Source organism: Chelatococcus caeni (genome assembly GCF_014196925.1).
Taxonomy (GTDB): domain Bacteria; phylum Pseudomonadota; class Alphaproteobacteria; order Rhizobiales; family Beijerinckiaceae; genus Chelatococcus_A; species Chelatococcus_A caeni.
Map to the genome: position 1 here is coordinate 55,242 of NZ_JACIEN010000006.1, position 55,153 is coordinate 110,394.

At 69.9% G+C, this 55,153-nt stretch carries 52 protein-coding genes and 2 tRNA genes (1 of these 54 running past the window's edge); 14 read left to right on the forward strand and 40 right to left on the reverse strand.

Annotation, left to right across the window (positions count from 1 at the left end; all coding sequences use genetic code 11):
- The 4 genes in view from atpD to GGR16_RS20415 are tightly spaced (at most 56 nt apart) and all read right to left on the reverse strand, a layout consistent with a single transcriptional unit that may run on beyond the window.
- A protein-coding gene (gene atpD / locus GGR16_RS20400) for a F0F1 ATP synthase subunit beta (RefSeq protein ID WP_019402739.1) crosses the window boundary here: on the reverse strand, positions 1–1,097 show its 5' portion. 355 nt of this gene lie to the left of the window's left edge; only the first 1,097 of its 1,452 coding nucleotides appear in the window; it begins with the start codon at positions 1,095–1,097; its stop codon lies off the left edge, out of view.
- A gap of 35 nt (positions 1,098–1,132) precedes the next feature.
- A complete protein-coding gene (locus GGR16_RS20405; RefSeq protein ID WP_019402738.1) occupies positions 1,133–2,014 on the reverse strand; it encodes a F0F1 ATP synthase subunit gamma in 882 nt (293 codons plus the stop codon).
- A gap of 56 nt (positions 2,015–2,070) precedes the next feature.
- A complete protein-coding gene (atpA, locus tag GGR16_RS20410) occupies positions 2,071–3,600 on the reverse strand; it encodes a F0F1 ATP synthase subunit alpha (RefSeq protein WP_019402737.1) in 1,530 nt (509 codons plus the stop codon).
- Positions 3,600–4,160 carry a F0F1 ATP synthase subunit delta gene (locus GGR16_RS20415; protein WP_183317825.1) on the reverse strand — a complete coding sequence of 187 codons (561 nt, stop codon included), beginning with the start codon at positions 4,158–4,160 and terminating at the stop codon, positions 3,600–3,602. Before GGR16_RS20415 ends, atpA begins: the two co-directional genes overlap by 1 nt.
- 306 nt (positions 4,161–4,466) lie before the next feature.
- On the opposite strand from GGR16_RS20415, the gene GGR16_RS20420 reads away from it, so the two are divergent.
- Together GGR16_RS20420 and GGR16_RS20425 are read left to right on the forward strand one after the other, a co-directional pair.
- Positions 4,467–5,387 carry a PfkB family carbohydrate kinase gene (locus tag GGR16_RS20420; protein WP_183317826.1) on the forward strand — a complete coding sequence of 307 codons (921 nt, stop codon included), beginning with the start codon at positions 4,467–4,469 and terminating at the stop codon, positions 5,385–5,387.
- On the forward strand, positions 5,384–6,304 hold the full coding sequence (locus tag GGR16_RS20425; RefSeq protein WP_183317828.1) for a pseudouridine-5'-phosphate glycosidase: 921 nt from the start codon (positions 5,384–5,386) through the stop codon (positions 6,302–6,304). The genes GGR16_RS20420 and GGR16_RS20425 overlap by 4 nt, the downstream gene beginning before the upstream one ends.
- 21 nt (positions 6,305–6,325) lie before the next feature.
- On the opposite strand, the gene GGR16_RS20430 is transcribed toward GGR16_RS20425, so the two are convergent.
- On the reverse strand, positions 6,326–8,530 hold the full coding sequence (locus GGR16_RS20430; RefSeq protein WP_183317830.1) for a primosomal protein N': 2,205 nt from the start codon (positions 8,528–8,530) through the stop codon (positions 6,326–6,328).
- 70 nt (positions 8,531–8,600) lie between these two features.
- On the opposite strand from GGR16_RS20430, the gene GGR16_RS20435 reads away from it, so the two are divergent.
- Entirely contained in the window at positions 8,601–9,533 is a 933-nt protein-coding gene (locus GGR16_RS20435; RefSeq protein ID WP_183317832.1) for a tyrosine recombinase XerC, read from the forward strand.
- Positions 9,534–9,833: 300 nt separating this feature from the next.
- Here GGR16_RS20435 and lpdA read toward each other — a convergent pair whose 3' ends face one another.
- From lpdA to GGR16_RS20490, 11 genes are all read right to left on the reverse strand, one after another.
- Positions 9,834–11,234 (reverse strand): dihydrolipoyl dehydrogenase, encoded by a 1,401-nt coding sequence (gene lpdA / locus GGR16_RS20440; protein ID WP_183317834.1) that lies wholly within the window; start codon positions 11,232–11,234, stop codon positions 9,834–9,836.
- Between the two features lie 101 nt (positions 11,235–11,335).
- Complete coding sequence (odhB, locus tag GGR16_RS20445) at positions 11,336–12,568, reverse strand: 2-oxoglutarate dehydrogenase complex dihydrolipoyllysine-residue succinyltransferase (RefSeq protein ID WP_183317836.1); 1,233 nt, start codon at positions 12,566–12,568, stop codon at positions 11,336–11,338.
- A gap of 73 nt (positions 12,569–12,641) precedes the next feature.
- The gene (locus tag GGR16_RS20450; protein ID WP_183317838.1) at positions 12,642–15,602 is read right to left on the reverse strand and encodes a 2-oxoglutarate dehydrogenase E1 component; all 2,961 of its coding nucleotides are present in this window, start codon (positions 15,600–15,602) and stop codon (positions 12,642–12,644) included.
- 203 nt (positions 15,603–15,805) lie between these two features.
- Positions 15,806–16,690, reverse strand: a complete 885-nt coding sequence (sucD, locus tag GGR16_RS20455) for a succinate--CoA ligase subunit alpha (RefSeq protein WP_053193536.1) — start codon at positions 16,688–16,690, stop codon at positions 15,806–15,808.
- Positions 16,690–16,914, reverse strand: a complete 225-nt coding sequence (locus tag GGR16_RS20460) for a hypothetical protein (RefSeq protein ID WP_183317840.1) — start codon at positions 16,912–16,914, stop codon at positions 16,690–16,692. Before GGR16_RS20460 ends, sucD begins: the two co-directional genes overlap by 1 nt.
- 11 nt (positions 16,915–16,925) lie before the next feature.
- A complete protein-coding gene (gene sucC / locus GGR16_RS20465; protein WP_183317842.1) occupies positions 16,926–18,119 on the reverse strand; it encodes an ADP-forming succinate--CoA ligase subunit beta in 1,194 nt (397 codons plus the stop codon).
- 100 nt (positions 18,120–18,219) lie between these two features.
- Complete coding sequence (gene mdh, locus GGR16_RS20470) at positions 18,220–19,185, reverse strand: malate dehydrogenase (RefSeq protein WP_019402726.1); 966 nt, start codon at positions 19,183–19,185, stop codon at positions 18,220–18,222.
- Between the two features lie 303 nt (positions 19,186–19,488).
- The gene (locus tag GGR16_RS20475) at positions 19,489–20,112 is read right to left on the reverse strand and encodes a TetR/AcrR family transcriptional regulator (protein WP_019402725.1); all 624 of its coding nucleotides are present in this window, start codon (positions 20,110–20,112) and stop codon (positions 19,489–19,491) included.
- Positions 20,109–21,341: a cell division protein ZapE gene (gene zapE, locus GGR16_RS20480; RefSeq protein ID WP_050996645.1), complete on the reverse strand. Its 1,233-nt coding sequence runs from the start codon at positions 21,339–21,341 to the stop codon at positions 20,109–20,111. The genes GGR16_RS20475 and zapE overlap by 4 nt, the downstream gene beginning before the upstream one ends.
- Before the next feature lie 39 nt (positions 21,342–21,380).
- Positions 21,381–22,007: a glutathione S-transferase family protein gene (locus tag GGR16_RS20485; protein WP_019402723.1), complete on the reverse strand. Its 627-nt coding sequence runs from the start codon at positions 22,005–22,007 to the stop codon at positions 21,381–21,383.
- Positions 22,004–22,201 carry a hypothetical protein gene (locus GGR16_RS20490; protein WP_157672253.1) on the reverse strand — a complete coding sequence of 66 codons (198 nt, stop codon included), beginning with the start codon at positions 22,199–22,201 and terminating at the stop codon, positions 22,004–22,006. The genes GGR16_RS20485 and GGR16_RS20490 overlap by 4 nt, the downstream gene beginning before the upstream one ends.
- Here GGR16_RS20490 and GGR16_RS20495 point away from each other — a divergent pair.
- Positions 22,194–22,781, forward strand: a complete 588-nt coding sequence (locus GGR16_RS20495; protein ID WP_183317844.1) for a GNAT family N-acetyltransferase — start codon at positions 22,194–22,196, stop codon at positions 22,779–22,781. The two genes, GGR16_RS20490 and GGR16_RS20495, sit on opposite strands and share 8 nt — an antisense overlap.
- A 43-nt stretch (positions 22,782–22,824) precedes the next feature.
- Here GGR16_RS20495 and GGR16_RS20500 read toward each other — a convergent pair whose 3' ends face one another.
- The 9 genes from GGR16_RS20500 to GGR16_RS20540 all read right to left on the reverse strand — a co-directional run bounded on the left by GGR16_RS20500 (position 22,825) and on the right by GGR16_RS20540 (position 30,257).
- Entirely contained in the window at positions 22,825–23,502 is a 678-nt protein-coding gene (locus GGR16_RS20500) for an AprI/Inh family metalloprotease inhibitor (RefSeq protein ID WP_246373219.1), read from the reverse strand.
- Between the two features lie 205 nt (positions 23,503–23,707).
- Positions 23,708–24,493 carry a succinate dehydrogenase iron-sulfur subunit gene (locus tag GGR16_RS20505; protein ID WP_019404943.1) on the reverse strand — a complete coding sequence of 262 codons (786 nt, stop codon included), beginning with the start codon at positions 24,491–24,493 and terminating at the stop codon, positions 23,708–23,710.
- A gap of 75 nt (positions 24,494–24,568) precedes the next feature.
- Complete coding sequence (gene sdhA, locus GGR16_RS20510) at positions 24,569–26,605, reverse strand: succinate dehydrogenase flavoprotein subunit (RefSeq protein WP_246373220.1); 2,037 nt, start codon at positions 26,603–26,605, stop codon at positions 24,569–24,571.
- Between the two features lie 4 nt (positions 26,606–26,609).
- A complete protein-coding gene (gene sdhD / locus GGR16_RS20515; RefSeq protein ID WP_183317846.1) occupies positions 26,610–27,005 on the reverse strand; it encodes a succinate dehydrogenase, hydrophobic membrane anchor protein in 396 nt (131 codons plus the stop codon).
- Between the two features lie 11 nt (positions 27,006–27,016).
- Positions 27,017–27,430, reverse strand: a complete 414-nt coding sequence (gene sdhC, locus GGR16_RS20520) for a succinate dehydrogenase, cytochrome b556 subunit (RefSeq protein WP_019404940.1) — start codon at positions 27,428–27,430, stop codon at positions 27,017–27,019.
- A gap of 137 nt (positions 27,431–27,567) precedes the next feature.
- Positions 27,568–28,614: a MaoC family dehydratase gene (locus GGR16_RS20525; RefSeq protein WP_053193543.1), complete on the reverse strand. Its 1,047-nt coding sequence runs from the start codon at positions 28,612–28,614 to the stop codon at positions 27,568–27,570.
- A 94-nt stretch (positions 28,615–28,708) separates the two neighbouring features.
- Positions 28,709–29,620, reverse strand: coding sequence for a bifunctional methylenetetrahydrofolate dehydrogenase/methenyltetrahydrofolate cyclohydrolase FolD (gene folD, locus GGR16_RS20530; protein WP_019404938.1), 912 nt, complete (start codon positions 29,618–29,620; stop codon positions 28,709–28,711).
- The gene (locus tag GGR16_RS20535) at positions 29,617–29,943 is read right to left on the reverse strand and encodes a DUF167 family protein (protein ID WP_019404937.1); all 327 of its coding nucleotides are present in this window, start codon (positions 29,941–29,943) and stop codon (positions 29,617–29,619) included. The genes folD and GGR16_RS20535 overlap by 4 nt, the downstream gene beginning before the upstream one ends.
- A 23-nt stretch (positions 29,944–29,966) precedes the next feature.
- Positions 29,967–30,257 carry a YggT family protein gene (locus tag GGR16_RS20540; RefSeq protein WP_019404936.1) on the reverse strand — a complete coding sequence of 97 codons (291 nt, stop codon included), beginning with the start codon at positions 30,255–30,257 and terminating at the stop codon, positions 29,967–29,969.
- Positions 30,258–30,404: 147 nt separating this feature from the next.
- Here GGR16_RS20540 and GGR16_RS20545 point away from each other — a divergent pair.
- Positions 30,405–30,480: transfer RNA gene (locus tag GGR16_RS20545), tRNA-Ala, on the forward strand.
- Between the two features lie 112 nt (positions 30,481–30,592).
- On the opposite strand, the gene GGR16_RS20550 is transcribed toward GGR16_RS20545, so the two are convergent.
- From GGR16_RS20550 to tsaD, 10 genes are all read right to left on the reverse strand, one after another.
- Complete coding sequence (locus GGR16_RS20550) at positions 30,593–31,102, reverse strand: DUF4411 family protein (RefSeq protein ID WP_026015621.1); 510 nt, start codon at positions 31,100–31,102, stop codon at positions 30,593–30,595.
- Positions 31,103–31,112: 10 nt separating this feature from the next.
- A complete protein-coding gene (locus GGR16_RS20555) occupies positions 31,113–32,327 on the reverse strand; it encodes an ImmA/IrrE family metallo-endopeptidase (protein WP_019404934.1) in 1,215 nt (404 codons plus the stop codon).
- Positions 32,328–32,525: 198 nt separating this feature from the next.
- Positions 32,526–33,158, reverse strand: a complete 633-nt coding sequence (locus tag GGR16_RS20560; protein WP_183317848.1) for a MarC family protein — start codon at positions 33,156–33,158, stop codon at positions 32,526–32,528.
- A gap of 58 nt (positions 33,159–33,216) precedes the next feature.
- Positions 33,217–33,564: a 4a-hydroxytetrahydrobiopterin dehydratase gene (locus tag GGR16_RS20565; RefSeq protein WP_019404932.1), complete on the reverse strand. Its 348-nt coding sequence runs from the start codon at positions 33,562–33,564 to the stop codon at positions 33,217–33,219.
- Positions 33,565–33,583: 19 nt separating this feature from the next.
- A complete protein-coding gene (locus GGR16_RS20570) occupies positions 33,584–34,990 on the reverse strand; it encodes an adenylate/guanylate cyclase domain-containing protein (protein ID WP_019404931.1) in 1,407 nt (468 codons plus the stop codon).
- A gap of 61 nt (positions 34,991–35,051) precedes the next feature.
- Entirely contained in the window at positions 35,052–35,828 is a 777-nt protein-coding gene (locus GGR16_RS20575) for a glutamine amidotransferase (RefSeq protein ID WP_019404930.1), read from the reverse strand.
- Entirely contained in the window at positions 35,828–36,322 is a 495-nt protein-coding gene (locus tag GGR16_RS20580; RefSeq protein ID WP_157672293.1) for a tellurite resistance TerB family protein, read from the reverse strand. The genes GGR16_RS20575 and GGR16_RS20580 overlap by 1 nt, the downstream gene beginning before the upstream one ends.
- 66 nt (positions 36,323–36,388) lie before the next feature.
- The gene (locus tag GGR16_RS20585) at positions 36,389–36,802 is read right to left on the reverse strand and encodes an EVE domain-containing protein (protein ID WP_183317850.1); all 414 of its coding nucleotides are present in this window, start codon (positions 36,800–36,802) and stop codon (positions 36,389–36,391) included.
- 16 nt (positions 36,803–36,818) lie between these two features.
- Positions 36,819–37,817, reverse strand: a complete 999-nt coding sequence (locus GGR16_RS20590) for an NAD(P)H-dependent glycerol-3-phosphate dehydrogenase (RefSeq protein WP_183317852.1) — start codon at positions 37,815–37,817, stop codon at positions 36,819–36,821.
- Positions 37,814–38,854 (reverse strand): tRNA (adenosine(37)-N6)-threonylcarbamoyltransferase complex transferase subunit TsaD, encoded by a 1,041-nt coding sequence (tsaD, locus tag GGR16_RS20595; RefSeq protein ID WP_183317854.1) that lies wholly within the window; start codon positions 38,852–38,854, stop codon positions 37,814–37,816. Before tsaD ends, GGR16_RS20590 begins: the two co-directional genes overlap by 4 nt.
- A gap of 214 nt (positions 38,855–39,068) precedes the next feature.
- Here tsaD and hemC point away from each other — a divergent pair, with 214 nt between their 5' ends.
- From hemC to acs, 6 genes are all read left to right on the forward strand, one after another.
- Positions 39,069–39,998: a hydroxymethylbilane synthase gene (hemC, locus tag GGR16_RS20600; RefSeq protein ID WP_183317856.1), complete on the forward strand. Its 930-nt coding sequence runs from the start codon at positions 39,069–39,071 to the stop codon at positions 39,996–39,998.
- A gap of 2 nt (positions 39,999–40,000) precedes the next feature.
- Positions 40,001–40,720, forward strand: a complete 720-nt coding sequence (locus GGR16_RS20605) for a uroporphyrinogen-III synthase (protein ID WP_183317858.1) — start codon at positions 40,001–40,003, stop codon at positions 40,718–40,720.
- Between the two features lie 114 nt (positions 40,721–40,834).
- Entirely contained in the window at positions 40,835–42,151 is a 1,317-nt protein-coding gene (locus tag GGR16_RS20610) for a COG4223 family protein (RefSeq protein ID WP_183317860.1), read from the forward strand.
- A gap of 10 nt (positions 42,152–42,161) precedes the next feature.
- Positions 42,162–44,051, forward strand: a complete 1,890-nt coding sequence (locus GGR16_RS20615) for a heme biosynthesis HemY N-terminal domain-containing protein (RefSeq protein WP_183317862.1) — start codon at positions 42,162–42,164, stop codon at positions 44,049–44,051.
- 98 nt (positions 44,052–44,149) lie between these two features.
- Positions 44,150–44,225, forward strand: a tRNA-Thr gene (locus GGR16_RS20620).
- A gap of 420 nt (positions 44,226–44,645) precedes the next feature.
- The gene (acs, locus tag GGR16_RS20625; protein WP_183317864.1) at positions 44,646–46,595 is read left to right on the forward strand and encodes an acetate--CoA ligase; all 1,950 of its coding nucleotides are present in this window, start codon (positions 44,646–44,648) and stop codon (positions 46,593–46,595) included.
- A gap of 63 nt (positions 46,596–46,658) precedes the next feature.
- Here the strand turns inward: acs and purH are convergent, their stop codons facing one another.
- The 4 genes from purH to htpX all read right to left on the reverse strand — a co-directional run bounded on the left by purH (position 46,659) and on the right by htpX (position 52,595).
- Positions 46,659–48,251 (reverse strand): bifunctional phosphoribosylaminoimidazolecarboxamide formyltransferase/IMP cyclohydrolase, encoded by a 1,593-nt coding sequence (gene purH, locus GGR16_RS20630; RefSeq protein ID WP_183317866.1) that lies wholly within the window; start codon positions 48,249–48,251, stop codon positions 46,659–46,661.
- A 124-nt stretch (positions 48,252–48,375) separates the two neighbouring features.
- A complete protein-coding gene (locus GGR16_RS20635; protein ID WP_246373222.1) occupies positions 48,376–50,124 on the reverse strand; it encodes a heparinase II/III family protein in 1,749 nt (582 codons plus the stop codon).
- A gap of 167 nt (positions 50,125–50,291) precedes the next feature.
- Positions 50,292–51,647 (reverse strand): RsmB/NOP family class I SAM-dependent RNA methyltransferase, encoded by a 1,356-nt coding sequence (locus GGR16_RS20640; RefSeq protein WP_183318078.1) that lies wholly within the window; start codon positions 51,645–51,647, stop codon positions 50,292–50,294.
- A 3-nt stretch (positions 51,648–51,650) separates the two neighbouring features.
- Positions 51,651–52,595 carry a zinc metalloprotease HtpX gene (htpX, locus tag GGR16_RS20645; RefSeq protein WP_053193552.1) on the reverse strand — a complete coding sequence of 315 codons (945 nt, stop codon included), beginning with the start codon at positions 52,593–52,595 and terminating at the stop codon, positions 51,651–51,653.
- 149 nt (positions 52,596–52,744) lie between these two features.
- Between htpX and GGR16_RS20650 the strand changes: the two genes are divergently transcribed.
- From GGR16_RS20650 to GGR16_RS20660, 3 genes are all read left to right on the forward strand, one after another.
- Positions 52,745–52,981, forward strand: a complete 237-nt coding sequence (locus tag GGR16_RS20650; protein ID WP_019402355.1) for a DUF1674 domain-containing protein — start codon at positions 52,745–52,747, stop codon at positions 52,979–52,981.
- Between the two features lie 170 nt (positions 52,982–53,151).
- On the forward strand, positions 53,152–53,862 hold the full coding sequence (locus GGR16_RS20655) for an OmpW/AlkL family protein (protein WP_019402356.1): 711 nt from the start codon (positions 53,152–53,154) through the stop codon (positions 53,860–53,862).
- A 184-nt stretch (positions 53,863–54,046) separates the two neighbouring features.
- A complete protein-coding gene (locus GGR16_RS20660; protein ID WP_183317870.1) occupies positions 54,047–54,589 on the forward strand; it encodes a thermonuclease family protein in 543 nt (180 codons plus the stop codon).
- Here the strand turns inward: GGR16_RS20660 and GGR16_RS20665 are convergent.
- Positions 54,567–55,115 (reverse strand): AAA family ATPase, encoded by a 549-nt coding sequence (locus tag GGR16_RS20665; protein WP_183317872.1) that lies wholly within the window; start codon positions 55,113–55,115, stop codon positions 54,567–54,569. The genes GGR16_RS20660 and GGR16_RS20665 overlap by 23 nt on opposite strands.
- Positions 55,116–55,153 lie beyond the last annotated feature (38 nt).

Genomic DNA, 55,153 nt, shown 5'->3' on the forward strand with positions numbered 1-55,153 from the left:
CGCGGGTCGAGCATGCGCGAGGTGGAGTCGAGCGGGTCGACCGCCGGGTAGATGCCCTTCTCGGAGATGGCGCGCGACAGCACGGTCGTGGCGTCGAGGTGGGCGAAGGACGTGGCCGGCGCCGGATCGGTCAGGTCGTCGGCCGGCACGTAGATGGCCTGCACCGAGGTGATCGAGCCCTTCGTCGTCGTCGTGATGCGCTCCTGCAGGGCGCCCATGTCGGTGGCGAGCGTCGGCTGGTAGCCCACCGCCGAGGGGATGCGGCCGAGAAGCGCCGACACCTCGGAGCCCGCCTGCGTGAAGCGGAAGATGTTGTCGACGAAGAACAGCACGTCCTGGCCCTTGTCGCGGAAGTGCTCGGCGACGGTGAGGCCGGTGAGCGCGACGCGGGCGCGGGCGCCGGGCGGCTCGTTCATCTGGCCGTAGACGAGGGCGCACTTGGAGCCGGCCGTCGAGCCGCCGTGCTCCTTCGGGTCCTTGTTCACGCCCGATTCGATCATCTCGTGGTAGAGGTCGTTGCCCTCACGCGTGCGCTCGCCGACGCCGGCGAACACCGAATAGCCGCCGTGGGCCTTGGCGACGTTGTTGATGAGCTCCTGGATGAGCACCGTCTTGCCGACGCCGGCGCCGCCGAAGAGGCCGATCTTGCCGCCGCGGGCGTAGGGGGCGAGCAGGTCGATGACCTTGATGCCGGTGACGAGGATCTGCGCCTCGGTCGACTGCTCGGCATAGCTCGGGGCCGGCTGGTGGATGGCGCGCGTATCCTCGGCCGGGACGGGGCCGGCCTCGTCCACCGGCTCGCCGATGACGTTCATGATGCGGCCGAGCGTGCCGTCGCCGACCGGCACCTTGATCGGGGCGCCGGTGTCCGTCACTGCCTGGCCGCGCACGAGACCCTCGGAAGTGTCCATCGCGATGCAGCGCACGGTGCTCTCGCCGAGCTGCTGCGCCACCTCGAGCACGAGCCGGTTGCCCTGGTTCGTCGTCTCGAGGGCGTTCAGGATCTCCGGCAGGTGCCCGTCGAACTGCACGTCGACCACCGCGCCGATGACCTGGGTGATGCGTCCGACCGCCTTGTCGCTCGCCTTGTTCGCCATTTTCTAAACCCTCACGGTCCGATCAGAGCGGGGCCTCAAAGAGCCTCGGCGCCCGAGATGATTTCGATGAGTTCCTTGGTGATCATCGCCTGACGCGTCCGGTTGTAGGTCAGCGTCTGCTTCTTGATCATTTCGCCGGCATTGCGCGTCGCGTTGTCCATGGCGGACATGCGCGCGCCCTGCTCGGAGGCGCCGTTCTCGAGCAGCGCCCGGAAGATCTGCACCGAGACGTTGCGCGGCAGGAGCGCGGCGAGGATCTCCTCCTCGCCCGGCTCGTAGTCGTAGACGGCATCGAGGCCGGTCGCCGCCTTCGTCTCGCCGTCGAACTCGGCCGGGATGATCTGCTGCGCCGTCGGCACCTGGGAGATCACCGACTTGAACTTGCTGTAGAACAGCGTCGCCACGTCGAACTCGCCGGCGTCGAACATCTGCAGGACCTTGCGGCCCACGGCGTCGGCGTTCTCGAAGCCGATCTGGCGCACCGAGCGCAGCTCGATGAGCTCGATGATCTGGTCCCTGAACTGCCGGCGCAGGATGTCGTAGCCCTTCTTGCCGACGCACAGGATCTTCACCGTCTTGCCCTGCGCCATCAGCGCATTGGCCTTGTCGCGGGCAAGACGCGCGATGGAGCTGTTGAAGGCGCCGCACAGGCCGCGCTCGGCCGTGCAGACGATCAAGAGATGCGTCTCGTCACGGCCCGTGCCGGCGAGAAGGCGCGGCGCGCCTTCCGTCACCGTCATGCGCGAGGCGAGGTTGGCGAGGACCGTCTCCATGCGCTCGGCATAGGGACGGGCAGCCTCGGCCGCCGTCTGGGCACGGCGCAGCTTGGCTGCCGCCACCATCTGCATGGCCTTGGTGATCTTCTGCGTCGCCTTCACCGAGGCGATGCGGTTGCGCAGATCCTTCAAGCTCGGCATGACGAGCGCCTATTCCCCGTTGCTGCGATGGCAGGTGCGGCTCAAGCGGACGCCCCTCAGGCGAACGTCTTGGCGAAGGCCTCGACGACGTCCTTGAGCTTGGCGGCCGTCTCGTCGGACAGGTCCTTCGAGGAGCGGATCGCATCGAGGATGTCGGTGTGCTTGGCGCGCAGGACGCCGAGCAGCCCTTCCTCGAAATCGCGCACCCGGTTGACCGGCAGCGGATCGAGGTAGCCGTTGACGCCGGCGTAGATCACGCAGACCTGCTCTTCCATCTTCAGCGGCGAGAACTGCGGCTGCTTCAGGAGCTCGGTGAGGCGCGCGCCGCGGTTGAGCAGGCGCTGGGTCGTGGCGTCGAGGTCGGAGCCGAACTGCGCGAAGGCCGCCATTTCGCGGTACTGCGCGAGCTCGCCCTTGATCTTGCCGGCGACCTTCTTCATCGCCTTGGTCTGGGCGGAGGAGCCGACGCGCGACACCGAGAGGCCGACGTTCACGGCCGGGCGGATGCCCTGGTAGAACAGGTCGGTCTCGAGGAAGATCTGGCCGTCGGTGATCGAGATGACGTTCGTCGGGATGTAGGCCGACACGTCGTTCGCCTGCGTCTCGATGACCGGCAGGGCGGTGAGCGAGCCGTTGCGGTTCTCGTCGTTCATCTTCGCCGCGCGCTCGAGGAGGCGCGAGTGGAGGTAGAACACGTCACCCGGATAGGCCTCGCGGCCCGGCGGGCGGCGCAGCAGCAGCGACATCTGGCGGTAGGCGACGGCCTGCTTGGACAGGTCGTCATAGACGATCACGGCATGCATGCCGTTGTCGCGGAAGAACTCGCCCATGGCGCAGCCCGAGAACGGCGCCAGGAACTGCATCGGCGCCGGGTCGGAGGCGGTGGCGGCGACGATGATCGAATATTCGAGCGCGCCGTTCTCCTCCAGCACCTTCACGAACTGGGCGACGGTGGAGCGCTTCTGGCCGACGGCGACATAGACGCAGTAGAGCTTCTGGCTCTCGTCGCCGGTCGCGTGCAGCGGCTTTTGGTTGAGGATGGTGTCGAGGGCGATCGCCGTCTTGCCGGTCTGGCGGTCGCCGATGATCAGCTCGCGCTGGCCGCGGCCGATCGGGATGAGCGCGTCGATCGACTTGAGGCCGGTCGCCATCGGCTCGTGCACGGACTTGCGCGGAATGATGCCCGGCGCCTTGACGTCCACGCGGCGGCGCTCGTCGGCCTGGATCGGGCCCTTGCCGTCGATCGGGTTGCCGAGCGCGTCGACGACGCGGCCGAGCAGGCCCTTGCCCACCGGCACGTCCACGATGGCGCCGGTGCGCTTCACCGTCTGGCCTTCCGCGATCTCGCGGTCGGAGCCGAAGATGACGATGCCGACGTTGTCGGCTTCGAGGTTCAGGGTCATGCCGCGCACGCCCGACTCGAACTCGACCATCTCGCCGGCCTGCACGTTGTCGAGGCCGTAGCAACGGGCGATACCGTCACCGACCGACAGAACCTGGCCGACCTCGGTGACCTCGGCCTCGGAGCCGAAGTTCTTGATCTGCTCCTTGAGGATTGCGGAAATTTCCGCGGCGCGGATGTCCATCAGCCGACCTCTTTCATGGCGAAACGGATCGAATTCAGTTTGTAGCGAAGGCTCGCATCGACCATGCGGCTGCCCAGCTTGACGATGAGACCGCCGAGGATGGCGGGATCAATCTTGACGTCGAGGGCGATCTCGCCCCCGGCAACGGCCTTGACCGCCGCCTTGATCTCGTCGAGCGCCTTCTGCGAGGGCGCCTCGGCGAGGGTGACCTCGGCGTGCACGATGCCCTTCTCGCGGGCGACGAGCGCGCTGTAGGCGCGCACCATGTCGCGGACCGCGAAGAGGCGACGTTTCGACGCAACGAGGCGGATGAAATTGGCGGCGAGCCCACCGATGCCGGCCTTGGCGAGAACGGCGGCCACGCCCCGCTCCTGCTCCTCCGCGCCGAACGCGGGGCTCGTCACGAGGCGGGCAAGGTCCGGGCTCTCGGCCACGAGCGCATTGAAGCGCTTGAGGTCGCTCTCGACGGCGTCGAGGCTGCCGGCTTCCTTGGCCAGGTCGAACAGCGCCGAGGCATAGCGCCCGGCAACTCCTGCTATGATAGTTCCGCCTTGAGCCACAGGGCTTCTCTCTTGCTCTCAAGAACCAACGGTCGTCACCGATCGCCTCGGCGGCGCCTGATCCTTCGCGCGGGGACACGGAAATGGCGAGGACAGACACGATCTGCCCGGAAGGCGCCGGTGCCCTAACATAAGGATCGGGCGCGTGCAACATCGCAGGCGCTCCTTGCGCCTTCGCGCTGCCACAAAGGCCAGTTCCCCACAGCCGCCGGCCGGCCTGCGCGCCAGGCGCGCGGCATTGGAGGAAGGGGCGAATGAGGCTAGAGACGAAGGCATGATTCCGCATTCCTCCCCCGGGGGCCGGCCGTGACGCAGGGCCCATCCGTCCTCGTCGCCGGCGGCGCCAATCTCGACGTGAAGTGCCGGGCCGACCGGCCGGTGGTGATGCGCACCTCCAATCCCGGCACGACCACCGTCGCCTGCGGCGGGGTCGCCCGCAACGTTGCCGAGCGCCTCGCCCGCCGCGGTACCGCCGTGCGCCTCCTGACGATCCTCGGCGAGGATGCCGCGGGCGAGCGCATCGCGCGCGAGACGCTGGCAGCGGGCGTCGACATGTCGCTCTGCCTCCGCGCCGCCCTGCCGACGGGCAGCTATACGGCGGTGCTCGACCCCGAAGGGGAGCTCGTCGTCGCCGTCGCCGCCATGCACATCCTCGATGCGCTCGACGCGGCGGCCATCGCCGCGCGGGAGGAGGCGATCCGGGAGGCCGCCTTCGTCGTCGCCGACGCCAACCTGTCGCCGCCGGCACTCGCGCATCTTGCCGGGCTTGCCGCCGCCCACGGTCGCCCGCTGGCGCTGGAGCCGGTCTCCGTCGCCAAGGCGGCGCGCCTTGGGCCGATCCTCGCCGCGGGCGTGCCCGTGGCGCTGATGACGCCGAACCGCGACGAGCTCGCCGCCCTCACGGGGCTGCCGGTCGATGGCGAGACGGCCCTTGCGGCTGCGGCGCGCATGCTGCACGGGCGCGGCGTGCGCCGGCTCGCGGTGGGCCTCGGCGCCCATGGCGTCTTCCTGTCGACGGCGGAGGGCGAAATAGCCGTGCTGCCGGCCCTCGCGGCGGGCCGGGCGCGCGACGTCACGGGTGCCGGCGATGCGGCGCTCGCCGGCACAGTCTTCGGCCTCGCCAGCGGATGGGACTTTACGGCGGCGGTGAGCGAAGGGCAGAGAATGGCGGCGGCGGTTGTGACCAGGCGTGATGACGCCGCCGCGCAGGAGGAGATTGAGCGATGACCGACGTCACCCCCGTTCTGTCGCCCGAGGTGGCCGATGCGCTCGCGGCCGGGCGGCCCGTGGTCGCCCTCGAATCCACCATCATCGCCCACGGCATGGCTTCTCCCGCCAATCTGGAGACGGCGCGCCGGGTCGAGGCCATCGTGCGCGCCGGCGGCGCCGTGCCGGCGACCATCGCCGTCCTCGACCGGCGCATCCGCATCGGCCTCGACGACGCCGGCCTCGAGAGGCTCGCCACCGCCCGCGACGTCATGAAGGCGAGCACGCGCGAGGTGCCGCTCGCCCTCGCCACCGGGCGCGACGCCGCGACGACCGTCGCCTCCACCATGCGCCTCGCCGCCATGGCGGGCATCGCCGTCTTCGCCACCGGCGGCATCGGCGGCGTCCACCGCGGTGCGGCGACGAGCTTCGACATCTCCGCCGACCTGACGGAGCTCTCGCGCACGCCGGTCGCCGTCGTCTCGGCCGGGGCGAAGGCCATCCTCGACCTTGCCCTGACGCTCGAGATGCTGGAGACGCTCGGCGTGCCGGTGGTCTCGGTCGGCACGGACATTTTCCCGGCCTTCTACTCGCGCGACAGCGGGCTCGCCGCCCCGGCGCGGCTCGACACGGCGGGCGAGATCGCCGCCTTCATCCGGGCGCATCGGGCGCTCGGCCTCACCTCGGGCGTGCTTGTCGCCAACCCCATTCCGGCAGAGCACGAGATCCCGGGCGCCGAGATCGCCCCCGTGATCGAATCGGCCCTTCTCGAAGCTGCCGCGCAGGGCATCACCGGCAAGGACGTGACACCCTTCCTCCTGCCGCGCGTCGCCGAGGCCACGGCCGGCCGCAGCCTCAAGGCCAATATCGCGCTCGTCGAGAACAACGCCGCGCTCGCCGCGCAGATCGCGGTGGCGCTTGCCGGAGAGGGCCGGTGAGGAGCCGGCGGAGATAGGGCCTCACATGAAGCTCATCGGGTCGACGTCCACCGTCACGCGGATGCGCTGCGGCGGCTTCGGCGTTCGCGCGATCCAGGCGCGCAGGTAGCCCTGCAGGTCACTGTCGCGCGCGGCCCGCACCAGGAGGCGGAAGCGGTAGCGGCCGCGGATGAGGGCGAGCGGCGCCTCCGCCGGGCCGAGCACGTCGAGGCCGTCCGGCGCCTCGGCCGAGCGGGCGAGGGCGCGGGCATGCGCCTCCGCCTCGCCGCGGTCGGGGGCCGAGACGACGATGGCGGCGAGGCGCCCGAAGGGCGGCAGGCCGGCGGCCTCGCGCACCGCCTCCTCCTCGGCGTAGAAGGCCGCGGCATCGCCCGACAGGAGCGCCCGCATCACGGGATGGTCGGGCTGGTAGGTCTGCAGCAGCGCCCGCCCCGGCCGGTCGCCGCGCCCGGCCCGGCCCGTCACCTGCTGCAGGAGCTGGAAGGTGCGCTCGGAGGCGCGCGGGTCGCCGCTCGCAAGGCCCACATCGGCATCGACCACGCCGACGAGCGTCAATTGCGGGAAGTTGTGGCCCTTGGCGACCAGCTGGGTGCCGATGATGATGTCGGCCTCGCCAGCGGCGATGGCCTCGAGCTCGCGGCGCAGGCGCTCGACGCCGCCCGGGAAGTCGCTCGACAGCGTGATGACGCGCGCATCCGGAAAATGCTCCACGACCTCCTCGGCGAGCCGCTCGACGCCCGGTCCGCAGGCGGCGAGCGCATCCACCGTGCCGCATTCCGGGCAATTGTCCGGCCGCCGTTCCACATGGCCGCAATGGTGGCAGACGAGGGCGCGGCGAAAGCGGTGCTCCACCAGCCAGGCCGAGCAGTTGGGGCACTGGAACCGGTGGCCGCAGCTGCGGCAGAGCGTCAAGGGCGCATAGCCGCGCCGGTTGAGGAAGAGCAGGCTCTGCTCGCCGGCCGCGCGCGTCTCGCGCATGGCGGCAAGCAGCGGCGGCGACAGCCAGCGGCCGCGCTCGGGGGCCTTCTTGCGCATGTCGATGGCGCGCATCGTGGGCAAGGTACGGCCGCCGAAGCGCTCGGGCAGCACGAGATGGCGATAACGCCCGCGAGCCGCGTTGACGCGCGTCTCGACCGACGGGGTGGCGGAGGCGAGGACGACGGGCGCCTTGTCGATGCGCGCCCGCACGATGGCCATGTCGCGCGCGTGGTAGAGCGCGCCTTCCTCCTGCTTGTAGGCCTGCTCGTGCTCCTCGTCGACGACGACGAGGCCGAGGTCGCTGAAGGGCAGGAAGAGGGCCGAGCGCGCCCCGGCGACCACCTTCACCTCGCCCGCGGCAATCGCCCGATGCAGGCGCTCGCGCCTGCGGCCGGAGATGCCCGAATGCCATTCGGCCGGCGCCGTGCCGAAGCGGGCGGCGAAGCGGCCGAGGAACTGCGCCGTGAGCGCGATCTCGGGCATGAGGATCAGGGCCTGCCGGCCCTGCCGCAGGGCTTCGGCCACCGCCTCGAAATAGACCTCGGTCTTGCCGGAGCCGGTGACGCCCTCCACGAGCGTCACCGAGAAATTGCGCTCGGCAACGGCCGCACGCAGGGCCGCCGCGGCACGCTCCTGGTCCTGCGACAGCGCGGCCGGCGCATGCTCCGGGTCCGGCAGGCCCGCCACCGGTTCCGGCGGCAGGGCGACCGCCTCGAGCGTGCCGGTATCGACGAGGCCGTTGATCACGGCGAGGCTCACGCCGGCGCGCTCGGCGAGGTCCCCCTTGGGGTAGACGAGCCCGCCCTCGGCCGCGGCGATGACCCTGAGACGGGCCGCGGTCAGGCGCTCGGGAGGCTCGCCGGCGAGGCGCACGCCGACGCGCACCTGTTCCGCCCGGTCCTCGCCCGGGATGCGCAGGGCAAGGCGCATGGCGAGCCCGAGCGGGGCGAGCGTGTACCAGGCGATCCAGTCGATCAGCCGGCGCAGGTCCTCGCCCATGGGCGGCACGTCCACCCGGCCGAGGACGCTCTTGAGATTGGCGCCGGCGCCCTCGCGCAGCGCCCAGACGACGCCGACAGTCTGGCGCGGCCCGAGCGGCACGACGACGACGTCGCCCTCCGCCAGCGCCGCGCCGGCGGGCACGGCGTAGGAATAGGCCTTGTCGAGCGCCACGGGCACGACGACGTCGGCGATGCGGCTTCCCGCCCGCCCCTCGTCGATCGCGCCGTTTTCGGAAGGCATGTCCATGCGCCCTGGCATAACACCGATTCGCCCGCCTGTTCACGCGCCGTTAGGGCCGCCGGTGGATGCTTCCTCCATGATCGACCTGCCCGACGACACCTTCCGCGCCTGCCAGTCGTGGCTCGCCCATCTTGCCGGCGAGCGGCGCCTGTCGCCGAAGACGCTGGAAGCCTATGGCCGCGACGCGCGCCAGTTCTTCACCTTCCTCACCGATCATCTCGGCGGACCGCCGACGCTCGACGCCATCGCGCGGCTGAAGCCGATGGACCTGCGCGCCTTCCTCGCCGCCCGCCGCGCGGCCGGTGTCACCGGGCGCTCGCTGATGCGCCAGCTCGCGGCGCTGCGCTCCTTCGCCCGGCATCTGGAACGCGCCGGCCTCGGCACGGCGTCCGCCTTCGTCGCCATGCGCGCGCCGAAGGTGTCGAAAGGCCTGCCCCGCCCGCTGACGGCCGAGGCCGCGCGCGCCGTGGCGGATGCCGACAGCCGCGCCGGCGAGGCGCGCGAGGGCTGGATCCTCGCACGTGACGCGGCCGTGATGACCCTGCTCTACGGCTGCGGCCTGCGCATCTCCGAGGCGCTCGGCCTCAAGGGGACGGACGTCAAGGCGCTCGCGGCGGGCAGCCTCATCGTCACCGGCAAGGGCGGCAAGATGCGCGAGGTGCCGGTGCTGCCGCAGGTGGCGCGGGCGGTGGCGGACTATGTCGCCGCCTGCCCCTACCAGCTCAAGCCGGACGGACCGCTCTTCGTCGGCGCCCGCGGCGGCCCGCTTTCGCCGCGCATCATCCAGCTCGCCATGGAGCGCCTGCGCGGCGCCCTCGGCCTGCCGGCGAGCGCGACGCCGCACGCCCTGCGCCATTCCTTCGCCAGCCACCTGCTCGGCCGCGGTGGCGACCTGCGCGCCATCCAGGAACTGCTCGGCCACGCCTCGCTGTCGACGACGCAGATCTACACCAAGGTCGACGCCACCCGGCTGCTCGCCGCCTACGACGCGGCGCACCCGCGGGCGTGAGGCTTTGCAACCGTGAGGCCCGGCAACGAGAGGGCTCGGAGTGACGCTCCGGGTCCCCTTGTCGCTCGGCGCCATGCGCTTCGGCGCAGTTCTGCTGGCCTGTTGAGGCGCCATCTCCGGCCGTCATGCCCGCGCTCGTCGCGGGCATTCACGCCCTGTCACGATGTGCAACGTCTGGGCGTGGATGGCCGGGACAAGCCCGGCCATGACGGTGGCGAGGGTCGGCTCCTCCGCTCTCACGTATGAACAGCGGACGGTCGGGCGGGAGCGGAAAGCCGCCGTCCCGACCGGGCGCCGCGCTCACATGTGAATGGCGCGCTTCTCCACGGCCATCGCCGCCTCCTTCACCGCTTCCGAGCGGGTGGGGTGGGCGTGGCAGGTGCGGGCGAGATCCTCGGACGAGCCGCCGAACTCCATCAGCACGGCCGCCTCGTGGATCATCTCGCCGGCCTCGGCGCCGACGATGTGCACGCCGAGCACCTTGTCGGTGGTCGCATCGGCGAGCACCTTCACGAAGCCGTCGGTCTCCTGGTTCACCTTGGCGCGGCCGTTGGCGGTGAAGGGGAACTTGCCGACGGAATAGGCGATGCCGGCCTCCTTCAGCTCCTCCTCCGTCTTGCCGACGGCGGCGACCTCCGGGAACGTGTAGACCACGCCCGGGATGACGTCGTAGTTCACGTGGCCCGCCTTGCCGGCGATGATCTCGGCCACCGCCACGCCCTCGTCCTCGGCCTTGTGGGCGAGCATGGGACCGGCGATGACGTCGCCGATGGCGTAGATGCCCGGCACCTTGGTCTGGAGATGCGCATCGACCACGATGCGGCCGCGCTTGTCGGTCTCGATGCCGACGTCGTCGAGCCCCAGGCCCTTGGTGTAGGGCACGCGGCCGATGGCGACGAGCACGATGTCGGCCTCGATCACCTCGGCCGCGCCGCCGGCGGCGGGTTCAATGGTCACCTTCGCCCCACCGGCGCCAGTCTCGACCTTCGTCACCTTGCTGCCGAGCTTGAAGGCGAAGCCCTGCTTGGCCAGCATGCGCTGGAAGTTCTTCGCCACCTCGCCGTCCATGCCGGGCAGGATGCGGTCGAGGAACTCGACCACCGTGACCTCGGCGCCGAGGCGCCGCCACACAGAGCCGAGCTCGAGGCCGATGACGCCGGCGCCGACGACGACGAGCTTGCCCGGCACCTTGGAAAGCTCCAGCGCGCCCGTGGACGAGACGACGACCTTCTCGTCGACGGTCACGCCCGGCAGCTGCGCGACGTCCGAGCCGGTGGCGATGACGATGTTCTTCGTCTCCAGCGTCTGGACCGTGCCGTCCTCGGCCTTCACCTCCACCTTGCCGGGGGCGAGGATGCGCCCCGTGCCGTTGAAGGCGTCGATCTTGTTCTTCTTCAGCAGGAACTCGACGCCCTTGGTGTTGCCGTCGATGCCCTCCTGCTTGAAGGCGAGCATCTGCTTGAGGTCGAGCTTCGGCGCGGCGACGGAGATGCCCATCCCGGCGAAGGCGTGCCCGGCTTCCTCGAAGCGGTGCGAGGCATGCAGCAGCGCCTTGGAGGGGATGCAGCCGACGTTGAGGCAGGTGCCGCCGTGCGTCTTGCGCTTCTCCACCACGGCAACCTTCTGGCCGAGCTGGGCGGCGCGGATGGCACAGACATAGCCGCCGGGGCCGGTGCCGATGACGATCGTGTCGTAGGACATGGGGCGGGCTCCGTGTGAGACGTCATGGCCGGGTCACCCCGGCCATCGATGCGTCCCGATCGAGCGAGAGAGAATCCGGCGGAATGCCGGGCGGGGAGGGATCAGAGGTCGAGCACGAGACGCGCCGGGTCCTCGAGGTTCTCCTTCACGCGCACCAGGAAGGTGACGGCTTCCTTGCCGTCGATGATGCGGTGGTCGTAGGAGAGCGCGAGATACATCATCGGGCGGATGACGACCTGGCCGTTGCGGGCGACCGGGCGCTCCTCGATGCGGTGCATGCCGAGGATGGCCGACTGCGGCGCGTTGAGGATCGGCGTCGAGAGCAGCGAGCCGTAGACGCCGCCGTTGGAGATGGTGAAGGTGCCGCCCTGCATCTCCTCGATCTTCAGCTGGCCGTCGCGGGCGCGCTTGCCGAAGTCGCCGATCGTCTTCTCGATGCCGGCGACCGAGAGCGCGTCGGCATCGCGCACCACCGGCACGACGAGGCCCTTCTCGGTGCCGACGGCGACGCCGACGTGATAGTAGTTCTTGTAGATGATGTCGGTGCCGTCGATCTCGGCATTGACGGCCGGCAGCTCCTTCAGCGCCTGCACGCAGGCCTTCACGAAGAAGCCCATGAAGCCGAGCTTGACGCCGTGCTTCTTCTCGAAGGCGTCCTTGTACTGGCTGCGCAGCGCCATCACGCCCGACATGTCGACGTCGTTGAACGTCGTCAGCATGGCGGCGGTCTGCTGGGCGTCCTTGAGGCGGCGGGCGATGGTCTGGCGCAGCTTGGTCATGCGCACGCGCTCCTCGCGCGAGGCATCGTCCGGCGCCGAGGGGGCGCGGACCTGCACCGGGGCGGACGGCGCCTGCGGGGCGGAGACGCCCGAGGCGACGGCGGCCAGCATGTCGCCCTTGGTCACGCGACCATCCTTGCCGGTGCCGCCGACGGCGGCGGGGGAGACGCCCGTCTCCTCGGCGATGCGGCGCACGGCCGGGCCGTGGTCGTCGGCGGCGCCGGGCGCTGCGGCCGCGGCCTTGGGGGCTTCCGCCTTGGGCGCTTCTTCCTTCTTCTCGGCGGGCTTCTCGGCCGTCTTGGCGACCGTGCCGCCCGCACCCTCGGTGATGGAGCCGAGGAGAGCGCCGACCTCCACCGTGTCGCCCTCGTTCACCGCCACCTCGGCGAGGACGCCGGCGGAGGGGGCATTGACCTCGAGCGTGACCTTGTCGGTCTCGAGCTCGACGAGCGGCTCGTCGGCCTTCACGGCCTCGCCGGGCTTCTTGAACCAGCGGCCGATGGTGGCCTCGGTGACGGATTCGCCCAGGGTGGGCACGCGGATTTCGGTCGCCATGATCTTCGTTTTCGTCTCTAGGCCACGCGGCCGGGTTGAAAGGGCGGGGGGCGGCCGTGCCGCCGCCCCGGCGTTACGCGGCGAAGGCCTCGTCGAGGAAGGCCTGCAGCTGGGCGAGGTGCTTCGACATCAGGCCCGTGGCGGTGGCGGCGGAGGCCGCCCGGCCGACGTAGCGCGGACGCTTCACCTTGGAGCCGGCATGGTCAAGCACCCACTCGAGATAGGGCTCGACGAAGGTCCAGGCGCCCATGTTCTTCGGCTCTTCCTGGCACCAGACCACCTCGGCGCGCGGGAAGCGCTGCAGCTCGGTGGCCAGCGACTTGGCCGGGAACGGGTAGAGCTGCTCGGCCCGGAGCAGGTAGACGTCGTCGATGCCGCGCTTCTCGCGCTCCTCGTAGAGATCGTAGTAGACCTTGCCCGAGCACAGCACGACGCGGCGGATCTTGTCGTCCTTGACGAGCTTGATCGCCTCGCCCGACAGCCGCTCGGCGTCGTCCTTGAGGATGCGGTGGAAGGTCGTGCCCTCGCCGAGCTCCGCGAGGCTCGACACGCAGCGCTTGTGGCGCAGCAGCGACTTCGGCGTCATCAGGACGAGCGGCTTGCGGAAGTCGCGCTTGAGCTGCCGGCGCAGGATGTGGAAGTAGTTCGCCGGCGTCGTGCAGTTGGCGACCTGCATGTTGTCCTCGGCGCACATCTGCAGGTAGCGCTCGAGGCGGGCGGAGGAGTGCTCCGGACCCTGGCCCTCATAGCCGTGCGGCAGCAGGAGCACGAGGCCCGACATGCGCAGCCACTTGCGCTCGCCGGAGGAGATGAACTGGTCGACGACCACCTGCGCGCCGTTGGCGAAGTCGCCGAACTGCGCCTCCCACAGCGTCAGCGCATTGGGCTCCGACAGGGTGTAGCCGTATTCGAAGCCGAGCACGGCCTCTTCCGAGAGCATCGAGTTGATGACCTCGTAGCGGGCCTGGCCCTCGCGGATGTTGTTGAGGGGCGTGTAGCGGTCCTCGTTCTCCTGGTCGACGAGCACGGAATGGCGCTGGCTGAAGGTGCCGCGCTCGCTGTCCTGGCCGGACAGGCGCACGGGATGCCCTTCGAGCACGAGCGAGCCGAAGGCGAGCGCCTCGCCGGTCGCCCAGTCGATGCCCTCTCCGGTCTCGATCATCTTGCGGCGGTTGTCGAGGAAGCGCTTGATCGTGCGGTGCACGTTGAAGCCGTCCGGCACGTCGCAGATGCGCTCGCCGATCGTCTTCAGCGTGTCGACGGCCACGCCCGAGGCGCCGCGGCGCGGATCGTCCGCATCCTCGCGCACGGCCTTGAGGCCGGACCAGCGCCCGTCCAGCCAGTCGGCCTTGTTGGGCTTGTAGGCCTGGGCCGCCTCGAACTCGGTGTCGAGCTTGGCACGCCACTGCTCGCGCGCCTCGTCGACCTCGGCCTGGGTGACGACCTTCTCGTCGACGAGCTTCTTGGCGTAGATCTCCAGCGTCGAGGGATGCTGGCGGATCTTCTTGTACATCAGCGGCTGGGTGAAAGCCGGCTCGTCGCCCTCGTTATGGCCGAAGCGACGGTAGCAGAACATGTCGATGACGACCGGCTTGTGGAACTTCTGCCGGAACTCCGTCGCGATCTTGGCGGCGAAGGTCACCGCCTCCGGGTCGTCGCCGTTGACGTGGAAGACCGGCGCCTCGACCATCTTCGCCACGTCGGACGGATAGGGCGAGGAGCGCGAGTAGCGCGGGTTCGTCGTGAAGCCGATCTGGTTGTTGATGATGAAGTGCAGCGAGCCGCCGGTGCGGTGGCCCTTGAGGCCGGAGAGGCCGAGGCACTCGGCCACCACGCCCTGGCCGGCGAAGGCCGCATCGCCGTGGATGAGGAGCGGCAACACCTTGGAGCGCTCGACCGTGTCGCCGAGCTGGTCCTGCTTGGCGCGCACCTTGCCGAGCACGACGGGATCGACGATCTCGAGATGCGAGGGATTGGCGGTGAGCGACAGGTGCACCTTGTTGCCGTCGAACTCGCGGTCGGCCGAGGCGCCGAGGTGGTACTTCACGTCACCCGAGCCTTCCACGTCGTCCGGGGCGAACGAGCCGCCCTTGAACTCGTGGAAGATGGCGCGGTGCGGCTTGCCCATCACCTGGGCGAGCACGTTGAGGCGGCCGCGGTGGGCCATGCCGAAGACGATGTCCTCGACGCCGAGCGCGCCGCCGCGCTTGATGATCTGCTCCAGCGCCGGGATGATCGCCTCGCTGCCGTCGAGGCCGAAGCGCTTGGTGCCGGTGTACTTGATGTCGAGGAACTTCTCGAAGCCCTCGGCCTCGATGAGCTTGTTGAGGATCGCCCGCTTGCCGCGGTCGGTGAAGGCGATCTCCTTGTCCGGCCCCTCGATGCGCTCCTGGATCCACGCCTTCTCGGTCGGGTCCGAGATGTGCATGAACTCGACGCCGAGCGTCTGGCAGTAGGTGCGGCGCAGGATCGAGAGCATCTGGTTGATGGTCGCGAACTCGAGGCCGAGCACGTTGTCGATGAAGATCGGCCGGTCGTAGTCGGCTTCCGTGAAGCCGTAGGTCGCCGGATGCAGCTCCTCGTGGTCCTTGCGCGGCTCGATGGCCAGCGGGTCGAGGTCGGCGTGCAGGTGGCCGCGCATGCGGTAGGCGCGGATCATCATGAGGGCGCGCACGGAATCGCGCGTCGCCTGCAGCACCTGCGCCTCGGACAGCTCGACGCCGGCCTTCTGCGCCTTGGCCTTGATCTTGTCGCCGACGGCCTTGTCGACCGGCGCCCAGTTGCCGTCGAGCGCCGAGACGAGCTCCCCGTTGAGCGGCACGGGCCAGTGCGGCTTCTTCCAGGATGCTCCCCGCGCGTTCTTCGTGATCAGCGCGGCATCGTCCTTGAGGCCTGCGAAGAACGTCTGCCACTCGGCATCGACCGAGGTCGGGTTCTGCTGGTAGCGGGCGTACAGCTCCTCGATGTAGGCGGCATTGCCGCCGTAGAGGAACGAGGTTTGGGCGAAGAGATCGTTGGCGTCCTGGCGTGCCATTGGTCCTGGTCCTGCCGGAACCTTCGAGGAGGATCCTCGACGGATGTCAGGGCCGGTTGCCCGGCCCCGGATCCGCAGCCTCCGGTTGGGCTGCGGATGGTGGGAGGACCGCCCAAGAGCGGTCCGAGAGTGGCGAAATCAAGTCGAACCTTATGAACGATGCGTGAGCAAAAGGTTGCCGTCGCCCACGCATCGCCGCTTCGTCAGCCCTTGAGGACCTCGACGAGGGTCTTGCCGAGCCGCGCCGGGGAGGGCGACACGCGGATGCCCGCCGCCTCCATGGCCGCGATCTTGTCCTCGGCGCCGCCCTTGCCGCCGGAGATGATGGCGCCGGCATGGCCCATGCGGCGGCCGGGCGGGGCGGTGCGGCCCGCGATGAAGCCGACCATCGGCTTCTTGCGGCCCTTCTTCGCCTCGGCCTTGAGGAACTCGGCGGCCTCCTCCTCGGCCGAGCCGCCGATCTCGCCGATCATGATGATCGACTCGGTCTTGGGATCGGAGAGGAACAGGTCGAGCACCTCGATGAACTCGGTGCCCTTCACCGGGTCGCCGCCGATGCCCACGGCCGAGGTCTGGCCGAGGCCTTCCTGCGTCGTCTGGAACACGGCCTCATAGGTCAGCGTGCCGGAGCGCGAGACGATGCCGACGTTGCCGGGGCGGAAGATGTTGCCCGGCATGATGCCGATCTTCGATTCGCCCGCCGTCACCACGCCCGGGCAGTTCGGCCCGATGAGGCGCGACTGCGAGCCGGAGAGGGCGCGCTTGACCTTCACCATGTCGAGCACCGGGATGCCCTCGGTGATGCAGACGATGAGCGGGATCTCGGCCGCGATCGCCTCGCAGATGGCGTCGGCCGCACCCGCCGGCGGCACGTAGATGACGGAGGCGTCGGCGCCCGTCTTCTCGCGCGCCTCGGCCACCGTGTCGAACACGGGCAGGCCGAGATGCGTCGAGCCGCCTTTGCCCGGCGAGGTGCCGCCGACCATCTTGGTGCCGTAGGCGATGGCCTGTTCGGAGTGGAAGGTGCCGTTCTTGCCGGTGAAGCCCTGGCAGATGACCTTGGTGTTCTTGTCGATGAGGATGGACATCAGGCGCTCCTGGATTCGAGAAGCTTTCGAATCTCGACTAGATTCGCGGCCATCTCTTTGTTTGCGGCTAGCAACTCTCGGCTCATGCTCATGTATTCATCGAGGTGCTTTGCGGGGTTATTGCCCCACCGGCTTATGGCGAAATACACGAGGAAGAATACGAGCCCGAAGCTCACCGTTAGGATCGGAATTAGAACCGCGTTTGATAGATTGAGATTGAGCATGGAACTGCCTCTCAACCACGCACGGCCTTGACGATCTTCTGCGCCGCGTCGTCGAGGTCGTCGGCGGAAATGACGTTGAGACCGGATTCGTTCAGGATCTTCTTGCCGAGCTCGACGTTGGTGCCCTCGAGGCGCACGACGAGCGGCACCTTGAGGCCGACCTCCTTCACCGCGGCGATCACGCCCTCGGCGATGACGTCGCACTTCATGATGCCGCCGAAGATGTTGACGAGGATGCCCTGCACGTTCGGGTCGGCGGTGATGATCTTGAAGGCCGCGGTGACCTTCTCCTTGGATGCGCCGCCGCCGACGTCGAGGAAGTTCGCCGGCTCCTCGCCGTAGAGCTTGATGATGTCCATCGTCGCCATGGCGAGGCCGGCGCCGTTGACCATGCAGCCGATGGTGCCGTCGAGGGCGATGTAGGCGAGGTCGTGCTTGGACGCCTCGATCTCCTTCTCGTCCTCCTCGGTCACGTCGCGCAGGGCGACGACGTCCGGGTGCCGGTAGAGGGCGTTGGAATCGAAGGACACCTTGGCGTCGAGGCACTTCAGCTGGCCGTCCTTGGTGACGATCAGCGGGTTGATCTCGAGCATCGCCATGTCCTTGGCGACGAAGGCGGCGTAGAGCTTCTCGACGAGGCTGCCGGCCTGCTTGGCGAGGTCGCCGGAAAGGCCGAGCGCCCTGGCGACCGTGCGGCCGTGGTGCGGCATCACGCCGGTCGCGGGGTCGATCGAGAAGGTGAGGATCTTCTCAGGAGTGCTGTGCGCGACCTCCTCGATGTCCATGCCGCCCTCCGTCGAAACGACGAAGGCGACGCGGCTCGTGGCGCGGTCGACGAGGGCGGAGAGGTAGAACTCGCGCTCGATGTCCGAGCCGTCCTCGATGTAGATGCGGTTGACCTGCTTGCCGGCCGGGCCGGTCTGAACGGTCACGAGCGTGTTGCCGAGCATCTGGCCGACGAAGGTCTTCACCTCCTCCACCGACTTGGCGAGGCGCACGCCGCCCTTCTCGCCCGCCTCGGGCTCCTTGAACTTGCCCTTGCCGCGCCCGCCGGCGTGGATCTGGCTCTTGACGACCCACAGCGGCCCGCCGAGCTCTTTCGCCGCGGCTTCCGCCTCGTCGACGGAGAAGACGGCCTTGCCGGCCGAGACCGGGGCGCCGAATTCCTTCAGGACGGCCTTGGCCTGGTACTCGTGAATGTTCATGCGATTCCTCCGCGTCATGCCCGCTTGGGGGCACCCGCGCGCTCATGGCGCGGCGCTGGAAACGGCGATGGCCGGGCGAGCCGGCCATCGGATTGACGGGTCAGCCCGCGAAGGCCGGGTTGATGCCCTTGCAGGCCTCGACGAGGCCCTGCACGGACGCGACCGACTTCTCGAACATTGCCTTCTCGGCGTCGTTCATGGCGATCTCGACCACGCGCTCCACGCCGCCGGCGCCGATGACGATCGGCACGCCGACGAACATGTCCTTGACGCCGTACTCACCGTCGAGGTGGGCGGCGCAGGGCAGCACGCGCTTCTTGTCCTTGAGGTAGCTCTCGGCCATGGCGATGGCCGAGGCCGCCGGGGCGTAGAAGGCCGAGCCGGTCTTCAGGAGGTTGACGATCTCGCCGCCGCCCTTGCGGGTGCGCTCGACGATGGCGTCGAGCTTGTCCTGGCTGGTCCAGCCCATCTTGACGAGGTCCGGCAGCGGGATGCCGGCGACCGTCGAGTAGCGCACCAGCGGCACCATGTCGTCGCCGTGGCCGCCGAGCACGAAGGCGGTGACATCCTCCACCGAGACCTTGAACTCCTCGGCGAGGAAGTAGCGGAAGCGGGCCGAGTCGAGCACGCCGGCCATGCCGACGATCTTGTTCTTCGGCAGGCCGGAGGCCTTCTGCAGCGCCCACACCATGGCGTCGAGCGGGTTGGTGATGCAGATGACGAAGGCATCCGGGGCATATTGCTTGATGCCCTGGCCGACCGATTCCATCACCTTGAGGTTGATGCCAAGCAGGTCGTCGCGGCTCATGCCCGGCTTGCGCGGCACGCCGGCGGTGACGATGATGACGTCCGCGCCCTCGATATCCGCATAGGACTGGGTGCCCTTGTAGGCGGCGTCGAAGCCGTCCACCGGGGAGGACTCGGCGAGGTCGAGGCCTTTGCCCTGCGGAATGCCTTCGGCGATGTCGAAGAGCACGACGTCGCCGAGCTCCTTCAAGCCGACGAGATGGGCGAGGGTGCCGCCGATCTGGCCGGCGCCGATCAGCGCGATCTTCTTACGGGCCATGTGAGAAACCGTCCTTCAGTTCGAGGAGGGGACGCATCCCGGAAAACCGCGGTTTCTTTGACTCAAACGGGGTTCTGCTTCAAGACGTGCAAAACCCGCCGCGGTGATGGCCTTTGCCGCCAGGGCCGTTCGCACCCACTGGCCCCGGCGGCGAAAAGAAAGATGGTGCAAGGGCTTGGCGATTTCCAGCGGCCCATGGCCCGGGCCTGCCGCCCGCCGAGTCTTTTTGTTACAGTTTTCAGATATTGTAACTCGAAGGAGGCCCGGCTCCCCGCCGGGGCTCGCCGGCGCGTCGGAGCGCGCTCATACGTAGCCGGCTTTGAGAGCCCGGAGCGCGACGCGCATGATCGTCGCCAGCCGCTCCTCCAGCATGTCGCGCGGGCGCTCCGTATCGAGCTTGACCGCCGTCGGGTGGGTGAAGCGGAAGAGGATGTCGGTGAGGAAGGTCAGCGCCTGCTCGCGGTCCTTCGGGTTGAAGGCGCCGGTCGCCAGCCCCTCGTCGACCACGCGGCCGACGAACATGCGCACCCGGCCGCGGTGGCGCCGGGCGACGCCGCGGTTCGCCTCGGCGGCGGCGACGAAGAGGTCGAAGATCGGCGGGTCGTTCTCGGCGAGGTCGCGATAGTCGCGCGCGAGCGCGAGGATGAGCCGCTCCAGCTTGTCGTCCGCCGGGTCCGGCGCGCTCGCGACGTCGGCGAGGAAGGTCTCGACCGGGCGCAGGGCCGCCTGCACGACGGCGTCGAGCAGGTCGCGCTTGGAGGGGAAGTAGCGGTAGACATTGGCATGCGTCATGCCCGCTTCCTGGGCGACGCCGACGACCGTGACGCGCGTCGCCCCGAGGCGGCGCACATGCTCGGCCGCGATGTCGAGCAGCCGCACGTCCGCCGTCTGCGGCGTCGTGCGGGCTGCCCGGCGCGGGGCGCTCATGTCTCGACGAGGCCCGTCGTGTCGCCCGAGGCGCGGGAATCGCCCTGGCCGTGCGGCAGGGCGAGATAGTCTTCGGACCGCATCTCGATGAGCCGCGACACCGTGCGGTCGAACTCGAAGACCTCGCGGCCCTGGTCGGCGCGGTAGAGCGCGTGCGGCTCCGCTTCGGCGGAGGCGATGAGCTTCACGTGCTTCTCGTAGAGCGTGTCGATGAGCGTGATGAAGCGCTTGGCCGCGTTGCGTTGGGCAAGGTCCATCACCGGGATGCCGGCGAGAATGATGCAGTGGTAGCGCTCGGCGAGGGCGAGGTAGTCCGAGGCGCCGAGCGGGCGCTCGCAGAGCTCGGCGAACGAAAAGCGCGCCACGCCGTCGCTGGCGCTCGGCACCGGCACCGTGCGGCCCTTGACGTGGACGGCCGCCGGCTTGCCCTCGTGCCGGCCGGTGAGGCGGAAGAACGCTTCGTCCAGCGCCGCCTCGGCCGCCGCATCCGCCGGCACGTGATAGACCGGGCTGCCGGCGAGCTTCTCGAGACGGAAGTCGGTGCGGGAATCGAGGCGCAGCACCTCGACCCGGTGCGTCAGCAGGTCGATGAACGGCAGGAACAGCGCCCGGTTGAGCCCGTTCTCGTAGAGGCGGTCCGGCTCCACGTTCGACGTGGCGACCACGGTGACGCCGCGCGCGAAGAGGGCCGTGAACAGCCGGCCGAGGATCATCGCATCGGCGATGTCCGTGACGGTGAACTCGTCGAAGCACAGGAGCCAGGCCTCGGCCGCCAGCGCGTCCGCCACATGCGGGATGGGGTCGCCGTCCTTCTCGCGGCCGTCCTTGACCTTCTGGCGGTGGGCGAAGATGCGCTCGTGCACATCGGCCATGAAGGCGTGGAAATGGGCACGGCGCTTGCGCTCGGGCGGCGCGACCTCGAAGAAGAGGTCCATCAGCATGGTCTTGCCGCGGCCGACCGAGCCCCAGATGTAGAGGCCCTTGAGCGGCTCGGCCTTCTCGTTGCGCTTGCCGAACAGCCAGCCGAGCGGGCTCGCCTTGCGCGCGAGGCGCCGCTCGCCGAGCCGCTGCGCGAGGTCGTCGAGCCGCGCCACGAGGTGTTCCTGCGCCGGGTCACGCTCGATCACGCCCTCGCTGACGAGGGCGTCGTAGCGTGCGCGCACGCTGGCGGCGGTCTGCCGGGCAAGGCGGGGCTCGATGGTCACGGGAGGGGATTTAGCGTCTCGCATGCCGCCGCACAATCGCCGCGCTGTCGCGCCGGCCGCTGATCAGCCCGGCTCCCGCGGCATGAGATCGTAGGGGTGGGCCCAGCCGGGCAGGGCGGCGATGCGCCGCGTCCAGGCCTCGATATTGGGGAAGGCGGACCGGTCGATGCCGGTTTCCTCGGGATAATAGAGATATCCGACCATGGAGATGTCGGCGATGGTCGGCGTGTCGCCGACCATGAAGGAGCGCTTGGCGAGGTGCTTCTCGACGATGTCGAAGGCGGCGAGCGCGCGTGCCCGCAGGAACTCCGTCACCGGGCTCTCGCCCATCTTCTTGAGGCCGACCATGAAGCGCAGCGTGGCGAAATAGCTGGTGAACTTGTGATTGTCGAAGAGGATCCAGCGCAGGATGTCGTAGCGCTCCTCGGCATCATGCCCGCCGAAGCGCCCGTGCCGTTCGGCGAGATGAGTGAGGATCGCGCCGCTCTGGGTGAGCCGCTGTCCGCCGTGCTCCAGCACCGGCACCTCGCCCATCTCGTTGCAGCTGTCACGAAAGGCCGCGCCGCGCGTCTCGCCGTTGAAGAAGTCGACGAAGCGCGGCTGCCAGTCGCAGCCGCACAGGTTCAGCATCAGGGCGACCTTATAGGCGTTCCCGGACTGGCCGAAACAGTGGAGGATATAGTCGCTCATCGTCGCGCCCTGTGCCTCTTTCGCATGCCGATCTCGCGCGCCAGTTGAACGCAAACCGGCAGGCCGCGCCAGACCGGGGCGGCATCCTGGCGCTTGAATTTCATGTTGCATTGCACAATATGTGCCGGGTCTAGGGAAACCGCGCCCTCGGGGGTCGAAGCAATATCGACCACCGAGAGAACGACGATGGACACATCCTCCGGGCCTTCCGGCACCATTCGCAAGCTGTTCGCGGCCGATTTGCCCGCGTTCCGCGCCCATCTGCTGCGCCTCGATCCGGCCAGCCGCCACAGCCGCTTCATCGGCGCGGTGACCGATGCCTATCTCGCCGGCTATGCCGACCGCTGCCTCGCCTCGCGCGGGCTCGTCTTCGGCTTCGTCGAGGACGGCGTCGTGCGCGGCGCGGCCGAACTGCAGCCCTTCGAGATCAGCGGCGAGCGGCGGGCCGAGGCCGCCTTCAGCGTCGAGCGCGGCTGGCGCCGGCGCGGCATCGGCAGCGCGCTCTTTGCCCGCCTCATCGTCAGCGCCCGCAACCGCGGCGCTGCGGCGCTCGTCGTCAACTGCATGAGCGAGAACGGCGCCATGCGCGCGCTGGCGCGGCGCTTCTCGGCCGAGATCGTCTTCGAGCGCGGGGATCTCATCGGCACGATCAAGGGCCTTGGGCCGACCCCCTTCTCCCTCGCCGAAGAGATGATCGACGATGCGCACGGCCTTGCCATGAGCGCGCTCGACTACCAGCGACGCTTCATGGCTCCGTCGCGGGCTCCAAACTGAAAAAGGGCGCCGCGGCGCCCTTTTTCGTCAGCCGATGCTGCCTTCAGCGGGACAGGGTGAGCGGCGCGCCGGACTTGGCGAGCACCCCGTTGAACGAGCTGCCGCCTCCCTTGAGGCGGGCGACGACGCTGCCGCGCGAATAGAGATAGACCTCGCCGTCGCGCAGGTCCCAGGCGTTGACGCTCTGCAGGTCGCGACCGCCGCAGCCGGAGGTGGAGGCCTTGTAGAGATCGAGCGCCGGGGCGCTCGACAGCGTGATGCGGCAGGAGCCGCCGGCGGCTTCGCGTGCCGTCCAGCCCCCGGTCACGGTGCTGCGCGTCGGCGCGGGCGGCGCGCTCGTCGGCTGGCTGCCCAGGCCCGCGACCGGCCCGGGCGTGCCGCCGGTGCCGGTGAGGGTGCCGTCCGGGCCGAGCGTGCCGGGCGCAACGATGGAGCCGTCGGGCGCGGCCGCCGTGCCAGGCGCCGGTGGCAGCGGGCTTGCAATCACCTCGGCGGAGCCGGAGGGCGGTATCGGCTCGAAGTCCGACCCGGCCGCGGCCGCCGCGCCGGTGCTGCGATAGCCCGCCCCGGGACCAGGGCTCGGCGAGCCGGAAAAGCGGTCCGACGCGCAGGCGGCGACGATCAGGAGCGGCGCGAGGGCGGCCAGACGCCGGGCGATGCGCATGGCGCTCGCGCCACGCCGGGCCGTTTCGGTCGTCGCATCGTGCATCGTCGGTCTCATGCTGTCCCGCTCCCGCTCTTCTTTCGGCGCGCCTGCCTTGAAAGGCAGCGCAGGCGCGCAAGCCACCGCTTTCGTCATGCCGTAAACGGCCTGATCGGGCAAGCCCGGGCGGGCGAATTGACTGATGCGAGCGCCGCGGGAAGGGCCGCCGCGCACCCAGCGTGGCGCGCGTGTCACACCCGGCCCGGGGCCGTCCGGCGCGCCGTCAGAGCTGGCGCGTGACCATCATCTGCTTGATCTCGGCGATGGCCTTCGCCGGATTGAGGCCCTTCGGGCACACGTTGGCGCAGTTCATGATCGTGTGGCAGCGGTAGAGCCGGAACGGATCCTCGAGATCGTCGAGGCGGTCGCCGGTAGCCTCGTCGCGGCTGTCGATGAGCCAGCGATAGGCTTGCAGCAGCACGGCCGGGCCCAGATAGCGGTCGCCGTTCCACCAGTAGCTCGGGCAGGAGGTGGAGCAGCACGCGCACAGGATGCACTCGTAGAGGCCGTCGAGCTTCTCGCGGTCCTCGCGGCTCTGGCGCCACTCCTTCTCCGGCTCCGGCGTCGTCGTCTTCAGCCACGGCTCGATCGAGGCGTGCTGAGCGTAGAAGCGCGTGAGGTCGGGCACCAGGTCCTTGACCACCGGCATGTGCGGCAGCGGATAGATGCGGACGTCGCCCTTCGACGTGCATTCGTCGATGCCCTTGGTGCAGGCGAGCGTGTTGGCGCCGTCGATGTTCATGGCGCAGGAGCCGCAGATGCCCTCGCGGCAGGAGCGGCGGAAGGTCAGCGTCGGGTCGATGTTGTTCTTGATGTAGATGAGCGCATCGAGAACCATCGGGCCGCAGTCGTCACGGTCGACGTGATAGGTGTCGACGCGCGGGTTCTGTCCGTCATCCGGGTTCCAGCGATAGATGCGGAAGGCGGTCGTGTTCGCCGCCCCGTCCGGCTTCGGCCAGGCCTTGCCTTCCTTGATCTGCGAATTCTTGGGGAGGGAGAACTTGGCCATCTTGTCTCTGTCCTCGAACCTGCCGGCGTCCCGTGGCCTGCGCCACGGGCCGGATGGGATCTGTCGCGCGCGGCCTCAGTAGACGCGCGCCTTCGGCTCGATGTACTCGATGTCGTTCGACATCGTGTAGTTGTGCACCGGGCGGTAGTCGATGGTGACGGTCTTGGCTATGTCGTCGACCCAGGCCAGGGTGTGCTTCATCCAGTTGACGTCGTCGCGCTCGGAATAGTCCTCGCGTGCATGGGCGCCGCGGCTTTCCTTGCGGTTGGCCGCGCCGTCCATCGTCACGACGGCCTGGGTGATGAGGTTGTCGAACTCGAGCGTCTCGATGAGGTCCGAGTTCCAGACGAGCGAGCGGTCGGTGACGCGCACGTCCTCCGCGCCGTGCCAGACCTCGCGGATGAGCTTCTGCCCCTCTTCCAGCACCTCGCCGGTGCGGAAGACGGCGCAGTTCGACTGCATCGTGCGCTGCATCTGGAGGCGCAGCTCGGCGGTCGGGGTTCCGCCGCTCGCATTGCGGAAGCGGTCGAGCCGCGACAGCGACAGGTCGGCCGAGTTCTTCGGCAGGTCGGCGTGCGATTCGCCCGGCTTGACGATCTCGGCGGCGCGCAGGCCCGCCGCGCGGCCGAAGACCACGAGGTCGATCAGCGAGTTGGAGCCGAGGCGGTTCGCCCCGTGCACCGACACGCAGGCCGCCTCGCCGATGGCCATCAGCCCCGGCACGACATGGTCGGGGTTGTCGCCCGCCTTGGTCACCACCTCGCCGTGGAAGTTCGTCGGGATGCCGCCCATGTTGTAGTGCACCGTCGGCAGCACCGGGATCGGCTCCTTCGTCACGTCGACGCCGGCGAAGATCTTGGCGCTCTCCGAGATGCCGGGCAGGCGCTCGTGCAGCACCGCCGGGTCGAGGTGGTCGAGGTGCAGGAAGATGTGGTCCTTGTTCTTGCCCACGCCCCGGCCTTCGCGGATCTCCATGGTCATGGAGCGCGAGACCATGTCGCGCGGCGCAAGGTCCTTCACCGACGGGGCATAGCGCTCCATGAAGCGCTCGCCCTCGGAATTGGTGAGATAGCCGCCCTCGCCGCGCGCCCCCTCGGTGATGAGGCAGCCGGCGCCGTAGATGCCGGTGGGGTGGAACTGCACGAATTCCATGTCCTGCAGCGGCAGGCCGGCGCGCAGCACCATGGCGTTGCCGTCGCCCGTGCAGGTGTGGGCGGAGGTGGCCGAGAAATAGGCGCGGCCGTAGCCGCCCGTCGCCAGGATGACGAGATGGGCGCGGAAGCGGTGGATGGTGCCGTCGTCCATCTTCAGCGCCACCACGCCGCGGCAGCGGCCCTCGTCGTCCATGATGAGGTCGATGGCGAAATATTCGATGAAGAACTCGGTGTTGTTCCGCAGTGCCTGGCCGTAGAGCGTGTGCAGGATGGCATGGCCGGTGCGGTCGGCGGCGGCGCAGGTGCGCTGGGCCGGCGGGCCCTTGCCGAAGTCGGTCGTCATGCCGCCGAAGGGTCGCTGGTAGATGCGCCCGTCGACGGTGCGGGAGAAGGGAACGCCCCAGTGCTCGAGCTCGTAGACGGCGGCGGGCGCGTTGCGCACCAGATATTCGATGGAATCCTGGTCGCCGAGCCAGTCCGACCCCTTCACGGTGTCGTACATGTGCCAGCGCCAGTCGTCCGGCCCCATGTTGGCGAGCGAGGCGGCGACGCCGCCCTGGGCCGCCACGGTGTGCGAGCGCGTGGGGAAGACCTTGGTGACGCAGGCCGTCTTGAGGCCCGCCTGGGCGCAGCCGACGGTGGCACGCAGCCCGGCGCCGCCGGCGCCGACGACCACCACGTCGAAGGTGTGGTCGGTGATCGGATAGGCCTGGCCGGTATAGGCCGGGCGGGGAATGCGCAGGATGCCGCCCCGGCCGGCGCCATCGCCCTGCGCCGCCCGCGCGCGCGGCGTGCGCACGGCCTTGGGCGGCGTCTCGACGGCGGCGCCGGCGACCTCCGGTGCGGCGGCGGTCGGTGCGGCAGTGGTCGACGCGGCGGCCTTGGCCCTCGTGCTGCGGCGCGCCGGGGCGCTCGTCTCGGTGCCGGGGGTGGTTCCGTTGCTGGGTGCCTTGGCCATGAACTTACATCCCGCCGAAGGAGATCTTGAGAACCGCGAAGACCGCGGCGGCTGCCACGAGCAGGGCGAAGAAGGTGTTGGCGATCACGGCAGCGACCTTGGCGCCGCCGTGAACGTAGTCCTCGATGATGACCTGCATGCCGATGCGCATGTGATAGGTCGCCGAGAGGATGAAGAGGAGCAGGAGGAGCGCCACGAGCGGGCTGCGCACGAGGGCGATCGCCTCCTCATAGCCGCTGCCCGCCGCGCGGATCACGATGGCGATGAAGGCCACCGCCAGCAATGCGTTGGAGATCGCCGTGAGGCGCTGGTGCCAGAAATGCCCGGTGCCGGACCTGGCAGAGCCAAGACCGCGGACGCGGCCGAGCGGCGTGCGCAGCGAGTGCTTCGTCGATGACATGAAATGCCTCCTCACGAGACCGCGTAGCCGACCACCCACACGAGGAGCGTGAGCGTGGCCGAGGCGATGAGGGTCATGCGGGCGAGGTTCTGGCGGGCGGCGGCGTCGAAGCCGAGGCCCACGTCCCAGATGAGGTGGCGGATGCCGCCGAACATGTGGTGCAGCAGCGTCCAGGTGTAGCCGAAGAGGATCAGCCGGCCGAGGAAGGAGCCGAAGAACCACTGCGCGGTCTCGAAGGCCTCAGGCCCGCTCGCCAGCGCCAGCAGCCAGGCGACCAGGAGGAGGGTGCCCACATAGAGGGCCGAGCCGGTGACGCGATGGACTACCGACATCGCCATCGTCCACGTCCAGCGGTAGATCTGGAGGTGCGGCGAGAGGGGGCGGATGTCTTCCGGTCTCGTCCCGGGCGCTTTCGCCTCGGCCATGTGGGGCCTCCCCGCTTGCAGTCTGGAGTTGCTCGAAGCTATCGGCTTCGTAACGAATGTGGGCGGCAACCGCAATGCAGCATGCCGCCAAAGGCGGTGACATTTTTCCAGCTTTGTAACCGCTTCCTTGCGCCGCCTTATCGCGGCAGAAGCGCCCAATAGTCGAAATCGAGCACGACGGCGGGGTCGTATTCAGAGCCGTTTCGGCCCGGAAAACCGGTGCACGGCGCATTCTTCGCCGCGATGGTGCGCAGCCTCAGGGCGCCCATGTCGCTGCGGCCCTCGAGCTCGGCGGTGTCGAGCACCTCGCTCCAGCAATAGACGGTGTCGCCGGCAAAGAGCGGCGCCACATGCCGCCCGCCGTTGATGGCGGCGATGTGGAAGGCATTGCCGAGGCCGTTGAAGGACAGCGCCCGCGCCAGCGAGATCACGTGGCCGCCGTAGATCAGCCGCCGGCCGAAGCGCGAGCCGGTGGCGGCGTGCTGGTCGAAATGCACCCGGGCGGTGTTCTGGTAGAGCCGGGTCGCGAGCTGGTGCTCGGCCTCCTCCACCGTCATGCCGTCCACATGGTCGATGCGCTCGCCGATGCGGAAGTCGCCCCAGCGCCAGGGGCTGCCGGCAAGGCCGAAGTCATAGGCCTCGACGTCGATGGGCGGGCAGCCGATGCCGAGGTGCGAGGGCTCGACGCTGTCCGCGAGCTGCGGCACGTGCTGGTCCGCGACGGACGCCGCCTCGTCGCGCTTCTTCACCATCACCCAGCGCACATATTCGAGCACCTCGGCCCCGTCGGAGCGCAGCCCGCGCGTGCGCACGTAGACGACGCCGGTCTTGCCGTTGGAATTTTCCTTGAGCCCGATGACCTCGGAGACGGCCGACAGCGTCTCGCCGGGATAGACGGGCTTCAGGAAGCGGCCTTCCGCATAGCCGAGGTTGGCGACCGCATTGAGGGAGATGTCCGGCACGGTCTTGCCGAAGACGACATGGAAGACGAGGAGATCGTCGAGGGGGCTGCGCTCGTAGCCGATCTGCGCGGCGAGGACGTCCGAGGACTGCACGGCGAAGCGCGTGCCGTAGAGCGCCGAATAGAGCGCGGCATCGCCCGCCGTCACCGTGCGCGGCGTCGCGTGGCGGATCACCTCGCCGAGGCGGAAATCCTCGAAGAACCGGCCGGCGCTGGTCTTCATCGGCAATGCTGTGTCCATCGGCTCCTCCCTCGCTGTTTCGCGAGAGACTAGCCTACATGCTGCACTGCGCCATTGCGACCTTGGGCGGAGGCGTTCAGGCCGACGGCACGTCCACCACGACGCCGGTGCGGGCGACCGCCGCCGCGAGCGTGTTGCGCAGGAGGCAGGCGATGGTCATTGGCCCGACGCCGCCCGGCACGGGGGTGATGGCGCCGGCATGCTGCACCGCCTCGTCATAGGCCACGTCGCCGACGAGCCGCGTCTTGCCCTCGCCGCGCTCGGGCGCCGGGATGCGGTTGATGCCGACGTCGATGACGATGGCGCCGGGCTTCACCCAGTCGCCGCGCACCATCTGCGGCCGGCCGACGGCCGCGACGAGGATGTCGGCGCGGCGGCACACGGCCGGCAGGTCGCGCGTCTTGGAATGGGCGACGGTGACCGTGCAGCTCTCGGCGAGGAGCAGCTGCGCCATCGGCTTGCCGACGATGTTGGAGCGCCCGACGACGACCGCCTCGAGCCCGGCGAGCGCCGGCTCGATGGACTTGATGAGCATCAGGCAGCCGAGCGGCGTGCAGGGCACGAGCGCGGGAAGGCCGGTCATCAGGCGCCCGGCATTCTCCGGGTGGAAGCCGTCGACGTCCTTCGCCGGCTCGATCGCCTCGATCACCTTCTGCGCGTCGATATGCGCCGGCAGCGGCAGCTGTACGAGGATGCCGTCGACCGCATCGTCCGCGTTGAGCCGCGCGACGAGGGCGAGGAGCTCGGCCTCGCCCGTCTCCGCCGGCAGGCGGTGCTCGAAGGAGGCCATGCCGGCCTCCACCGTCTGCTGCGCCTTGTTGCGCACATAGACGCTGCTCGCCGGATCCTCGCCGACGAGCACGACGGCAAGGCCAGGCGCGCGGCCGGACCTGGCGAGGAAGTCGGCCGCGGCTTCCGCCACGCGCCGGCGCAGGCCCTCGGCGAAGGCCTTGCCGTCGATGATTCGGGACGTCGGGAGCGTCGTCATGGCCGGTCCTCGTGCTTGATGAGTGCCGCGAGCCGCGCTTCCAGCATAGCGGCGTCGCCGGCGACGGTCAGGATCTTGATGCGTGCGGTGTGCCCGGAGACGAGCGTGACGGCCGAGGCGGCGACGCCGAGGCTCTTGGCGAGCAGCCGGGTGAGCGCCGCATTGGCCGCCCCGTCCTCCGGCACGGCCCGGACGCGGACCTTGATGACGGCGCGCCCGTCCGCCAGCTGCTCGACGCCCTCGATCGCATCGCGCCCGCCGCGCGGCGTCAGGCGCACCGTGAGCGTCAGCCCCTCGCCCGTGCGCGTGACGGCGCCGCTCATGCCTGCCCCACGCCGGCCGGGCTTTAGATGACCGCCGGGTAGACGTAGAGCACGATCACCCGCTGCAGGAAGAAGATGATGAGCAGCAGGATGATGGGCGAGACGTCGATGCCGCCGAGATTGGGCAGGATGGAGCGGATGGGCCGAAGCGCGGGCTCGGTGATCTGGTAGAGGAAGTTCCAGATCGCCCGCACCACGTCGTTGCGCGTGTTGACGACGTTGAAGGCGACCAGCCAGCTGATGATGGCTGAGGCGATCACGAGCCAGGTGTAGAGGTCGAGCACGACCATGAGAACATCGAGAATCGCGCGCATTGAAAATCCGGAGGATGGAGAGGACGGACGGGAGCTTCCGTTTAGCGCTCTCCGCCGCTGTGAACAACCCGTCGCGCTCGCCGCGCGATCACGCGAAACAGCAATTGACAGCCGCCCCCGCGCCGGCCTAAAACGCGCCGACCTTTAGGGGCTGTAGCTCAGTTGGGAGAGCGCTGCAATCGCACTGCAGAGGTCAGGGGTTCGAATCCCCTCAGCTCCACCACCCTCTTTTGCAGAAAAGCTGGAAAATTCGGGCCGGGTTTCGGGTGGCGCATCGCTGCGACGAAACGTGCGCCCTCTGCCCCTCACCGGCTATCCTTAGGTCCGCTCGCTGTTTAGACCGCGACTTTGGTTTTCCAGCCGGTTGAGAAATCGAGCGCCCGCAACAACCCAAAACTATTGATCCATTGAATTCCGAGAGTGTTGCAGACGTCGGGCACATGGCGATTTGCGCGCATGAGTGAGGGTTTGGAGACCTCGGTCGTCACAACGCAACGTGCTTGTGGTGCAGCCATCGCATACGCGATCAGAAATGGGTCCTTGCCCAGCTTAACCACTTCGGTGTCGTTCAGATCTGGCGCGTACCCATGGGCGGTGCACTGCTGCAGTAGCGTGATGTCGACGCTTTCATCCAAGCAGATTGCTTCCTTGTGCTCGGGCGCTTTCAGCCAGTCCGCCAAGTCGTCTGTTCCGTTGGTAATTTCTTCGAGGTTTTCGATCGGCATTTTAAGATGGCCGGCATTGCCCATATGTACGAGCCATTCCCAAAACTCGGGCACCCGGTCGAGGGGATAATAAGAGTTGTTGGCCGTAATCATTACGTTGGCATCGAGCAGATAGAGCAAGTTCTAGCCCCTATGCTGCTCGACCGGACGGATCCGCGCTGGAAAGCAGCGGAAACACGTTTGCCGGACGCACTGCCAAGATGCGTGCAGCCTTCGAGGGCGACAAGGCCCCATCTGCCACCATCCGCCGAGATAGGTCCAGCAGCCGCCCGCCAAGCCGGTGGCGACGAACGGTGTAGTAGTTCGGCCCCTCACCGTCTCGACTACGCTCCCGGTCCAACTGGCGCTTGCGGAGCCAGTGCTGCCGAAACATGGCACTCAACTGCGACCATTGAGACCGATCAATTATGCCAGCACGAAAAAGCTTATAGGTCACGAGAGAGCGACTCACCTGCCGCGCGTCGGCAATTTCGCCGATGCGCATCGCAACCTCATCCAGTGGCAGCCCCCCAACTGCGCGCTCGCGTTCGATCTCGCCATTGGGCAACAGGAAATTTCCTGCGACGTCGTTGCAGAACTGCTCAATGGCGGAAATAGCGTTCGCCCCGCTTACGCCAGTTGCGCCGAGCCAGATATGCGCCACTTCGTGAAGCAGGGTAAAGCACCACGCCCTGTCACTGTCCTGATCGTTGATGACAATGAACGGCGCAACGGGATCCGCCAAAGCGAAGCCGCGGAAAATCTCGACATCTAGGGTGCTGTGATGGCTCCCCAGATTGCCAACTAGCAGCACGAAAATGCCCGCGCGCTCGGCCCGCTCTCGAAGATAAGTAAATCCCTTTGGGGCAGTGCGGTCTCCCCGTATCCCGTTGCGGAACTGCTCACGATCAAGTTCCAGTGTTCGAACTATGGAATCGAGTACGGCCGACACACCGTCCTGCATAGTCATGGAGGCGACGAACGGCAGCGAAACCGCCTCGTCTTCGGCTTCGAGCACCGCCCGCACCATCTCTTGCCGGGCCTTGATATCTCGAATGAGTGCATCGACAAGCGCGTCGTCGCGCCGGGAATGGTCCGGCGGCAGGGTGCGGAAATCGTGCCCGCGCTCACTCACCCTTGGCGGTTGCGGCAGATAGAACGTTAGGAGCGGGCGCCGGTAGTGCTGAACCATTTTCAGCAGCAAAGGGCGGCTCGGCTCAACCGCGCCGCTCTCGTACGCCGCCAGCCGCTTAATTGCAGGCACGCCGCGTGCGTCCCTGATACCGAGCTTTTCGACGGCCTCTCCCAGGGTGAGTCCTGCCGTCTCGCGCGCCCATTGCAATATCGTTGGGTTCACCTTTGGCATAGGATCCCCGGTCTCCCTGCTCGGCCGCCACAGCTCTTCTAGAACTAACGCACTAAGGATATTTTCGTTTGAATGCACGCCACACCAAATCTGGTAGCCCGTCAAACTGTAAGTCAGCCGGGTGCAAAAATGGTGAAGCTGCGCGGGCTTACAGGACGGACTCTGCGATTTTGCGGTGTACCGCGACAGGCACCTCCCTCAAATCGCCGGCAGTCCCAGCCATTTCGCCATCGCCTCGAGGATCAGGTTGATCGACAGGGCGGCGAGCACGATGCCCATCACGCGGCGCAGCACGTTGGCGCCGTGGCGGCCGATGAGGCGTGACACGGTCCCGCCTGACAGGAAGAGGCCGAGCAGGATGAGCATGTTGAGCGCCAGCATGGCGACCGTCTCCACCTGCTCGATGAAGGTCAGGCGGTTGTTGTCCATCAGGATGACGATGGCGAGCATGGCCCCCGGCCCGGCGATGATCGGCACCGCCAGCGGGTAGACGGCGACGCTCGCCGCGTCGTTTGCGCCCGCCTCGGCCGTCGGCGCCGGCCCCTTGTCGCCGAGGGTCATCGACAGCGCGAAGATGAGCAGGATGATGCCGCCGGCGATCTGGAAGGAGATGAGCGAGATGTTCATCGCCGCCAGCGCATATTGGCCGATGACGGCGAAGACGAGGAGGATGACGAAGGCGACGGGGACGGCGATGAGGGCCGCCTTGCGCCGCTCGGCCCGGTCGAGCCCGCCGGTGACCGAGAGGAAGAGCGAGGTGTGGCTGATCGGGTCGAGGACGGCGAGAAGCGTCATGAACTGCGTGACGAGCAGGGTCTGGTCGATCAGCACGATCGGCTCCGGAAGAGGAAGGTGACGGCGAGGGCGAGGATGGAGGGGAACGGACGTCTCAGGCGGTCCCGGTTCCGCCGATCTCGTCGATCCGGGCCGCCATGATGAAGTCGTTCTCGTGCAGGCCCTTGATCTTGTGGGTCTGCAGCGTGACCGTCGCATAGCCCCAGCCGAAGGCGATGTCCGGGTGGTGGCCCTGCTCCTCGGCAAGCTCCGACACGCGCGCCACGAAATCGAAGGCTCCCGCGTAGTTCCTGAAGCGGAAGGTGCGCGCGATGCGCGTGGCATCGCCGTTGACCTCCCACTGCGGCACCCGTTTCGCGTAGTGCGCGACGGCTTCGGGGGACAAAGGCGGCGTCCCGCCCTTGCAGGGCGTGCAGGTCTTGGTGGCGAGATCGTCGGTCATGGCTATTCCCGCTGCCGGGTCACGGAATCTCGTACAGGGTGACCTCGTCGTCGATGCCGCGCAAGGCGCGTCGCTGCGCCAGCGGCGTCAGGCCGGTGCGGGCAAGCAGGTTCGACACCTCCGGCCGCTCGACGACGGAGCCCGTGGCGTAGATCGCCTGCGATTCGGCAAGGCCCTGCACGCGCGAGGCGATGTTCACCGTCTGGCCGAAATAGTCCTGCCGCTCGTTGAGGCTGACGGCGAGGCACGGGCCTTCGTGCAGGCCGATCTTCAGCATCAGGTCCTCGCTGCCGTGGGCGGCGTTGAGGCGGCGCATGGCGTCGCGCATGCGCAGCGCGGCGGCGACGGCCCGTTCCGGCGTCGGGAAGGTCGCCATCACTGCATCGCCGATGGTCTTGACGATGGCGCCGGCCTCCGCCGCCACGATGTCGCCGAGCACACGGAAGTGCTCGCGCACGAGGTCGAAGGCGGCAAGGTCGCCCACGCGCTCATAGAGCCGGGTCGATCCCTTGAGGTCGGTGAAGAGGAAGGTGAGGCTGGTGATCTTCAGCCGCTGGTCGACGTTGAGCGTCTCCGTCCGGTAGATGTCGCGGAAGGTCTGGTTGCTGAGGAGCCGCTTGGCGGTGAGGAACGGCCGGCGCCGGCCGATGAGCGTGTGTAGCGCCTCGCCTGCGGCGAAGAGGCCGGGCAGGACGCGCCGGCTGGTGCGGTTCTCGAGCGTGAGGCGCAGCGGGCCGGGCTGCAGGCGGACGGCCTCGTTCGGCGCATGCACGGCGTCGATGACGAGGGAAAGCGAGCGCCGCTCGCGCGTCTCGTCGCTGTCGGCGTCGATGAACTGCACGGAATGGGTGACCGGATCGAAGACGATGATGAAGCCCCGCGGCAGCTGCAGCGAGAGGAGGGCCTTCTCCCCGGGCGGCAGTTCGATGGCCTCGATGATGATCTCGTCGAGCTGCGCCTCGATCTCCTCCGGCAGGTCGACGCCCGAGCTCCAGAAGATCTGGCGGAAATACTCGTGGATCGGCAGGCGGTCCGGCTCGTGCGCCGCGATCTGCCGCACGCGCGGGTTCACCGTGAACGTCACCTCCACCATCTCGTCGAGGGTCGGCTCGTAGCCCGCCGCGCACAGCGTGCAGCTGTAGGAGGAGCGGTCGAGCGTACCGAGCGTCGCATTGGCGTCGAGCACGCCGCCGCAGCCCGGGCACAATACGTTCCATGACATGTCGAACAGGCCGAGATGGGCGGCATGGAGGAAGGCGGCGATGGCGGCCTCCTCGTCGAGACCCTCGCGCGCCGCGAAGGCGAGCACGTTGACGCGGTTGAGCATACGGTCCGCGCCGTGCCGGACGAGGCGCTCGATGGCCTCGGCCGCCGCCGGCTCGGCCGTCTGACGCAGCAGGGAAAAGAGCGCTTCCGTCTCGGCCATCGGACGGTGCTCCGCAACCATTATTTTATAAGTATAGCACGATCAGCGGCAGCTGCCGCGCTCAGGCCGCAGGGGCGCGGGCGATCGCCAGGCCCGAGGCCGGTTGGGGCCGGGCCGGTGCGGCACCGGCGGCGAGCCAGTGGTCGAGAAAGGCATCGAGCCACAGGGCGACGGCGGGGTCGTACATGAAGCGCCCGCGGTGGTGCAGGTGCGAGGCCTGGGCGCCCGGCAGGCTCAGCCGCTCGCTGGCGCGTGTCGTCCAGCGATAGATCATGGCGTGCGTCACCTCGGGGTGGAACTGCAGGCCGAAGGCCGCGGGCCCGACTCGGAAGGCCTGGTTCGGAAAATCCGCGCCCTCGGCGAGAAGCTCGCCCCCGGGCGGGCAGTCGAGCCCCTCCCGGTGCCATTGGTAGACATGCGAGGGCCACGGCGCGCCCGTCTCGCTGGCGAAGCGCCGCCCGGTCGTCGTCGGCTTGAGGGGATAATAGCCGATTTCGGCAAGGCCCGAGGGATGCGGATCGACGCGCCCGCCGAGGTGCTTCGACAGCATCTGCGCGCCGAGGCAGAGGCCGAGCAGCGGCTTCTTCTCATCGAGCGCGACGCCGATCCAGTCGATCTCGCGCTTCACCCAGTCATCGGGGTCGTTGGCGCTCATGGGCCCGCCGAAGACGACGGCGCCGGCGTGCAGTTCGAGCGTCTGCGGCAAGGGATCGCCGAAGCGCGGGCGGCGGATGTCGAGCAGGTGGCCGCGCTCTGCAAGGAGCCGGCCGACCCGGCCGGGCGTCGAATGCTCCTGGTGCAGGACGATGAGAACGGGCAGCCGGGCCGCCTCAGCCATCAGGCCCCTCCGTCGACGTCCGCCAGCGCGCTCTGGCGCAGCGCCTCGGCCTCGCGCTCGCTCAGCCCGAGCCGGCGGGCGGAGCGCCACAGGAGGCCGTCCTCGATCTCGGCGACGTGCCCGTCGATCTTCGCGAGCTCCCAGGCGGCGGCCATCAGCTCGCGGCGCCCGTCCGGCGGCAGCAGGCGCTTCAGGTCCTCGAAGGCGTCGTCCACGTCCTCGCGCGAGCGCTCGGCCACGATGGCGGCCTCGATGATCCGGAGCGCCTCGCGCGGCGAGAGGCGGAAGCGGCGTCCGACGAGGTCGGCGAGCTTGGCGCGCTCGTCGCCCGTCAGGCGCCCGTCGCCCCCGGCGATGTGCACGAGGACGATGGCGAGCGACAGCAGGGTGTCGGGGGTGCGGCCCTTATCCTCGCGCGCCGGCGCGGCCTGGTGCCGGGGCAAGCGTTCGAAGAGGCGGGCGATGCTGGAGATGAGGCGGACTGGACGGGTCATGGACATCGGAACGATTTCAGGCTGCCATCCTGTCCGATCGGACGACGGCGCTCAACCCCGCCTTTTTCACAATCCGCCCATCTTGCAGATGATGTCCCACTCGGCGCCGCTCACCGGTTGCACCGACAGGCGTGAATTGTTGACGAGCACCATCTCGGCGAGGGAGGGCGTGTCCTTGATTTCGTCAAGCGTCACCGGCCGGGGCAGCGCCTTCACGGCCTTGATGTCGACCATGCCGAAGCGGCCGCTCGCGTCAGTGTGGTCAGGATAGTACTCCTTGATCACCTCGACGATGCCGACGACGGCCTTGCCTTCGTTGGAATGATAGAAAAAGCCGGTCTCGCCCTTCTTCATCGCCATCATGTTGAGCTTGGCGGAATGGTTGCGCACGCCGTTCCAGAACGTGCCCTTCGCGCCTTCCGCGACCTGCTGGTCCCACGACCAGGTCGCCGGTTCGGATTTGAACAGCCAGTGCGCCATGACCTCTCCCCGTTCGTCAGATGATCTCGTGTTCGGCGCGGATCGGCCGGTTGAGCAGTGCGCCGATCGCCGCCTCGACGGACATTTCCCCCGCGACGAGCGCGGCGACGGCTTCCGAGATCGGCATTTCGACCCCGTGCTGGCCGGCCATCGCGACGAGCGCCGCGGCCGTGAAGGCGCCTTCCGCCAGCTTGCCGCCGGAGGCTTCGGAAAGCGGCACGCCACGCCCCAGCGCCTCGCCGAAGGCGAAGTTGCGCGATTTCGCCGAGCCGCAGGTGAGCACGAGGTCGCCGAGGCCGGACAGCCCCATCAGCGTCTCGGGCCGGGCACCGAGGGCGCGCGCGAAGCGCATCAGCTCGGCGAAGCCCCGGGCCACCATGGCGGCCCGGGCGCTCTCGCCGAGGCCGCAGCCCATGACGATGCCGCAGGCGATGGCGAGCACGTTCTTGGCCGCGCCGCCGATCTCGACCCCGCGCACGTCGGTGCCGTGATAGATGCGGAAGGCGGGGCTCGCAAGCGCCGCGGCGAGGCCGCGGGCGGTCTCCTCCTGCGCGCAGGCCAGCACCACGGCGGTCGGCAGGCCCCGCACCACGTCCTCGGCGAAGCTCGGGCCGGACAGGACGGCAGATACTGCCGCCGGCAGCTCCTCGGCGACGATGTCGCTCATGAAGCGGCTCGACGTGCGCTCGATGCCCTTGGCGCAGATGACGACGGGCGTACCGGGGGCGAGCCGGGGCGCGAGCGCGCGGGCCGCCTCGCGCAGGGCCTGCGCCGGCACGACGAGGAGCAGCGCCCGCGCGGCCGCCGTCGCGCCGAGGTCGGCCGTGACGGTGATCGCGGCATGGAGCGGCGCACCGGGAAGGAAACGCAAGTTCTCGCGCGCGGTCTCGATGGTGCCGGCATGCTCGGCATCGCGCGCGACGAGGGTGACGGTACGCCCGGCCTGGGCCGCCGCATTGGCGAGGGCCGTGCCCCAGGCGCCGGCCCCGACGATGACGAGCGGATCGGCGATCATGCCGCGGAGGCCGCCTCGAGCGGCCAGCGGGCGCGGGCGGGAGCGGTGAGGTCGTCGGTGAGGCCGAGGCGCAGGCGCTCGAGCCCCGTCCAGGCGATCATCGCCCCGTTGTCGGTGCACAGGGCCGGTGGTGGCGTGACGAGGGGCAGGCCGGCCTCGGAGGCAAGGCGCGTCAGGCCGCGGCGGATCGCCTGGTTGGCGGCGACGCCGCCGGCGACGACGAGCGCCGTCGGGTGCCCCGCCTTCTGCCGGAAGGCGCGCAGGCCCATGCGCACCCGGTCGGCGACGACGTCGACCACGGCCGCCTGGAAGGAGGCGCAGAGGTCGGCCACGTCACGCGCCGAGAGCGGGGCGATGCGCTCGGCCTCGATGCGCACGGCGGTCTTGAGGCCGGAGAGCGAGAAGTCCGGGTCCGGCCGGCCCGCCAGCGGCCGCGGCAAAGCGAAGCGCGCCGGGTCGCCGTGGAGCGCCTGGCGCTCCACCTCCGGCCCGCCGGGATAGGGCAGGCCGAGCATCTTCGCCGTCTTGTCGAAGGCCTCGCCGATGGCGTCGTCGATGGTGGTGCCGAGGCGGACGTAATCGCCGACGCCGCGCACCGCGAGCAATTGCGTGTGCCCGCCCGAGGCGAGCAGCAGCAGATAGGGAAAGGCGACGCCGTCGGTCATCCGCGCCGTCAGCGCATGAGCCTCGAGATGATTGACGGCGATGAAGGGCTTGCCGGACACGAGGGCGAGCGCCTTGCCGGTGGTGAGGCCGACGATGACGCCGCCGATGAGGCCGGGGCCGGCCGCGGCGGCGACGGCGTCGATGTCCTTCAGCGTGACGTCGGCCGCCTTCAGCGCCCGCGCTACCAGCCGGTCGATGACCTCGACATGGGCGCGCGCCGCGATCTCCGGCACCACGCCGCCATAGGCGGCATGTTCCGTGATCTGGGTGAGGATCTCGTTCGACAGGATGACGCCGCGCCCGTCGCCGGCAAGGCCGACGACGGCGGCTGCCGTTTCGTCACAGGTGGTCTCGATGCCAAGAACGCGCATGATTCGCTGGGTTCTGAAGGGGCTGCGATCGGTCGCGGTTCGCAAAAGCGCCGCTTCCCCCTATAGAGCATGGCGTAAAGCCGTGGGAACCGGTTTTTCGCCGCAGCAGGGTGGTAGGGCATGCGATAGTGAGGTGCGGGAGCGGCTCTGTGGCCTCCCGCCTGCACGAATCGCCCGCCGGCCGCGGGCCCCGTGAACGGAGTTGGATGGAACCATGATTGCAACGACCGGCGCACCTGTCATCGGCACGCGCGGCAGCCCGCTCGCCCTCGCCCAGGCGCGGCAGGTGCAGGCGCTCCTCGGTGGGGCGCTCGGCTGCCCGGCCGAGGCCGTCGCGCTCTCGGTCATCAAGACGACGGGCGACATGATCCAGGACCGGGCGCTGTCGGAGGCCGGCGGCAAGGGCCTGTTCACCAAGGAGCTCGACAGCGCGCTCCTCGACGGGCGCATCGCCCTTGCCGTCCATTCCGCCAAGGATCTGCCGACCGTCCTGCCGGACGGGCTCGTCATTGCCGGCTATCTTGCCCGCGAGGACGTGCGCGACGTGCTGATCAGCCGCGGTGCGCGGAGCATCGCCGAGTTGCCGCGCGGCGCCGTGGTCGGCAGCGCCTCGCTGCGCCGGCAGGCGCAGGTGCGGCGCCTGCGGCCCGATGTCTCGGTCACGCTGCTGCGCGGCAATGTCGGCACCCGCCTCGCCAAGGTCGAGAGCGGCGAGATCGACGCGACCCTCCTGGCCCTCGCCGGGCTGCGCCGGCTCGGCCTCGCCGACAAGGCGACCGCCGTGCTCGACACCGAGGATTTCCTGCCCGCCATCGGCCAGGGCGCCATCGCCATCGTGACCCGGGCCGACGATCTTGCCCTGCGCGAGACGCTGATGCGCTTCACCGACCCGGGGACCGGCGTGGCGCTGGAGGCCGAGCGCGCCTTCCTGCGCGTGCTCGACGGCTCGTGCCGCACGCCCATCGCCGGCCTGGCGCGGGTGGAGGGGACAGGCCTCTCCTTCCGCGGCATGCTGCTGGCGCCCGACGGCAGCGACTGGGTGGCCGTCGAACGCAGCGGCCCGATCGCCGAGGCGCTCGGCCTTGGAGAGGACGCGGGACGCGAAGTGGTGGCCCGCGCGCGCCCGGCGCTCCTGGGAAAATAGGCATGGCGGGCGTCCTCGTCCTGCGGCCGGAAAGGGCGGCGCGCCGGACGGCGCGGCGCCTCGGCGAGCGCGGCCATGCCGTCGTCGTCGCTCCGCTCCTGACCATCCATTCCACGGGTGAGCCGCGCCCGGCGGGAGCCTTCGACGGTGTCGTCGTCACCAGCCCCAACGCCTTCGAAGCCTTGGGCGAGGGGGATGTCGCGGCGCTCGCCGCGCTGCCCCTCCTTGCGGTCGGCGAGCGCACGGGCGAGGTGGCGCGCCAGGCCGGCTTTGCGGCCGTCACGGCGGCGGCGGGCGACCGCATCGCCCTCGCGACGCTCGCCCCGTCGGTTTTCGCGTCCGGGGCGCGGCTCCTCCTCGTCCTCGGCCGCGATCACAAGGCCGATACGCCCGCTCTTCTCGCCGCGACCGGCTTCGCGGTCGTGCCGTGGATGGCCTATGTCGCGGAGGCGGAACAATCGCTGCCTCCGGCGGTCGTGGCGGCGCTCGGCGGCGGCACACTCGCGGTCGCGCTGCATTATTCCCGCCGCAGCGCGGCCCTGGCGCTCGCCCTCGCCGAGCGGGCCGGCTGCGGCGAAGCATTCCGTGCCTTGCGCCACCTGTGCCTGTCCGAGGATGTCGCCGCGCCGCTCCGGGCCGCCGGCGTCCGGGACGTCGTGGCCGCCGCGACGCCGCACGAGGATGCCTTGCTGGCCCTGCTGCCGGCGCATGGCGACAGATGACGCGCAGCCGCTGGGCTCGCCATGGGCGGGCGGCTGATGTTAAGAGCTTGAGGGTTCATCATGGCCCGTCCGGGCGCACCGGCGGTGCCGAGCAAATGATGGAGAGAGGTCTGCATGAGCGACGAGAAGCCGACGGGCCGGACGCCCCGGACAGCCCGCACGAAGGCGGGGCGCGTTGCGCAGACGACCGACCGCGAAGTGACCGAGGCCATCGCGCCGCCGCCCGCCGATGTCGCGGCCGTTGAGGCGGCGGCCACGCCCCGGGAGACCCCGCCGGCCGAGGACATGCCTGCCGCTCCGCCGCCGGAGGCGCCAACTCCGCCTGGCGATGTGTCGGCTACCGAGGAAGGGCCGGGCGCAGGCGAAACCCCTCCAGGCGACGAACGCGCCGAGGAAGCGCCGGCCGATGAGGTGCCCGCCGACCGCGACGCCCGGGATTTGCGAACGGCCGAACCGGCTACGGCGCCTCGCCAGGGCCTCCAGAGTTCGCTCCTCGTGGCGGCTGCCGTCGGCGGTATCGTCGGCGCCGCCGCAGCCATGCTGCTGCCGGTGCTCGTCGGTCCGGCCAACGACACCGCGGCGCGCCTTGCCGTCGTCGAGCGCAGCCTCGCCAATGTCGTCGGCCGTGAGGATCTCGAGGCGCTCGAGGCGCGCATGACCTCCGCCTCCCGCGAAGACGACGGCCTGACGGCGCGCATCAACGGCCTCGCCAACGAGATCGAGGGGCTGCGGTCCGTCGAGGGCGCGTCGCCGGCGGAGCTTCGCGCGATCCGCGACGAGCTGAGCCGACGTGTCGACGCGCTCGAAGGGGCCGTGCGCAGCCTCGATCCGGGCGTCATCAGCGACGTCTCGCGCCGGCTGGAGGCCCTGGGCGCCCGGCTCGATGCCGCCGAAAGGCAGATCGCCGACGGCGCCGCCGAGCCGATCGGCAATGCCGCGGGCCGGCTCGCCGTGGCGGAGCTGCTGCTGACCGCGATCCGCTCCGGCCAGCCCTTCGAGAAGGAGATCACGGTGCTCGAGCGCCTCGGCACGCCGGCGGAGTTCCTGTCCCCGCTCAAGCCGCAGGCGCGCGCCGGCTTGCCGACCACCGAGAGCCTGCGCCCGGGCCTACGCGAAGGCCTGGCCCGTGCGGCCGAAACCGAGCGCCGCACGCGTCCCGAGGCCAGCCTCTGGGAGCGCCTGAGCGACAGTGCCGCCGGCCTCGTGCGGGTCGAGCGCGTCGGCAGCGGGGAGCAGCCCGCCGACGCCGTCGATGCGGCGCTCGCCCGCGGCGATGCCGCGGCGGCGCTCGCGGCCTGGGAGCGGCTGTCGCCGGCCGAGCAGCAGGCGACGCGTGAATGGGTCGCGGCGCTGAGGGCCCGCGCGGAAGCGGAGCAGGCGGCACTCGCCGTGCGCGGCGCCGCCGTCGACGCCTTCGGCGGCAACGGGTGAGGGCGCAGCCATGATTCGCGTTCTCGTCTTCCTCGTCCTTCTCGCCTTCGTCGCGCTCGGCGCCGCCTGGCTCGCCGACCACCCGGGCGAGGTGGTGCTCACCTGGCAGGACTACCGCATCAGCACGCCGCTCAGCGTCGCCGTGGCGGCGCTCATCGGCATCGTCACGGCGCTCGTCATCGTGTGGAGCGTGGTGCGCTTCGTCTTCAAGCTGCCGGACCTCGTCACCATCGCCTCGCGGGCCCGCCGCCGGGCGCGCGGCTTCGCCGCCGTGTCGCGCGGCATGGTGGCCGTCGGCTCGGGCGATCCCGCCGCCGCGCGCCGCCATGCGGGCGATGCCGAGCGCTGGCTCGGCCGCGAGCCGCTGACGCTGCTGCTCAAGGCCCAGGCCGCGCAGATCTCCGGCGATCGGGCAGGGGCCGAGGCCGCTTTCAACGACATGCTCGACGAGCCCGAAACGCGGGTGCTCGGCCTGCGCGGCCTGTTCGTCGAGGCGCGGCGCAAGGGCGATCTCGTCGCCGCCCGGGCCCATGCGGCCAAGGCGGCGGAACTCGCGCCGAGCGTCGGCTGGGCCAACGAGGCGGTGCTCGAGTTCCAGTCCGCCGAACGCGACTGGCGCGGGGCGCTCATGACCCTCGAGCGGCGCGCGGCGCTGCGGCTCATCGACCGCGCCGAGGCGCGCCGCCAGCGTGCCGTGCTCCTGACGGCCGACGCCATCGACCGGGCGGAGAAGGACCCCGACGCCGCGCTCACCGCCGTGCGCGAGGCGGTCAAGCTCGCGCCCGATCTCGTGCCCGCCGCCGTGCTGGCCGGCCGGCTTCTCGCCCGCGCCGGCAAATACCGCAAGGCGGCCAAGACCCTCGAGGCGGCCTGGGTGCGGCTGCCGCATCCTGATATCGCCGCAGCCTATGTCGAGATCCGCTCCGGCGATTCGGCGCGTGACCGGCTCGCCCGCGCCGAGACGCTGGCGCGGCTGGCATCGGATTCCGCCGAATCGCGGCTGATGCTGGCCCGGGCCGCGCTCGACGCGCGCGAATTCGCCCGCGCCCGCGAGGCGCTGGCCCCGCTCATCGCGGAGCGCCCCACGCTGCGCACCTGCGTGCTGATGGCCGACATCGAGGAGGCCGAGCACGGCGAGACGGGGGCCGTACGCGCCTGGCTGGCCCGTGCCTCGCGCGCGCCGCGCGATCCCGCCTGGCTCGCCGACGGCGTCATCTCCGACACCTGGTCGCCGGTCTCGCTGGTCAGCGGCCGGCTCGACGCCTTCGTCTGGGGAACGCCGAGCGAGCAGATCGCCGCCCAGCACCGTGACGCGCAGGAGACGCACCGGGCCGACGCCGTCATCGGTGACGGCGACGAGCGCCGTGCGGCCGAAGCGCTGCCCGAAATCGCGCCGCCGGCGCCGGCGGCACCCGCCCGGGAGCCTTCCGCCGCTGCCGTCGACGCCCAGCCGGCTTCCGAACACACACCGACTTCACCGCCTGAAGCGCGTTCCGAGCCCGAGCGGTCGCCGGAGGCCGAACCGCCGTCCAAGCCCGAACCCGCCCCCGTGTCCGAACCGGCAGACAAGGCCCGGCCGCCGGCAGCGGCAGCACCTGCACCGGAGGCCGAGGAGGCCGCCGCGCCCGCTGAGACGCCGTCGCCCGCTCCTCCCGCCCCGCCGGAGGAGAAGCCATCGCCCGTTCCGGTACCGCAGCCTGTGAAGGAGGCGGCGAAGGGATCGGGGCGGCGCGGCGCCTCGGAGGCGACGCCGCCTGGGGAGCCTGCCGGCAATGCCGCTCCCCGCAGGGCCCGGCAGGCGAGCCCGGTCATCTTCCCGGTCAGCCGTCCGCCCGACGATCCCGGGCCGGTGACCGGGGAGGACGAGGTCGGCCCCGTGCGCCGCACCATCGTGACCTGATCGCGGCCGCTCATGCACAGGCCGCGCGCGGCCGCCGGCGCGGAATCGCGCGAGGCACTTGCCAAGGCGGGGTGATTGACGCTAGAAGGCGCGCGCGTGCCGCGGTAGCTCAGCTGGTAGAGCAACGCATTCGTAATGCGTGGGTCGGGGGTTCGAATCCCTTCCGCGGCACCATTCCTGCTTCGCGCAAGCCCACCACGCAGATTTGTCCGTCTTCGCCGAGCGAAGCGGGATGCTGCGGAGCCTTGCCGGAGGGGCCCGTGAGGCTGTGAAGGGCAACCGCTCCTCCCCGTCATGCCCGCGCTTGTCGCGGGCATCCACGCCTCGCCGTTGCGCAAGGCTGAAAGGCGCGCATGGCCGGAACAAGTCCGGCCATGACCCGCAAGGACGCCCCGGCACGCGCCTCTGGTGAAGCCTTCTCCCAACGTCGAAGAGACGAAAGTGTGACCCTTGGCGCCTTGCCGGTGCCGGTCGCCCTTCGCATAATGCCGCCCGATCGATCGTTTCCACGCCGCCATCCACTTGGATGGTGGGCCGGAGGCTGCGTTTGGACCGGTGCCGATGAAGGCCCGGCCGAGGTTTCGGGAGGACGTCATGCAGGAGAAGGTCTACGAGGTGCCGGCCGATTGGGCGAAGCGCGCCTACGTGGATGAGGCTCGCTACAGGGAGATGTACGAGGCCTCGATTCGGGATCCCGAGGCGTTCTGGGACGAGCACGGCCGGCGCATCGACTGGTTCACGCCCTACGAGAAGGTCAAGAACGTCTCCTACGCGCCGGGCGAGGTCTCCATCCGCTGGTTCGAGGACGGCGTCACCAACGTCGCCTACAACTGCATCGACCGGCATCTGGAGACGCGCGGCGACCAGACGGCCATCATCTGGGAGGGCGACGATCCGTCCGAATCCCGCCTCATCACCTATCGCGAGCTGCACGACGAGGTCTGCCGCTTCGCCAACGTGCTGCGCAACCGCGGCGTCGAGAAGGGCGACCGCGTCACCATCTACATGCCGATGATCCCCGAGGCGGCCTTCGCCATGCTGGCCTGCGCGCGGCTCGGCGCCATCCACTCCGTCGTCTTCGGCGGCTTCTCGCCCGATTCGCTCGCCGGCCGCATCGAGGACTGCGCATCCAAGGTCGTCATCACGGCGGACGAGGGCCTGCGCGGCGGGCGCAAGGTGCCGCTCAAGGCCAATGTCGACGCGGCCATCGCCAAGGTGGGCGGCGTCGACCACGTCGTCGTCGTGCGCCGCACCGGCGCCGATGTCGCCATGGAGCCGGGCCGCGACGTCTGGTACCACGAGGCGGCCGCGCTGGTGACGAGCGAGTGCCCCTGCGAGCCCATGGAGGCGGAGGATCCGCTCTTCATCCTCTACACCTCGGGTTCCACCGGCAAGCCGAAGGGCGTGCTGCACACCACGGGCGGCTATCTGGTCTATGCATCGATGACGCATCAGTACGTCTTCGACTATCACGACGGCGACATCTTCTGGTGCACGGCCGACGTCGGCTGGGTGACCGGGCACAGCTACATCCTCTACGGGCCGCTCGCCAACGGCGCGACGACGCTCATGTTCGAGGGCGTGCCGAACTACCCGGACAATTCCCGCTTCTGGCGCGTGATCGACAAGCACCAGGTGAATATTTTCTACACCGCGCCCACCGCCATCCGCGCGCTGATGCAGGCCGGCGACGAGCCGGTGAAGAAGACCTCGCGCGCCTCGCTGCGCCTGCTCGGCTCGGTCGGCGAGCCGATCAATCCGGAGGCCTGGGAGTGGTACTATCGCGTGGTCGGCGACGGGCGCTGCCCCATCGTCGACACCTGGTGGCAGACCGAGACCGGCGGCATCCTGATCTCGCCGCTGCCCGGCGCCATCGCGCTGAAGCCCGGCTCGGCCACGCGGCCGTTCTTCGGGGTGAAGCCCGAGATCGTCGATGCCGAGGGCAAGGTGCTGGAGGGCGCGACCGAGGGCAACCTGTGCATCGCCGATTCCTGGCCGGGCCAGATGCGGACGGTCTACGGCGACCACCAGCGCTTCATGGATACCTATTTCGCCACCTATCCCGGCAAGTACTTCACCGGTGACGGCTGCCGGCGCGACGCCGACGGCTATTACTGGATCACCGGCCGCGTCGACGACGTCATCAATGTCTCCGGCCACCGCATGGGCACGGCCGAGGTCGAATCGGCGCTCGTGGCCCACGCCAAGGTATCGGAGGCCGCCGTCGTCGGCTATCCGCACGACATCAAGGGCCAGGGCATCTACGCCTATGTGACGCTGATGGCGGGCGAGGAGCCGACGGAGGAGCTGCGCAAGGAGCTCGTCCAGTGGGTGCGCAAGGAGATCGGCCCGATCGCTTCGCCCGACCTCGTGCAGTTCGCTCCGAACCTGCCGAAGACCCGCTCGGGCAAGATCATGCGCCGCATCCTGCGCAAGATCGCCGAGGACGAGTTCTCGAACCTCGGCGACACCTCGACGCTGGCCGACCCGTCGGTGGTGGACGATCTCATCCACAACCGGCAGAACAAGCGCGTGCCGGCCTGAGGCCGCTGCCGCTGGAGCAGCTCTGATCCCTCTCCCCGCAAGCGGGGAGAGGGCCGGTCCGCCTCAGTGCCGGAAGTGGCGGTGGCCGGTGAAGACCATGGCCAGGCCCGCCTCGTCGGCGGCCTTGATCACCTCGTCGTCGCGCATGGAGCCGCCGGGCTGGATGACGGCCGTGGCGCCGGCCTCGGCTGCGGCGAGGAGCCCGTCGGCGAAGGGGAAGAAGGCGTCGGAGGCGACGACCGAGCCCTTGGCCAGCGTCTCGGGAAGGCCCGCCGTCTTCGCCGCTTCCGCCGCCTTCCAGGCCGCGATGCGCGAGGAATCGACGCGGCTCATCTGCCCGGCCCCGATGCCGACGGTGGCGCCGCCCTTGGCATAGACGATGGCGTTCGACTTGACGTGCTTGGCGACGCGGAAGGCGAACTTGAGGTCTGCGAGCTCGGTCGCCGTCGGGGCGCGCTTCGTCACCACCTTGAGGCTCATGTCGTCGACGACGGCGCTGTCGCGCGCCTGGGCGAGGAAGCCGCCCGCGACCGTGCGCAGGGCGAGCCCGCCGGCGCGCGGATCGGGCAAGCCGCCGGTCACGAGCAGGCGCAGGTTCTTCTTCGCCGCGACGATGGCGACCGCCTCGTCGCTGGCTTCGGGGGCGATGATCACCTCGGTGAAGATCTCGACGATCTTCCTCGCCGCTTCCGCATCGAGCCGGCGGTTGAGGGCGACGATGCCACCGAAGGCCGAGACGGGATCGCAGGCGAGGGCCTTCTCATAGGCGTCGAGAAGGTTCGCGCCCTCCGCGACGCCGCACGGGTTCGCGTGCTTGACGATGACGACGGCGGCGGTGCGGGCCGGGTCGAACTCGGCCACGCACTCGAAGGCGGCGTCGGTGTCGTTGATGTTGTTGTAGGAGAGCTGCTTGCCCTGCAGCTGGCGTGCCGTGGCGACGCCGGGGCGCTGCTCCGGCGTGCGGTAGAAGGCGGCCCACTGGTGCGGGTTCTCGCCGTAGCGCATCGGCTCGGCCAGCGCGCCGCCGAGCGCCCGGAAGGCCGGCGCCGTCTCGCCGAGCTGGCCGGCGAGCCAGTTGGAGATGGCGGAATCGTAGGCGGCGGTGCGCGCGTAGGCCTTCTGCGCCAGGCGGCGGCGCAGCGTCAGGGTCGTCGCGCCGTCATGCGCCTCGAGATCGGCCAGCACCGCGGCATAGTCCTCGGGCTCGACGACCACGGCGACGTCGTCGTGGTTCTTGGCGGCGGCGCGGATCATCGCCGGGCCGCCGATGTCGATGTTCTCGATGCAGTCGTCATAGGCGGCGCCCTTCGCCACCGTCGCCTCGAAGGGGTAGAGGTTGACGACGAGCAGGTCGATGGGCCCGATGCCATGGGCGAGCATGGCCGCCTGATGCTCGGGATTGGCGCGGATGGCGAGAAGCCCGCCGTGCACGGCCGGGTGCAGCGTCTTGACGCGCCCGTCCATCATCTCGGGAAAGCCCGTCACGTCCGAGACATCGGCGACGGTGAGGCCGGCGTCGACGAGCGTCTTGCGCGTGCCCCCGGTCGAGACGAGGGCGATGCCCCGGGCCGCGAGCGCGGCGGCGAATTCGACGAGGCCCGTCTTGTCGGAGACGGACAGGAGGGCGCGGGTGACGCGCCTGACTTCACTCGGCATTACGCGATGTCCTTCGGCATTCTGGCTCCCGGCAGCCGGCCGCAGAGCCTCTGCCGGCGCCGTCGCCCCGGCGCTTAGCACGAATGCGCCGCCGACAAAACGCGCGATGCGGGTGCGATGGGCCTCAGATGCCTTCGAGAGGCAGCGGCTCCTCGTCCGGCCGGGCGGCCGAACGTCTTGCGCCCGTGCTGTTGTGGCGCCCGATGCGCTGGAAGGACCAGCGCACCGCATGGGTGTCGGCCGCATCGAGCGAGAGCACGATCTGCTCGGTCCGGCGCGTGCCGTCCGGGGCAGCGAAGAACACGCTTTCCTCGATGGCGAGGGGCACGTGCTCGGCCTCGAAGGTCCAGGCTTCGCCATCGGGCAGGAGCAGCATCACCGCCTGCCCGCTCTGCAGGCGGCTGGCGCGCACGGAGGGGTGGAGGTGGAAGCGGACGGCGACATCCGTCATGCCCGGCGTCGGGTCGATGAGGATGAAGATGTCCTCGCCCGCGAGCTGCTCGCCCCCGGCGGCAAGGCGCAGGCGGCGCTCGTGCACGATGCCGAAGCGCTGCACATAGCCGTCGTGCGCGGCGACGAGCACGACGTCGCCGTCCTCGCCCCTGCGCGACACCGGCACGTCCTGCGGGCCGGAGAGGATGGGCGCGCCGATCCAGCGGCCGAGGCGGGCGCCGAGCGACAGGTCGTCGCCCGCACCGGCGAAGTGGCAGGAGGAGGCGTCGTGCACCGTCGCCGTCGAATGGGCGGCGGTGGAGCGCGTGGCGACCGGCACCGGCCCCGTGCCGCGCGGCGCGCCGCAATTGACCACGATGCGACTGATGCCCGCCGTCAGCTCGAAGGAGAGGCAGCCGGCATGCGCTTCGCCCGAGAAGGCTGCGGGCGGCGGGCGGCCGGTGTCGACGATGACGACGGTACCACCGGCCTGAAGCCGCTCGTAGCCGCTGTGCGGCGCGTGCTCCATGCCCTGCGCGCGGGCATCGTCATAGACGAGCAGCGTCGCGATGAGATCCGGCGCCGTGCCGCCCATGCCGTTGAACAAGGCGATGGAGCCGTCGCCGTGCCGGAACAGGCGCAGCATCGGCATCATGCGGTCGATGGCGCGCAGGAGCGGCGCCGGCGGCTCGACGCTGCGCGCCGCATAGGTCTGGCGGAGCGGCAGCAGGTCGGCGAGGAGGTCGATCAGGACGCGCGGGTTGCGGCTGATATGGCCGCCGTCGGGCAGGATCTGGCGCGACAGTTCCTCGGCGAGCGTGCGGCTGGCGCCGCGATGCAGCCGGGCATAGCCATCGAGGCACAGGCCCGCATAGGCGAGCGCCACCGCCGTCATCAGCCGCTCCTCGCCGCGCGCGCCGCCGGCGAGCGCCCGCTGCAACTGGCTGACCGAGCGGCCGAGCGCCTTCATCAGCCGCCGGTAGAAGGCGTGGTCGGCACCCTCCAGCAGCAGCGGCGACTGGGTGAGAAAGGCGATGAGCCGTCGTGCGACGATGGTTGGCTCGGCCGCGAGGCCGCGCCGGTCATGGCCGCCGGCGAGGAAATCGTCGACGAGTGCGCGGGCATTGGCGCGGGCCAAGGCGGAATCGGCCGCCCGCAGATGGCGCAGCCAGCCGAAGCTGTAGAGCTGCTCTGCCCAGGCCCGGCTCGGCGGCACCGCCTCGAAGGGCGAGCGCCCCTGCGCCTGCACGACGCGGCCGGCGAAGGCGAAATAGCCGGCGTAGATGTCGCCCGCGACGGTCGGATCGGTGGTGCGCAGGTCCTGCGGGGCGATGATGAGGCGGCTCGGCGCCTGCCGGCGCATGGGCTGCAGCAGGGCGCGCAACGAGCCGGTGGCGAGGTTGCGCGCACGCCGAGCGAGCTCGCCGAGGGCAAGTCCCATGAGCCGCCACCGATCGGCGCTTCCGGCCACGATCGCTCCCGCCTTGTCCGCGTGCATCGCTTGCGCTTTCGTCAACACTTAGCCCACATAAATTACTGCAGGATGGTTAACGTTTCGGTGCGCGCTCACGTGGCCTTTGACGGTCCCTTGCCGCTGCCGCCGGCTTTTCACGACGAGGCGCGCACAAGCCGCGCGGCGTAGAAGCCGTCGAGGCCGGACAGGCGCGGCTCCGCGCCGGGCAGTGCGTGCGGCAGGGTACGCAGGTCGCCGTCGGCGGTGATGAACTGCGCGAGCCCGCCGATCTCCTCCGCAGCGACCGGCAGGCGCGTGAAGTCGCGATGGCGGTCGAGGAAGGCCGCGACCTGGCGCTCGCCCTCTTCCGGCTCGAGCGAGCAGGTGCAGTAGACGAGCCGCCCGCCCGGCCGCACGAGGCTTGCGGCCTTGTCGATCAGCTGCGCCTGCAGCTGCGCGAGCGAGGCGATATCGTCCTCGCGCTTGGTCCAGGCGACGTCCGGGTGGCGGCGCAGGGTGCCGGTCGCCGAGCACGGCGCGTCGAGCAGCACGGCATCGGCCGGCGGCACATCGAGGGCCAGCGCGTCGGCGGCCAGGGCCTCGACGGCAAGCGACAGGCGCCGCATGTTCCCGGCGAGCCGCTCCAGGCGCTCGGGCGAGCGGTCCACGGCGAGCACCGAGGCACCGGCGGCCGCGAGCTGCGCCGTCTTGCCGCCCGGCGCGGCGCAGAGGTCGATGACGCGCTCGCCTGCCTTGGGGGCGATGAACCGCGCCGGCAGGGCCGCGGCGGCGTCCTGCACCCACCATGCCCCTTCGGCATAGCCCGGCAGGTCCGGCACGGGCACGCGCTGCGGCAGGCGCAGCGAGCCGGTGGGCAGGATGTGGGCGCCGAGCGTCTCGGCCCAGCCCGGGAGGTCGTCCTTGACCGAGATGTCGACGGCGGCCTCGTGGCGGTTGGCGGCGGCGATGGCGTCGGCAATCGCCTCGCCATAGGCCGCCACCCAGCGGCGGTGCAGCCAGTCGGGCGTATCGATGCGCGGCGCCTCGCCGGCCGCCAGGATCTCGGCCCGCGCGCCTGCCACACGCCTCAGTACGGCGTTGACGAGCTTGGCATAGGGGAAGGCGCGCTTGTCCGCCCGCGCCTGGCGCACGGCGAGGTCGACCGCCGCATGGTCGGGCACGTCGAGGAAAAGGAGCTGCGCTGCACCGCCGATGAGGATCGCCTCGAGAAGCCCGGCATTGCGCGGCAGGCCGCGTTCGAGGAAGCGCTTGAGGCCGAGGCGGATGGTGCCGAGGCGCCTCAAGGCGACGGTGGCGATGGCGCGAGCGAGCGCCCGGTCGCGCGGCCCGGCCTCCTCGTGGCGCGCGGCGAGCCGCTCCAGCGTCTCGTCGAGGGGCGCGCGCTGGCGCAGCACCGCATCGAGCGCTTCGGCGGCGATGACGCGTGCGGCGAGGCCCGCCGGCTGGGCGGGCCTCGTGCGCGCGTTGCGGGGGTGACGGGCGGGTTTCAGCGCTCAGCCCCACGGTCCGCGGGGCCGCTGGCCGCCGCCCCACGGGCCGCGCGGCACGTCCCCGCCGGTCGGCGCCGGGCGCGAGAAGCCGCCGGCCGAGCCCAGCCCCATGCGGCGGGCGAGGTCGGTGAGGGCGGCGATGCGGTTCTCCGTCGCCGGATGGGTCGAGAACAGGTTGTCCATGTTGCGGCCGCTGAGCGGGTTGACGATGAAGAGCGGCGCGGTGGCCGGATGGCTCTCGGCGCTCTCGTTGGGGATGTGCTCGACGCCGCGGGCGATCTTGCCGAGCGCGCCCGCCAGCCACAGCGGGTTGCCGCAGATCTCGGCGCCGATTCGATCCGCTTCATACTCGCGCGAGCGGCTGATGGCCATCTGAATGATCATCGCGGCGATGGGCGCGAGCACGACGAGCAGGATGGTGCCGATGATGCCGCCGCCGTTGTTACGGTTGCCGCCGCCGAAGAAGAGGCCGAACTGGGCGATGGTCGAGATGGCGCCGGCGATGGTCGCCGTGATCGTCATCGTCAGCGTGTCGTGGTTCTTGATGTGGGCGAGCTCGTGCGCCATCACGCCCGCCAGCTCCTCATAGGAGAGCGTGCGCAGGATGCCGGTCGTCGCCGCCACGGCGGCATTCTCCGGGTTGCGGCCGGTGGCGAAGGCATTCGGCTGGGGATTGTCGATGAGGTAGACGCGCGGCATCGGCAGGCCGGCGCGCTGGCTGAGCTCCCGCACCATGCGCACGAGCTCGGGCGCCGTGCGCTCGTCGACCTCCTGCGCGCCATGGGCGGCGAGCGCCAGGCGGTCCGAGTTCCAGTAGCTGAAGATGTTCATCGCCGCGGCGAGGCCGAGCGCGACGAGCATGCCGCCCGTGCCGCCGATGAGAAAACCGACGACGCCGAACAGCGCCGTGAGCGCCGCCAGCAGCAGGCCGGTTTTGAAGTAGTTCATCCTTTCCCTCCGTCCGGCACCGGCGTCGCCGATTTGCCGGTGCCAATCGCCGAAATCCCCCTATATGTGGGGGGAGGGCGGCCGGCGCCGCAAGAGGACGCCGCAGGACATGCGGCGCAGGCGCCGCCGCGATCGCGTGGAGAATGGCGATGGAAACGACGAAGCCGGCCGGGGAACCGGCGAGCGACACCCTTCCCGGGGCGGCGCCCGGCAAGGCCCTGAGCCCGGCTGCGCGCCGGGCGCTGGAGGAGGCGGCGGCGCGTCGGTCCGAGATCGACGCCCGCACGCGCGACCTGACGCGGCAGCGCGAGGTCAACGGCCGCGACGGGCCGGAGCCGGTGCGCTACAGCGATTGGGAGCGCAGGGGCATCGCCACGGACTTCTGAGGCGGCACGCATAGTCTCCCGCTACGATTGTTGCGTTGCAGCAACAGGCGCCGGTCTGCGATGTAGCTGGCGGCCTTGATTGATGCAGCTCAAATTGGCCGCCGGGGTGCGGGCGCAGATTGCCGGCCGAAGCGGGGTCGTTGTGGCCCCGCCTGTCGTCCGGGGCTGCCATGACACGCTTCTTTTCCACGCGCATTCTGTCGACCGTTTTCATCGCCGGGACCGCCATCCTGTCGGCCTTTTCGGCCGGCGCTGCCGATCTGCCGCGCCCGGCCCCCGCGCCGGGCGCCCCCGTGCTCGACGACTGGAGCCCCTGGATGATCCGCGTGCGTGCGCTCGGCGTCATTCCGGACGAATCGTCGTCGCTGAAGCTCAACGGCCTGCGCATCGGCGGCGATAAGGTGTCGGTCAGCAACTCGGTCGTGCCCGAGCTCGATATCACCTATTTCCTGACCAAGAACATCGCGGTGGAGCTCATCCTCGGCACCACGCCGCACAACATCCGCGCGGGCGGCTCCATCGCTGGGCTCGGGCCGATCGGGCGGGTGTGGCTGCTGCCGCCGACGCTGACGCTGCAGTATCACGTCGACCTTACCGACCGCATCAAGCCCTATGTCGGCGCCGGCGTGAACTACACGATCTTCTACAATGAGAAGGCACGCGGCGTGTTCTCCAGCCTCAGCGTCGAGAACACCTTCGGCCTGGCGCTGCAGGCCGGCGTCGACGTCATGATCGACCGGCACTGGGGCGTGAACCTCGACGTGAAGAAGATCTTCCTCGAGCCGAAGGTCAAGGCGAACATCCCGGACGTCGGCCTCGTCACCGGCAAGGTGAAGCTCGACCCGTGGCTCGTCGCCGCCGGCGTCACCTACCGCTTCTGAGGCCCCTCCGGTGGAAAGCGAGAGGGCCCTTCAGGCTCCAATCCTGCCCGGCGTGCGCCGCGCTGGATCGTCTCCACCATTATCCGCGTCGTCCAGGCTGTGCATGCACTCATGCGCAGTCTGACATCTGACCTATATAGAGGATGATATTCTCATAATCCTCAGGTCGGGTTATAAGAGGGGGATGAGATGCCCATCACCTCTTCCCCTTCTCGCCTTTGCGGCCGGCCTCGGTGCTGCTTCGCTCACCGGGCAGGGGCCAAACGAGACCGTCGCCGCCGGTGCGGCGCAGGCGGGGCCGCACCTGGCCGGTGCCGTGCCGGGCGCCTTCAAGGCCGAGGTCGTGCGCGTCATCGACGGTGACACGCTCGAGGCGCGCGTCGCGGTCTGGCCGGGACAGGAGATCGTGACCAGGGTGCGCCTCGCCGGCATCGACGCCCCCGAAGTGGACGGACGGTGCGCGGCCGAGAAGCAGGCGGCATCGGCAGCGCGCGAGGCTCTGGCGCGTCTTGTCGGCGATGGCGCGGTCGTCCTGTCCGAGGTCCGGCCGGACAAGTATTTCGGCCGCGTCGTTGCCCGGGTCGCCGATGCTGCTTGGCGGGACGTGGGACAGCTCATGCGCGAGGCCGGCCACGCCCGCGCCTATGACGGCGGGCGGCGTGCGTCGTGGTGCGAGGCCCTGGAGACGCGCCGCCCGCCGGGCCTCACCCCAGCGCCGCGTGAATGAAGGCGACACGCTCCGCGACCGGCAGCCGCGGCACCGTGACGAGATCGTAGCCCGCCTCGCCATAGGTCCTGACCATGGCGGCATGGGTGCGTTCCGCCTCCTCCAGCGTCTGCCGCCGCTCGGCATCCTGCGTGAAGATCTCCGGCCACGGCGGGCAGATGAAGACGCGCCGGTTGTAGCGGCAGCGTGCGATGGCCCGGCCGAGATGCGCCGACCGGGCGATGCCGACAAGGTCGAGATAGCCGGCGATGTCGGGAATGCCACGGTCGACGAAGACCGGGCCATCCCCGTTCAGATGGCAGCGATGGGCGGCGAGGTCGTGCGCCAGCATGAGCTCGGCGTAGAGCGTCGGGTCCACGGACGGCAGGGCCCGCCCGCCGATCGCTTGCTGGTCGCGGATGATGGCGCGGCCGGCCTCGGGCGAGACCGTATGGCCCGCCGCCGCGAGCGCGGCAAGAAGGGTCGTCTTGCCGGCGCCGGGCCCGCCGGTGAGCACGAAGAAGCGATCGGTGGCGTCGTTCGCCATGGCAGTCCTCATGGATGACAGGGGAAATGGCGCGCACG

Excerpts from the sequence above, each read along its gene's own strand:
- GGR16_RS20505 (WP_019404943.1), bottom strand. The coding sequence starts at position 24,493 with ATGGCCAAGTTCTCCCTCCCCAAGAATTCGCAGATCAAGGAAGGCAAG.
- sucD (WP_053193536.1), bottom strand. The coding sequence starts at position 16,690 with ATGTCCATCCTCATCGACAAGAACACCAAGGTCATCTGCCAGGGCTTC.
- GGR16_RS20580 (WP_157672293.1), bottom strand. The coding sequence starts at position 36,322 with ATGACCCGTCCAGTCCGCCTCATCTCCAGCATCGCCCGCCTCTTCGAA.
- GGR16_RS20570 (WP_019404931.1), bottom strand. The coding sequence starts at position 34,990 with ATGGCCGAGACGGAAGCGCTCTTTTCCCTGCTGCGTCAGACGGCCGAG.
- GGR16_RS20575 (WP_019404930.1), bottom strand. The coding sequence starts at position 35,828 with ATGGCTGAGGCGGCCCGGCTGCCCGTTCTCATCGTCCTGCACCAGGAG.
- GGR16_RS20635 (WP_246373222.1), bottom strand. The coding sequence starts at position 50,124 with ATGGGACTTGCCCTCGGCGAGCTCGCTCGGCGTGCGCGCAACCTCGCC.
- acs (WP_183317864.1), top strand. The coding sequence starts at position 44,646 with ATGCAGGAGAAGGTCTACGAGGTGCCGGCCGATTGGGCGAAGCGCGCC.
- GGR16_RS20405 (WP_019402738.1), bottom strand. The coding sequence starts at position 2,014 with ATGCCGAGCTTGAAGGATCTGCGCAACCGCATCGCCTCGGTGAAGGCG.
- odhB (WP_183317836.1), bottom strand. The coding sequence starts at position 12,568 with ATGGCGACCGAAATCCGCGTGCCCACCCTGGGCGAATCCGTCACCGAG.
- tsaD (WP_183317854.1), bottom strand. The coding sequence starts at position 38,854 with ATGCGCGTTCTTGGCATCGAGACCACCTGTGACGAAACGGCAGCCGCC.
- GGR16_RS20475 (WP_019402725.1), bottom strand. The coding sequence starts at position 20,112 with ATGAGCGCCCCGCGCCGGGCAGCCCGCACGACGCCGCAGACGGCGGAC.
- GGR16_RS20565 (WP_019404932.1), bottom strand. The coding sequence starts at position 33,564 with ATGACCGACGATCTCGCCACCAAGACCTGCACGCCCTGCAAGGGCGGG.
- GGR16_RS20660 (WP_183317870.1), top strand. The coding sequence starts at position 54,047 with ATGAGATGCCCATCACCTCTTCCCCTTCTCGCCTTTGCGGCCGGCCTC.
- sdhC (WP_019404940.1), bottom strand. The coding sequence starts at position 27,430 with ATGGCCGAGGCGAAAGCGCCCGGGACGAGACCGGAAGACATCCGCCCC.
- GGR16_RS20590 (WP_183317852.1), bottom strand. The coding sequence starts at position 37,817 with ATGATCGCCGATCCGCTCGTCATCGTCGGGGCCGGCGCCTGGGGCACG.
- GGR16_RS20585 (WP_183317850.1), bottom strand. The coding sequence starts at position 36,802 with ATGGCGCACTGGCTGTTCAAATCCGAACCGGCGACCTGGTCGTGGGAC.
- GGR16_RS20525 (WP_053193543.1), bottom strand. The coding sequence starts at position 28,614 with ATGAAGACCAGCGCCGGCCGGTTCTTCGAGGATTTCCGCCTCGGCGAG.
- GGR16_RS20450 (WP_183317838.1), bottom strand. The coding sequence starts at position 15,602 with ATGGCACGCCAGGACGCCAACGATCTCTTCGCCCAAACCTCGTTCCTC.
- GGR16_RS20605 (WP_183317858.1), top strand. The coding sequence starts at position 40,001 with ATGGCGGGCGTCCTCGTCCTGCGGCCGGAAAGGGCGGCGCGCCGGACG.
- hemC (WP_183317856.1), top strand. The coding sequence starts at position 39,069 with ATGATTGCAACGACCGGCGCACCTGTCATCGGCACGCGCGGCAGCCCG.
- GGR16_RS20650 (WP_019402355.1), top strand. The coding sequence starts at position 52,745 with ATGGAAACGACGAAGCCGGCCGGGGAACCGGCGAGCGACACCCTTCCC.
- sdhD (WP_183317846.1), bottom strand. The coding sequence starts at position 27,005 with ATGTCATCGACGAAGCACTCGCTGCGCACGCCGCTCGGCCGCGTCCGC.
- GGR16_RS20540 (WP_019404936.1), bottom strand. The coding sequence starts at position 30,257 with ATGCGCGCGATTCTCGATGTTCTCATGGTCGTGCTCGACCTCTACACC.
- GGR16_RS20500 (WP_246373219.1), bottom strand. The coding sequence starts at position 23,502 with ATGAGACCGACGATGCACGATGCGACGACCGAAACGGCCCGGCGTGGC.
- GGR16_RS20495 (WP_183317844.1), top strand. The coding sequence starts at position 22,194 with ATGGACACATCCTCCGGGCCTTCCGGCACCATTCGCAAGCTGTTCGCG.
- GGR16_RS20610 (WP_183317860.1), top strand. The coding sequence starts at position 40,835 with ATGAGCGACGAGAAGCCGACGGGCCGGACGCCCCGGACAGCCCGCACG.
- GGR16_RS20615 (WP_183317862.1), top strand. The coding sequence starts at position 42,162 with ATGATTCGCGTTCTCGTCTTCCTCGTCCTTCTCGCCTTCGTCGCGCTC.
- GGR16_RS20430 (WP_183317830.1), bottom strand. The coding sequence starts at position 8,530 with ATGGACATGCCTTCCGAAAACGGCGCGATCGACGAGGGGCGGGCGGGA.
- zapE (WP_050996645.1), bottom strand. The coding sequence starts at position 21,341 with ATGCGAGACGCTAAATCCCCTCCCGTGACCATCGAGCCCCGCCTTGCC.
- sdhA (WP_246373220.1), bottom strand. The coding sequence starts at position 26,605 with ATGGCCAAGGCACCCAGCAACGGAACCACCCCCGGCACCGAGACGAGC.
- mdh (WP_019402726.1), bottom strand. The coding sequence starts at position 19,185 with ATGGCCCGTAAGAAGATCGCGCTGATCGGCGCCGGCCAGATCGGCGGC.
- GGR16_RS20425 (WP_183317828.1), top strand. The coding sequence starts at position 5,384 with ATGACCGACGTCACCCCCGTTCTGTCGCCCGAGGTGGCCGATGCGCTC.
- GGR16_RS20485 (WP_019402723.1), bottom strand. The coding sequence starts at position 22,007 with ATGAGCGACTATATCCTCCACTGTTTCGGCCAGTCCGGGAACGCCTAT.
- GGR16_RS20435 (WP_183317832.1), top strand. The coding sequence starts at position 8,601 with ATGATCGACCTGCCCGACGACACCTTCCGCGCCTGCCAGTCGTGGCTC.
- lpdA (WP_183317834.1), bottom strand. The coding sequence starts at position 11,234 with ATGTCCTACGACACGATCGTCATCGGCACCGGCCCCGGCGGCTATGTC.
- folD (WP_019404938.1), bottom strand. The coding sequence starts at position 29,620 with ATGACGACGCTCCCGACGTCCCGAATCATCGACGGCAAGGCCTTCGCC.
- purH (WP_183317866.1), bottom strand. The coding sequence starts at position 48,251 with ATGCCGAGTGAAGTCAGGCGCGTCACCCGCGCCCTCCTGTCCGTCTCC.
- atpA (WP_019402737.1), bottom strand. The coding sequence starts at position 3,600 with ATGGACATCCGCGCCGCGGAAATTTCCGCAATCCTCAAGGAGCAGATC.
- GGR16_RS20460 (WP_183317840.1), bottom strand. The coding sequence starts at position 16,914 with ATGCTCAATCTCAATCTATCAAACGCGGTTCTAATTCCGATCCTAACG.
- GGR16_RS20555 (WP_019404934.1), bottom strand. The coding sequence starts at position 32,327 with ATGCCAAAGGTGAACCCAACGATATTGCAATGGGCGCGCGAGACGGCA.
- sucC (WP_183317842.1), bottom strand. The coding sequence starts at position 18,119 with ATGAACATTCACGAGTACCAGGCCAAGGCCGTCCTGAAGGAATTCGGC.
- htpX (WP_053193552.1), bottom strand. The coding sequence starts at position 52,595 with ATGAACTACTTCAAAACCGGCCTGCTGCTGGCGGCGCTCACGGCGCTG.
- GGR16_RS20535 (WP_019404937.1), bottom strand. The coding sequence starts at position 29,943 with ATGAGCGGCGCCGTCACGCGCACGGGCGAGGGGCTGACGCTCACGGTG.
- GGR16_RS20655 (WP_019402356.1), top strand. The coding sequence starts at position 53,152 with ATGACACGCTTCTTTTCCACGCGCATTCTGTCGACCGTTTTCATCGCC.
- GGR16_RS20665 (WP_183317872.1), bottom strand. The coding sequence starts at position 55,115 with ATGGCGAACGACGCCACCGATCGCTTCTTCGTGCTCACCGGCGGGCCC.